Below are 57,509 nucleotides of genomic sequence, written 5' to 3' on the forward strand. Positions count from 1 at the left end.
GTGTGAAGATCGCCGCGAGGGTGATGACGCCGCGGGTGCCGGCCCAGCTCATAATGGTGATCTCTTTGCCGGTGAGCGGGATCTCGCGGGCGTCGCCGGTGTCCTCGTCGGTGTGCCCGCCGAGGCGGGTGTGCAGCGAGCGCGGCAGCCATTGGGTGACGACCAGCCAGAGCGGGCGGAGCAGCAGGACCACACCGAGCGTGATCACCAGGGCGATGATGATCGTCTTGGTCTCGTACTTGGCGAGACCGTCGATCACCTTCGGCACCTGCTGGCCGATCAGGAGGAAGACCACGCCCTCCAGCAGGAAGTCGATCAGACGCCAGACGGCGCTGGTCTGCAGCCGGGTGGCCCCGCTGGTGTAGCGCGGGGTGTCGTGGCCGACGATCAGGCCGGCCACCACCACGGCGAGCACGCCGGAGATCGTGACGTAGTGGTGGACGAACGCGTTCTCACAGATCAAGTACGCGGCGAGCGGCGTGACCAGGGAGAGCGCGTTGGCGTTGAGCGGGTCGGTGCGGAACGGTTTCATCAGCCGTACGGCGTAGGCGACCGCGATGCCGACGAGCACGCCGCCGGCCGCCGAGATCACGAACTGGCCGACCGCGTTGTCGAAGTTGAAGTCGCCGTGCGCCTGCGCGGTCACCGCGACCGTGAGGATGGTCAGCGCGGTGGCGTCGTTGAGCAGGCCCTCGCCGGAGATCAGCGTGACCATCTTGCTGGGCAGCCCGGCCCGGCGGCCGACGGCGAGCGCGGCGACCGGATCGGGCGGGGCGACGGCGGCGCCGAGGGCGACACCCGCCGCGAGGGTGGCCCCGGCTACCCAGAGTGAGAAGCCGAGGCCGATCAGGAGCGCGGTGACGAGCACCAGCGCGACGGAAAGGCTGATCACCGTGCGCATGTTGCGCCGGATGTCGAGCAATGATGAATCGAGCGCCGCGTTGTAGAGCAGCGGCGGCAGGATGAACGTCAGAACGAGCTCGGGTTCCAGTTCGAGATTGGGACCCGGCATGTATGCGTAGGCAATACCGATCAGGGTGAGCAGGACCGCGGCGGGGAGGCCGGTCTTCTCGGTGACCCAACGCACGGCGACGATTACCGCGACCGCGATCAGGCCGAAAAGCAGGATCTCCTCGAGATTCATTCGATCATTGTTCCTGCTGACCCGCTCACGTTATCCGGCGAGGTCGGCCTTTGACGCTGGGTCAACCTTCTGCTGGGTCGCGGCGATGACCTGCTGGTGACGCTGGATCACCGGAAGGGCCTTGCCGGCGAGCTTCTCCACGGACGGCTCGGTGCCGGTGTCGATCACGACTTGGGCCAGTTTGATCGCGCGTTCGTGCGCGAGGAGCTGGCTGCCGAGGAAGAGCGTGTCGAAGTCGGCGCCGGACGCGACCCGGTACTGCTCGATGAGCGCCTGCTGTTCCGAGTTCGGTTCGGCGGGGAGCCGGATGTCCAGGCGGGCGGCGGTCCGGCGTACCGTCACGTCGAGCTTGCGGTGGTAGGTGGCGAGTTCGCGGCCGAGGTCGCGGACCGGCTCGGTGGCACCCTGGTGCTTGGCGATCTTGCCGGCGGCCATCTGGGCGAGGTTCCCCTGGTGGGCGGCGATCAGGAAGTCGGCGTCGGCGCTGACCGGGCGCGCCTGGGCCGGGCTGACCGCGGCAACGGCGAGCATGACAGCTGCCCCAAAAACAGCAAATAAGCGCATAAAGTCAAGGCTAAAACCAGATCCGGGTACGAAAACGGGCGGACCGCTCCGGCCCGCCCGTTCGTGTTCGTAACCGATCAGTACCGGTAGTGCTCCGGCTTGAACGGGCCCTCGACGTCGACGCCCAGGTACTCCGCCTGCTTCTTGGTGAGGGTGGTCAGCCGGACGCCGAGCGCGTCCAGGTGCAGCCGGGCCACCTTCTCGTCCAGGTGCTTCGGCAGCACGTAGACCTGCTTGGCGTACTCACCCGGCTTGGTCCAGAGCTCGATCTGGGCCATCACCTGGTTGGTGAACGAGTTCGACATGACGAAGCTGGGGTGGCCGGTGGCGTTGCCCAGGTTCATCAGCCGGCCCTCGGAGAGGACGATCACCGAGTGGCCGTCCGGGAAGCGCCACTCGTGGACCTGCGGCTTGATCTCGATCTTCTCGATGCCCTCGACACGAGCGAGACCGGCCATGTCGATCTCGTCGTCGAAGTGGCCGACGTTGCCGACGATCGCGTTGTGCTTCATCGCGGAGAGGTGCTCGACCGTGATGATGTCGGTGCCGCCGGTCGTGGTGATGAAGATGTCGGCCTCACCGACCACGTCCTCGAGGCGGACGACCTGCATGCCGTCCATCGCGGCCTGCAGCGCGCAGATCGGGTCGACCTCGGTCACCACGACGCGGGCGCCCTGACCACGCAGCGTCTCGGCCGAGCCCTTGCCGACGTCGCCGTAACCACAGACGACGGCGAGCTTGCCGCCGAGCATCACGTCGGTGGCCCGGTTCAGGCCGTCGACGAGCGAGTGGCGGATGCCGTACTTGTTGTCGAACTTGCTCTTGGTGACCGCGTCGTTGACGTTGATCGCCGGGAAGAGCAGGGTGCCCTCCTTGGCGAGCTTGTAGAGACGCGCCACACCGGTGGTGGTCTCCTCGGTCACGCCCTTGATGTCGGCGGCGATGCGGGTGAAGCGGTCCTTCGACGCGGCGAGGCTGTTCCGCAGCGTCTCGAGGATGATCGAGTACTCGTGGTTGTCCTCGGCCGTGGTGGCCGGAACGGCGCCCGCGCCCTCGAACTCGACACCCTTGTGCACCAGCAGGGTGGCGTCACCGCCGTCGTCCAGGATCATGTTCGGGCCCTGGCCGTTGCCGAAGTCGAAGAGCTGCATGGTCGCCCACCAGTACTCCTCCAGGGTCTCGCCCTTCCAGGCGAAGACCGGCACACCGGCCGGAGCGTCGACCGTGCCGGTCGGGCCGACGACGACCGCGGCGGCCGCCTCGTCCTGAGTGGAGAAGATGTTGCAGGACACCCAGCGGACCTCGGCGCCGAGGGCGACCAGGGTCTCGATCAGCACGGCGGTCTGCACGGTCATGTGCAGCGAGCCGGCGATGCGGGCGCCGGCGAGCGGCTTGCTGTCACCGAACTCGGTGCGCAGCGACATCAGGCCGGGCATCTCGTGCTCGGCGAGGCGCAGCTGGTGGCGGCCGGCCTCGGCCAGCGACAGGTCGGCGACCGCGAAGTCGAGACCGTTGACGGATCGAAGTTTGTCGCTCATAAAAGAGGGCTCCTCCCTCTCAGGAGGCGCCCTTGCGTCATGGAACCCGGCCGAGCGTGGCGGACGTGAGACGTCCGTTGCAGCGCCTCTCGGGCGGGCGAAACCAACTTTAGCCGACCGGAAGCATGATCACATCCGGCGCAGTGTCCCATCGGTGTCAGTGATGACATATGTCCCATCGCCGAGCAGCTCCAGGTCGTACTCGTCGATGGTTTCGATGCCCAGATCGCCGATCACCTCGCCGAAGCGGGTGTCCACCCGGAAGTGCCGCCACCAGGACTCTTCGTCGGAGAGCACCACGATCGCGGCATCGCCGTCGAGGAAGCCACCGGCCCACTCGATCACCGTGCGGTCCGGGTCGACGGGGAAGTCCGAGATCGTGACGGTGACCCGCTCGTCCTCCGGCCCGAAGCTGTGGAACGCCACGTCCTCCTGGCCGTGCGCGACGGTCATGAAGCCGCTGGCGTCCGGCGCGATCGCGATCGCACACCTGTCGTTCCACGGATAGGTCCGGAGCCAGTCCTCGCCTCCCGAGTCGAAGGTCCGGCTGCCGGCCTCACCCTCGCTGACGTCGAGCATCATGTGCGTGCCGTAGGGGAACGCGATCTGGTGCCCGCCGAGCCCGGAGGTCTCCAGGTCGTGGCAGACCTTGATCTCGCCGGTGACGGCGTCGAGAGCCGTCCACACATCCGGGTCGGAGCTGCCGCGGGCGACGTTCGGCAAAAAGAGCCAGACCAGGGTGTCGTCGTGACAGAACGCGCAGTCGACAGGCACGACCTCGGTGCCCGGCGGGAACTCGAAACGCCACGCCTCGCGGCGGTCGGGTCCGAGGCAGATCGCCGCCTCGCTCGTCGTGTAGACCAGCCGGTCGCCGGTCGAGCTCACCGTGTAGGTCTGCGGTGGCGGATCCTGCGGCACCACGATGGTGTCGATCAGCTCGAGGTACTCGTCGAAGATCTTGACACCCTGCTCCGTCAACCGGGAGATCACGCGCACCATCTCAGCGTAACCAGGGGGACGAGGCGTCACGCGAAGGAGCGAGAAAACATCAAGGACCTTCCATAAGACATCAAAAACCCATCATTCTGTACGCGTGAAGCACCCGTACCGCATCCGCGAGATAGCCGCGGCATCCGGCCTCAGTCAGGCAACCGTGGATCGCGTGCTGCACAACCGCGGCGGCGTCCGGGAGAGCACCGTCCGCCAGGTGCATCAGGCGATCGCCGAGCTGGATCGCCAGCAGTCGCAGTCCGGCCGTACGTTCGTGATCGACGTGGTGCTGCGGACGTCCCGCCGATACGCCGCAGCCGTCCGCGCCGCCCTGGACGCCGAGATCGCCGAGATCCCGGTGGCGGTCCGCCCGCGCCTGCATCTCACCGACGACCCGGCGCAGGCCCTCGACCGGGTCGGCCGCTCCCGCTCGCACGGCCTGATCGTGCTGGCCCCGCCGTCACCGGAGGTCGCCGACGCGGTGGCCCGGCTGGGCGTGCCGGTGGTGACGCTCAACGCCGATCTGCCGGCCGGCAAGCGGATCGCCCATGTCGGAGTGGACGACTTCGACGCCGGGGCGACCGCCGGTTACCTGGTCGAGCGGCTGCTCGCGGACCGGGCCGGCGACCTGCTGGTGATCAACGGGCGGGGTGAGCGGGAGACCGGCTTCCGGTCCGTGCTGCCGTCGCGGCGGCTCGTCACCGCCGATGCCGAGGACACCGGACCGCTGCGGGAGATCCTCGCCGGGAACCCGTCGATCCGGGCCGTCTACTCCGCCGGCACCGGCGGGAACGCCGGCATCGTGGCCGCGTTCGCGGAGGAGCGGCGCAACTACGACGTCTTCGTGGCGCACGGGCTGGACGAGGAGAACGTGACGCTGCTGCGGGCGCACCGGATCTCCGTGGTGCTGCACCAGGACCTGCGGGCCGATCTGCGGCACGCCTGCCTGGCGATCCTGCGGTCGCAGGGGGCGTTGCCCGGACCGATCCGCTCGCACCCCTCCGCGGTGCAGGTGATCACGCCGTTCAACGTGCCACCCGCCGAGTTCTGACCGTTGTTTGCAAGAAACGAGCAGATCCACGAAATACTTTGACGGACTCTTGTGAGTTACATCACCGGACATCTATCGTCGGCTCACCCACCGAGAGAAAGAGCCCTCGATGTCTGTGCGACCTCGCTGGTCCGCCCTCGTTCTCGGCGCGCTCCTGGGTGTCACCGGAACCGCGCACCCCGCATCAGCCGCCTCCGATCGCCAGTTCACCCGGGCCGCCCTGGACCCGTCATTGACCGCCGGCCGGGGCGCGAACGTCGCCTTCGTGGAACAGGAGGCGGAGCACGCGCGGACGAACGGGACCGTGATCGGCCCGGACCGGACCGCGTACACGCTGCCCGCCGAGGCCTCCGGCCGCTCCGCCGTCACGCTGGATCCCGGTGAGTTCGTGGAGTTCACCCTCCCGCGCGCCGCCAACGCGATCACCGTTCGCTACAGCATCCCGGACGCGCCGGCCGGTGGCGGGATCACCGCGCCGCTCGCGGTCACCACCCGGCACGTCAGCCGGACCATGACGCTGACCTCGCAGTACTCCTGGCTCTACAACCAGTACCAGTTCACCGACGACCCGCAGGCCGACCTGCTCCACCCGGACTGGTGGATCACCGAGTGTCAGTGCGTGCCGGCCGCCACCACCCCGGCGCCGGTGATCACCAAGCCGTTCCGGCCGATGCACTTCTACGACGAGCAGCGACTCCTGCTCGGGCGTACCCATCGGGCGGGGGAGAGGATCAGGCTGACCGCCCGCGGCGTGCCCACCACGATCGACCTGCTCGACTCCGAGTTGGTCGGCGCCCCGAAGGTGGACCTGGCCGGGGTGAACGTGCTGCTGTTCGGCGCCGACCCGACCGGGCGGCGGGATGCCGCGCCGGCCATCGAGAAGGCGATCGCGTACGCGAAGAAGACGCACCGCAGGGTCTACCTGCCCCCGGGCGTCTTCCAGGTGAACCGGCACATCGTCGTCGACGACGTGACGATCGGCGGGGCCGGCAACTGGTACACGATCGTCAAGGGCCGCCAGGTCACGCTTGACGCGCCGGCCCCGGACGGATCCCGGCACGCCGGCGTCGGCTTCTACGGCCGCAGCGCCGCCGAGGGTGGCAGCCGCAACGTGCATCTCTCCGGCTTCGCGATCCAGGGTGACGTCCGGGAGCGGATCGACACCGACCAGGTGAACGGCATCGGCGGCGCGATGAGCGACTCGACGATCGACGGCCTGCACATCCAGCACACCAAGGTCGGCCTCTGGTTCGACGGCCCGATGGCGAACGTGAAGGTCACGAACAACATCGTCGTCGACCAGATCGCCGACGGCCTGAACTTCCACACGGGGGTGACGAACTCGCTGGTCCGCAACAACTTCGTCCGCAACACCGGCGACGACGCGCTCGCCATGTGGGCGGAGAAGACCACGAACTCGGCCAACACGTTCGACCGGAACACGGTGCAGACGCCGACCCTGGCGAACGGCATCGCGATCTACGGCGGGAACGACATCACGGTCTCCGGCAACCTGGTCGCTGATCCGATCCGGGAGGGCAGCGCGCTGCACGCGGGCACCCGATTCGGCGCCGAGCCGTTCACCGGGTACCTGCGGTTCACCGGCAACACCACGGTGCGCGCGGGAACGTACGAGTTGAACTGGAACATCGGTCTCGGCGCGATCTGGATGTTCGCGCTGGAGCGCAGCATCGACGCCGACGTCCAGGTGACCGGTGATCACTACCTGGACAGCACCTACAACGCGATCATGCTGGTCGCGGACTGGCCGGTGAAGGACCTCTACTCGATCGACGGGGTGAGATTCGAAGACCTCAGGATCGACGGTACGGGTACGAGCGTGCTGAGCGCCCGAGCCGGTGGGTCCGCCTCCTTCGCGAACGTGGACGCCCGCAACGTCGGCGCGGCGGGGGTGAACAACTGCGGGAGATTCGGCTTCCCCGCGTCCGGTTCCGAGTTCGGGCTCACCGACCTGGGCGGCAACGACGGCGGCTGGCTCGGCCCGTACGTCCCAAACGTGATCACCTGCAACGACCGCCCGCCGGTGACCCCGCCCCCGCCGCCGTCCCGCTGGTGAGCGGGGCCGGCGCCCGGGCCTCGCGGTCCGGGCGCCGGTGCGGTCAGGCGGTCAGCCACCACGGGCTGGAGTACGCCACACCCCAGTCGTTGCACGGGTGGCCGGCCGGCCCGGGGGAGGCGTTCGCCTGCGACGGGTCGGAGATCCGCAGCACCACCCAGGAGCCGTCGGCGAGGTCCAGCGGCACGGTGAACTCGGTGACCGTCCCGGCCGTCGCGTCGATCACGTCGGCCACCTCGGGCGCCCGGCTGCCGGGCCGCAGCACCTGGATCCGCAGCAGCTTGCCCGCCCACTCCGGCCCGCGGTCGAGGTCGACGACGAAACGGACGTCACCGCTGGTCAACGGGAGGGTGCCGCCCATCCGTACCCCCGCAGCCGTCGCGTCGAGGCGCAGGCCACTCACCCGGGTGGCGAAGAACCGCCTGTCGCGCATCGCGGCGAGCACCCCGTTGCGGGTGTTCTCGACGGCCCAGATGCCGGTCCGGCCCTTGCCTTCCGGATATCCCCACTCGGTCCCGTGCTCGTCGGTCACCCCGGTCAGCCCGGTGCGCCAGCCCGCGTTGAGGCAGGCGTTGAGCGGTGAGCTCTGCCCGCTGGACCAGCCGTCGAAGAGGTAGTCGTCGCCACGGTTGAACATCTCCAGGCCGACCATCTGGTCGCGCATCGCCGCGTTGTACGAAAAGTCGTTGAACCGCAGCAGCTCCCGGCCGGGGTGGTTGAACCCGCTGATCCCGCCGGACGCGGTGATCCAGTTGTAGAGGCGGGACATGCTGCTGGAGCCGCCCAGATCGGTGAAGTTGCCGGTGTACCAGACGTTGACGTGCCCGAGGAGCGGGTGCGACCACTCGAACCCGCGCAGCGCGGTGTAGGCGCCCGGCGTGTTGGCGGCGTCGGCGAGCTGCCCGGTGCGGTTCCACTCGGAGCGGCTCAGCCCTTCGATGGAGAGCAGCGTGGTGTGATCGGTGAGCGCGGCGATGTCCAGGCCGGCCGAGCGCATCGACTCGTACGCCAGGGCCGGGTCGCCGTCGCCGTCCGACATGAGGGTGTGGTTGTGCAGGTCGCCGTGGAAGAGCGTGGTGCCCTGGCTGATCCGGGAGGTGCGGGTGGCGCCTGTCGCGCGTACCGGGTCGGCGCTGGTGGCGACGCCGGCGGTGCGTGCCCAGGCGCTGTCCGGGGCGGCGGCCAGCATCAGTAGTCCGCCGCTGCCGGCCAGCAGGGCGCGCCGGCTCATCGGGTTGTGTGAATGGCCGTGACTCGTCATGACTTAACAGTGAAGCTCATGAATGTATGTGAGGTAAACGGCGGGGAATCCGGAATGGGACTGTGGTCTTGGTAGCCTGGTCGGCGCTTCGAGCACCGGGAGATGGGAAACACGTTGAGTCGAACACTGCTGGTCACCGGCGGCGCCGGATTCGTCGGCGCGGCACTGATCAAGTCGCTGCTGACCGAGTACCCGGACGCGGTGATCGTGTCGCTCGACAACTACTTCACCGGTTCCCGGGAGAGTCACGTCGACGATCCCCGGGTCACCTACGTCGATGGCTCGACGGTCGACATCGCCCGGCTCTGGGTCGAGGGCGGGTTCTCCTCGCCCGAGCTGGTCTTCCACATGGGCGAGTACTCGCGCATCGTGCAGTCGTTCGAGGATCACGACCTGACCTGGGACTTCAACCTCCTCGGCACCCGTGAGGTGGTCAAGTTCACGGCCAACCACCGGGCGAAGCTGATCTACGCGGGTTCCAGCTCGAAGTTCGGCAACGACGGGCAGGACGAGAACCTCAACCCGTACGCGTGGACCAAGGCGAAGAACATCGAGTACATCCGGAACTACTCGAACTGGTTCGGCCTGGACTACGCGATCACGTACTTCTACAACGTCTACGGGCCGGGACAGATCAGCGCGGGCAAGTACGCGACGGTCATCGGCATCTTCGAGCGGCAGTACCTCGCCGGCGAGCCGCTCACCGTGGTGTCGCCCGGCACCCAGACCCGCGACTTCACACATATCGACGACATCGTCCGCGGCCTGCTGATGGTGGCGAGCGACGGCGAGGGCGACGGCTACCTTCTCGGCGCCGGTCACGAGTGGCCGCTGCTGGACGTCGCCCAGATGTTCGGCGCCGACTACAAGCTGATCCCGGCCCTGCCCGGCGAGCGGACCCGCGGCCAGGCCGACATCACCAAGGCGGCCTCGCTGGGCTGGCGCCCGGAGCGCAGCCTCGACGAGTACATCGCGAAGTTCGTGGCGGCCAACCCGCGCTGAGGCCCGGTTTTTTCGCAGGAATGGTTTCGGCCGATCGGGGCATCCCGCCTGCATGCAGAACGGGATCAGGGTAGTGGTGGTGGACGGTAACACCACCTTCGTCCGCGTCCTGGAAGCGCTGATCCCCGAGATCAGCGGCGGTCGCGCGACAGTGGTGGCGACCACCGGTGAAGCGGGGAAGGTGGCGAGCGTGATGCGCGCCGCCGTACCGGATCTGGTGCTCGTCGACCCCGGCCTGCCGCAACCGGCCGGCCGGAACCCGGTGGCGATGGTGCACGAGTCGGCACCGCAGGCGCGGATCGTCGCCGTGGCCGACGACACCGACCTGTCCGTGGCCGTCGAGGCCCTGCACGCCGGCGCGGCCGGCCTGCTGCGCCGCACCGCGGACGCCGCCGATCTCCGGCAGCCCCTGGTCGCGGCGCTGGAGGGCTGGTCGGTAGTGCCGCCGGGGCTGCTCGCCGCGCTCGTCGAGCAGGCCCGCCCGCGGCCGCCGCACCCGGCCGTCACCCAGCTGGACACCGACGACCGCCGCCTGCTGCGGCTGATCGCCGGTGGCTCGTCGACCAGCGAGATCGCCGGACTGCTGCACGTGTCCGAACGTACCGTGAAGCGCCTGACCGCCTCGCTCCTGCGGAAGCTGAAGGTCGCCAGCAGGACCGAGGCGGCGGCTCTGGCCGGCAGCGCCGGCCTGCTCTGACGCTGCGCCGGCTTCGTCCCGCCGGCGGCCTTTCGAAAAGGCCGCCGGCGTTGTCCCGCGCTCAGCCGGTGGCGCGTGGACGCGTCGACACCGCGGACAGCGGCGTGGCGACCTCCTCCAGCGACTTGCCCTCGGCGTCGATGCCGATGAACGCCTCGACCAGGCCGCCGACCGCCATCACGGCGGCGCCGATCAGGTAACCGATGAAGAGTTTGCCCGGGTCGTCGCCCTCGCCGATGAGCGCGCCGTAGAAGACCGGCCCGATCGCGCCGAAGCACTGGGCGATGGCGAAGAAGACCGCGATCGCCTGTGCCCGGATCTCCAGCGGGAAGATCTCGCTGACCGTCAGGTAGGCCGAGCTCGCACCCGCCGACGCGAAGAAGAAGATCACGCTCCAGGCGATCGTCTGCGTCACCACGTTGAGCGCGCCCGCGTCGAAGAGGAACGCGGTGATCGCCAGCAGCGCGCCGGACAGCAGATAGGTCCCGGAGATCATCTTGCGGCGGCCGATCGTGTCGAAGAGCCGCCCGATGGTCAGCGGGCCGATCAGGTTGCCGAGCGCGAACGCCACCAGATAGAGCGGCGCCGCCTTCTCCGAGACGCCGTAGAACTTCGTCAGCACCAGCGTGTAGGTGAAGAAGATCGCGTTGTAGAGGAACGACTGCGTGATCATCAGCGTGGCGCCGAGCGTCGACCGCGCCGGATAGAGCTTGAACAGCACCCGCAGCAGCGAGAGATAGCCGTGCGGCCGGGTCGGCCGGATGTCGATCGCCTTCGAGTCGTCCAGCGGGGGCAGCGTCTGACCGGAGGCCTCGGCGGCCCGCTCGATCCGGGCGATGTTCTCCTCCGCCTCCTCCTCGCGACCGTGCATGACCAGCCAGCGCGGGCTCTCCGGCAGATGCCGCCGCAGGCCCCAGATGGCGACGCCGATGACCGGGCCGAGGAGGAACGCGATCCGCCACGCCCAGTTCAGGTCCACGTTGTTGAGCAGGATGTACGTGCCGAGCGTGCCGATGATCGCGCCGCCCCAGTACGTTCCGTTGACGCCGATGTCCACCCGGCCCCGATACTTCGCCGGCATCATCTCGTCGATCGCGGAGTTGATCGCGGCGTATTCGCCGCCGATGCCGGCTCCGGCGATGAATCTCGTGAGATACAGGAAGACCAGTGCGGCTGGGCCGTTACCCCAGGTCAATGCGGTAAGCGCGTTACCGCCGAGGTAGACGGCGAGTGTGACGATGAAGAGGTTCTTCCGGCCCAGCGCGTCGGACAGCCGGCCGAAGAAGAGCGCGCCGAACACCTCGCCGAGCAGGTAGACCGTCGCGATCAAGCCAACCTGTGTGCTGGAGAGCGCGAGAGTCTCCTGCTCGGCCAGGACCGGGCCGACGGCGCTCGCCACGGTGATCTCGAGTCCATCGAGGACCCACGCCGTGCCGAGCGCGAGAATGATGCGGGTGTGGAACGGTGACCAGCTGAGCCGGTCGATGCGAGCGGGAATCAAGCTCCTGATGGTTCCCTGCTCGAGGCTCTGCGCCATGGACGCACCTCCGTATTGAGTGACCTTGCTCACCGTGTTACCCAAGGGGCTCTCCGTGAATCTCGGTGTCGCAGTGATCGGAATGGGCTGGATGGGCCGGGTGCACACCCGGGCCTACCTGCGCGTCCGCCAGCACTACCCGGATCTACCGGCGCCGATGCTCGTCGCGGTGGCCGATGACGTGCCGGGACGCGCCGCCGAGGCGGTTGACCAGTTCGGCTTCGCGTCCGATGTGGCCGACTGGCGCACGCTGGTGCACGATCCGCGGATTCAGGCAGTCAGCGTCACCGCGCCGAACTTCCTGCACCGGGAGATCAGCGCCGCGTTCGTCGCCGCCGGCAAGCACCTGTGGATCGAGAAGCCGGTCGGGCTGAGCGCCGCCGACGCCCGCGCGATCATCGGCCCCGGCCAGGTGACCGTCGGCTTCAACTACCGGCACGCCCCGGCCGTCGCGAAAGCGCGGGAGCTGATCCGGACCGGCGTGATCGGGACTGTCACGCATGCCCGGTTCAGCTTCTGCAGCGACTACGCGGCCTCTCCGGACGACGCGCTGACCTGGCGCTTCGAGCGCGACCGTGGCGGCAACGGCGTGCTCGGCGACCTGGGCTCGCACGCCGTGGACCTGATCCGGCACCTGCTCGGCGAGATCGTCGAGGTCTCCGCGGACAGCGCGATCCTCATTCCGCAGCGGCGACGAGCGCTGGGTGCCACGTCCGGCCATCAGCGGGGTACGGGTGAGCCCGGTCCCGTGGAGAACGAGGACTGGTTCGCCGCCCTGCTCCGGCTGGAGTCCGGCGCCCGCGTGACATGCGAGGCCAGCCGGATCGCGCAGGAGGACCCGAACCACTACGGCTTCACGATCTACGGAACCCGGGGCGTCGTGTCCTGGGACTTCCGCCGGATGGGCGAGCTCCGTCTCGGCGACGCGACGATCTTCGCCGGTCCGGGCGACGGCGACTTCGGCGCGTTCCAGCCGGGCGCCGCGATCGCGATGAGCTACGACGACCTCAAGGTGATCGAGGCGGCCTGTTTCCTGCGCTCGATCGTCACCGGGGTGCCACAGGGCCCCGGCCTTTCCGACGCGATCCGCGCCGCCGTGGTCCTGGAAGCGATCTCCGCATCAGCCGCGTCGGGTCGTAACCGTATCGTTCTCCCGGGAATCTGATCTTCGGGCTAGGCTCACCAGGCTTCATCAGCGCCCATGGGAGAGCCAATGCGTAAACGGGCCGTCCGGGCCGCGCTCACGGCGAGCATTCTCGCCGCGACCTCGGTGTTCTTCGTCGACCTCAGCACCAGAGCGGCCTCCGCCGCGACCACGCCGACCACCCTGACCGACCAGCAGCGTCACGCGATCACCGACTTCCACGCCGACCGCATGATCGTCGACGGAGTCCGTCAGCGGCTCCTGATCGCCGACGACGTGGCGCACCGCATCCTCGCGGTGAGATATGACGGCACCGTCGTGTCCGAGGTGGCGCTCCCGGACGGTGCGAACGCCACCGACCTGCAGCTCTCCGCCGACGGCGGCACGCTCTGGACCGCCCTGCCGGACACCGGCCTGATCGTCTCCTGGGACGCGGCCACCCTCACCGAGATCAAGCGGTACCCGGTCGTCGCCAGCCGCGGGGACCTGGGCCACATCGCGGTTGCCGAGGACAAGGTCTGGTACACCTACCGCAAGAACTACTTCGCCTCGCTCGACCCGGCCACCGGCGACGTCACCACGCACGTCCTGGGCGCCGGAACCAACACCTCGGCCTCGGAGCGGCAGCCGCTGCTCGCCGTCAGCCCCGCCGATTCGAGCCGTCTGATGCTGACGGATGCGGACTCGCGCGGTGACCTCTTCCTCTACGACACCCATGGCGGGGCGGTCGGGGTGGTCACCAGCGCGCAGTCCGGGCTCACGTCCGGGCACAGCTCGCTCGAGTACACCGCCGACGGCTCGATGATCTACACGGGTGGCGTCAACGGCGTCTACTACACGTGGACCGACGATCTGTCCCCGTCCTCGGGCCGCACCATCTCGATGGCACAGGCCGTCGACGTGGAGGTCGCCTCCAACGACTACGTCGCGGTCGGCGTGGCGCCCAGCGCGACCGCCACCGATCTGCGCATCTACCCGGCCGCCGAGACCGTCGCGACCCGCGAGTTCGACTTCCCGATCTCCGGCGCCGCGCCGAGCCTGGTCGACCTCGCGTGGTCGCCCACCGGTGACACGCTCTTCGCGATCACCGATCAGGCCGGCACCGAGAACCTCTGGGTGATCGACAGGCCAAGCGTCGTCCCGAGCCCGCCGGCTCCGGTGCAGACCGCCACCGCGATCAAGCTGACCGGGCCGTCGACCGCCGGCCGGGGCGCCGGGATCAACGTGCGTGGAAACCTCAGCGGTGGGCTCCCGATGGGCACCTCCGTCAAGGTCGTGCGGACCGACGCCGAGTCGCCCGCCGGCGTCGCGGTCACGGCGTCGGACACCAGCGCCAAGGGGGACTTCTCGTTCCTCGACTCCCCGCAGGCCGGTGGCACGATCACCTACACCGTCAGCTATCCCGGGGACGCCACGCACAAGCCGTCGTCCGCCAAGATCTCGGTCACCGTCCCGAAGACCACGCCGGGGCTGACGCTGGACCGCAACGGGAGTGTCAACGCGTACGGCTCGACCGTGAGCCTGACCGCGAAGCTCGGCGCCACCCACAAGAACCGGACCGTGGAGATCTGGGCCGACCCGTACGGCGCCGACCAGCCCCGCCGCCTGCTCAAGAAGGGCGTCGTCACCAGCGCGGGCGCGCTGAGCGTGAACTACAAGCTGACCCGCAACACCACGGTCAGCGCGGTCTTCGCCGGCGACACCCGGTACGCCGCCCGGACCGTCACCTCGGCGCTGAAGACCCGGGTCGCCGTCTCCACCACGGTCGCCAAGCATTACAAGGTCGCCGGCTCGTACCACTACGTGCGCAAGACGACGAACCCGAAGTTCACCACGACGATGACGGCGTACCCGAAGCGGAAGCAGACGCTCGTCCTCGAGCAGTACTCCGGCGGTAAGTGGAAGGCGTGGAAGTCCGGCGCCTACACGCTGTCGGGGGCGGGCACGTACACCTTCACGCTGACCGGCACGCACAAGACCGGCGTGAACTACCGGGTGCGGGCCGTCTACACGACGGGCACGTCTGGGGACAGCGCGAACTACACGACGTACGGCGCCTGGAAGTACTTCCGGTTCACGAAGTAATCGCCGGTCAGAACGTGTTCTTGTAGAGCGAGCAGCCCCGGCACACGTCCGGCGGCTCCTCGCTCGCCAGGCGCCGCCGGAACTCCCGGTACGCCTCACCGTGCCAGATCTCCGGGAAACCGGCCTCGGTCAGGTCACCCAGGGAGACCCGGTCGTCGCCCATCACCATGCAGCACGGCTGGACCACGCCGGCGCTCGTCACATAGGCGGCGTCCCACGGCCAGGTGCAGCCACCGCCGGCGGTTTCGTCGAAGCGGGGCAGTCGCAGGCGTACCCCGGTGTCGGCCGCGACCCGCCGGGCCTCGGCAAACGCGGCGTCGGACCGCTCGCGGTCCGCGCCGGTCCAGAGTGCCTGCTCGGCGGTGAACGTGCGGATCTCCTCGTAGCGCCCGGCCGGGTCGGTGTCGTCGAAGCTGTGCGACAGGTTCTGCACCCGCAGCTCGTCGACCCCGATCCGGCCCAGCAGCCGGACGAGTTCGGGCAGCTCACCGACGTTGTCCCGCATCGACACGAAGACCACCCGGATCCACGGGGTGTCGCTGCCCGCCTCCCGTTTCGCCCGCACCAGGCCGGCCAGGTTGCTGATCACGGTGTCGAACCGCGCGCCGTCCCGGATCGCCTCGTAGGACTCCGCCGTCGCGCCGTCCAGCGACACGTGCAGCCAGTCGACCCGGCTCGCCACCAGTTCCTCGGCGCGCCTGCGGTTCAGCAGCGTCGCGTTGGTGTTGAACCCGACCCGGATCCTCCGCCGGACCGCCGCCTCGATCATCTCCGGGAGGTAGGGCGAGAGCAGCGGCTCACCGAGCCCCTGCAACGTGACCTGCCGCAGCGGCACGTCCTCGACCAGCCGGTGGAACAGCTCCGGTGGCATCGCGCCGGCCAGCTTGTTGACCGGCGGACGATAGCGGACCAGGCACATCGTGCAGCGCAGATTGCACGCCGACGTGACCTCCACCTGCAGATGGGCGGGAAGCGGCGGGTCCAGCTGAACAGCCATGCTGCCGCGCATGCCCATCCAGCCCCACAAAAAACCCCCGATTCGGGTACGGGTGATTCCGCCCGTACCCGAATCGGGCTGCACCCGCCCTGAGACGGCCCGAAGGCTTACTTCATGCGGGGTCCAGAGCGAGGCCGTCGAAGATGAAATTCGGACTGAGGAACGTGTCGCCGCTGCTGCCGCTGAGGACCGAGATGGACAGCGTGTTGGTGCCCGCCTTCAGAGCGCTCGCCGGGATCGTGAACGTGTAGGTGGTGTTGATGCCGCGCCAGGTGCCGCGGGTGACGTTGCGCGAGTTCAGGTTCGCCGGGGCCGGGGATGCCGACGAGGGCGAGGTCCAGCCGCCGATCGAAACCGCCGGACGGCCGCCCGCGAAACTCGACGTGGTGGCGATCCGTAGCTTCGCGCCGTTCGCCGGGACCGTGCTGAGGTTGAAGCCGAGCGCGATCGGGGAGTTCACCGACTTGAATTCCGCCATCGGGAAGCTCTTCTGATCGGAAACGGTCTTGCTGCCGGTCCAGGCGGACATGCGCTTGTCCGACGGGTGCATCGTCTCGATCTTGTCGGCGTTGAGGAAGCCGGCCGGGGTGCCGTCGAACGTGCCGAGCTGGAAGAGGGTGCCGGCCGCCGGGACGCTTCCGGTGATCGCGAGACTCGTCGTCGCACCGGCCTTCACGGTGATCGTCGTCGTCTTCAGGCTCAGCTCACCGGCGTACAGGGTGGCCTGGTAGGTGCCCGGCTTGACGTGGCCGATGACGAATTTGCCGGATTTCACCTGCCCCCAGTACTGGCCGTTCGTGCCGGACAGACCGACCGTCGCCTTCAGGCCGTTCCAGGTGCCGGACGCGGTGCCGCTCACGCCGCCGCGCTGCGCGTTGGAAAGCATGCCGGGGATGAAGGACGCCAGGAAGTCCATGCTGCGGGCGGCCGGCGCGGCGCCGTCGGTGATCGCGAGTGCATACGGACCGTGCAGGCCCAGGCGCAGCGCCTCGGTCTGCTGGTGCCCGCTGAACATGTAGTGGGTGATGTTGACGGCGCTGCCGGTGTCGTTGACCTCGATGTCCCGGAAGAACGGCCCGCCGGACGTCATGTCGGTGTAGGCCGGGATGATGTACGCACCGTGACCGTTGCCGCTCGCGCCGAACGGCTTCTGCGCGATCAGCCGCTGCGAGCTGTAGAACTTCGACGCGGTCTGCCCGTTCGCGAACGCGAAGACATCCGACCCCTCGACGGTGGTCGGGGCGTTCGCCGTCTTCGCGGCCGCCGGGGAGGTCGTCAGCACCGACGGCTTCAGCCGGGCGATGAACCGGGCCTCACCGGGGTTCAGCGCCTTCGCGATGCTTGTCGCCATGTAGATCGTGTTGTCGTTCTTGCGGGCGAAGTAGTACTGCGTCACGCCGATCGACGTGTTCGCCGCGCTCACCAGGATCGAGCTGCCGTTGTTGAACGTCTTGCTCGTCACGGTCGCCGACGACCAGCCGGACTCGAACTGCCCGGCCGCATAGCCGGAAGCGGTCAGCTCGGTGCCGTTGTGCTTCAGCGACGTCATGTTGCCGTTCGTGCCGTTCACGATGAACGACAGGCCGGTGCCGGTGTCGAAGCTGACGTTCGCGGCGGCGCTCGCCCAGGGCTGGCCGACACCCAGCAGGCCGGCGCCGGCCAGGACCGCAACAGTGGCGAGACCGCCGGCGAGGATCTTCCGTTTCTTGGAGGGCATGCCCTCATGTGCGTTTCCAAGGCCGGAAGGTTGCTCGGTTCCTGAGCTTCCTCGGGGTTCTTCTAAGCTTCCTCGGGGTTCTTCTAGGGTGATCGAGTGACGACATTTCAGATCGGTGAGGCGGCCGAGCTGCTCGGCGTCAGCTCCGACACGGTCCGCCGATGGGTCGACGCGGGCCGGCTCTCCGCACATCGTGACCAGCAGGGACATCGGGTCATCGAAGGGGTGGACCTGGCCGCTTTCGTCAGGGGTCAGGGCGCCGGGCCGGATGAGCGTTCCGAGGAGTCGTCGGCTCGGAACCGGCTGCGGGGGATCGTCACCGCCGTGGTCAAGGACACCGTGATGGCGCAGGTCGACATCCAGGCCGGACCGTTCCGGGTGGTGTCGCTGATGAGCCGGGAAGCAGTCGACGAGCTGGACCTGCAGGTGGGTTCGGTCGCGGTAGCGGTGATCAAGTCGACGACCGTGGTGGTGGAGCGGGCGGCCAAACGCCCTTGAGTTCTCTAGCCGGCGGTGGCCCTGGCGACGGCTGTTCGGGGGCTGGTCAGGACGGGTAGGCCGGTGAGCCGGTCGGCGGCCGGGCTCATGCTCGCCTGAGCCAGCACGACGACATCGGCCGTGCCGGCGATCGCGCGGACGTGGTCGGCGATCTCGTCGAAGTAGCGGTCGTGGTCCCCGGACTCGAAATGCCGCCAGGAGGAAAGGCAGGGCTCGGGAATGAGGGTGATGGTGGTGCCGGCGTGGGCCGCGCTCTCCCGGAGCAGGGCCATCGTCGGTTCCATCGTGGACGCCACGGTGGCGACGACGGCGATCCGGTGGCCGGCGGCGACAGCGGCTTCCGCCATCGGTCGGTCGACCCGCAGGACCCGGCGGGACTCGCTCTCATCTTCGGCGGTTTCGCCGATTGTCGAACAGGTGCAGAGGATGACGTCGGCGCCGGCGGATCCCAGTTCGGCCAGACGGTCCCGCACTCGTGCGGCGATCTCGGGCGTGACCCCGTTGACCCGCGCATCCGCGAGCAGTGACGCGTCGACCAGGTGATGCGTCGTCCAGCCGGGCGCGAGTTCTGCGGTGAGCCCCTCGAATGTCGCGACATGCACGTCCGCCGTGTGCAGAAATCCGATCGTCGGCATCGCCCGAGTCTCCCAGACATGATCGCGTCATCACGGCCCACCGCAACCACGATGCCGTTCCCCGCCGTGGAGTGGCCGCGCGTCGTGCGCGGCCGTGGGCGTGCCCCGCCTGTCAGTCCCGGCCCGGCCATGGCATGGCCGTGGCGTGCCCCGCCTGCTAGCCCCGGCCCGGCCGTGGCATGGCCGCGCGTCGTGCGCGGCCGTGGTGGGGTCCCGTGTGCCACTTTCCGGCCGCGGCGTGGCGGGTCCTCCGTGTCACTCGTAGGTCACCGTGGCCTCGGGGACGCCTCGTGCCCGGGCCACCTGGGCCGCCTCCTCGTCAGCCTGTTTGCGGTGCGTGGCTGTCAAGTCGTTGAACGCGGTCACCGTCAGGTCGACCCGCTTGCGCCCTGCGAGACGGGCGCGCCACACGCCGACGATCTCGGAACCCACGAGCAGCACGCCGGGGTTGCCGAGTGACCGCCACACCTCTTTCTGTGCGGCACGCTCGGGAATCAGCAGGTCACGATCGCGGGCCTGGAGCAGCGGGTCCATGCCGGGCAGCCAGCGAACCCCGGAGACGGCGCGCGCCGACCGCAGAGCCGGCACCTCGGCCTCCGGCAACCAGGCTTTGCGGCCGTCGATGTGGATCTCGGTGAGCCCGGCCGGCCAGACCTTGCGGATCTCAGCGGGGGAGCTGCCCAGGTATTTCGCCACCTCGCCCGGACCGGCCGGACCGAGAAAACGCAGGTAGGTCGCGATGAGGCGATCGATCCCGGCATTCGCGTCGGGCAGCGGGGGAGCCTCCGGAAGAGGCCCGAGCAGCGCGTCCTTGCCGCGGGACAGGACTTCGACCCCGCCGGCCAGACCGGCCTGCTGCCAGACGTTGCTGGCGATGTGCCGGGCACGGCACCCCTTGCACGGGTACGTCAATGCGACAGGCACCCGCTTGCTCACCTCCGTGCTGGCCGAACCCCGGGCGATCGGTGCGGTCACCACCTCACGGAAGGCCGTGGCCGTCACGGTGAACGCCCGGCTCCCCAACGCTCCGGCATCGGGAATCTGCGCGCTTTTGATCCGAGCGGCGGCGTCCGCGTCGGTGAGCGGCCACAACTGGGTGGTCAGCGCCGCCAGATCGGACCGTCGGTGCAGGTGCGGCGCGCCTCGGGCGGCCCACACCGCGGCCAGCCGGTCGTCGGCCGGCTCGGCGCTGGTGCGAGCGGTGAGCGCGACCTGGGTGGAGTCCGGCGTGTACTGCTGGATGCCGAGGTCGAGCACCGGGAGGTCGGCCGCGCGCACGTCGGCCCGCTCGGCGAGGCCGAGCGCGGCGATCCGGTACGCCATCACCTGTGCCCGATCCACACTGATCATGCGCACCTCCTCGTGGCATGTCCGGCTAGGTGCGACGACCGTACCGCCGGGCTGCGACATTTTTCAGGCGTTCGGTGCGGGTGGCGACGCGGCCGTCAACGAACTCCCACGTGTCCAGCTGAGTCGGCCCGTACGGCCCCTCCTGATGGATCGGAGGCTCCCCGGTCAGCCAGTAACCGCACCGGCGGGCCACCGACGTGCTCGCCACGTTCGCCGGATCGATGCGCAGCAGCAGGCGGCGCAGACGGAGCGTGTGGCACGCGTACCCGGAAAGAAGTGAGAGCGCCCCCGACGCGAGCCCGCGCCGGCGGTAGGGGTGACCCACCAGATAGCCGAGCTCGGCTTCGCGCAGGTTGGAATCGACGGCGAAGAGCAGCACTTCGCCGACCGGGGGCCCACCGTCGGCAGTGATGGCAAGCTGGATCCGGCTGCCGTTGGCGCGTCCCTGGTGGGCACGTTTGAGGTACGCGCGGCCGGCTTCGGCGTCGAAGGGTGACGGCATCGGCGTCCAGCGCGCGATCTCCGGCTCGTCCAGCAGTGCGACCAGATCGTCCAGATCGTCCGGACGCCACTCGCGCAGGATGATGCCGGTTCCCGTCAACCTCAGCGGATAGGGCAGAGGGTCGGCGGTCACCCTCCGAATCCTGCCCACAAAGACCCGGTTAGTGCTAGTCGCGATCGATATTTGGTCGGCTTGTCGATACCGCTCTTGACCAGCGCTCAAGAAAGTATGTGGCGTTTGCCGGATCTTCAGCCCGGTTCACACCTTACGTGCCGTGATCTCCATTCCGGCTGCTCGCAGACGGTCGACGAGCGCATCGCCGATCGCCGTCGCCGGGGTCAGCACACCTCCCTCCGATGCCGGCAGCTTGTCTCGGTCCAGCGCCAGAGCCAGTGCCGATTCCCCGAGCATCACCGCTGTCGCCGCGTAGCCCGGATCGCCCTTGGCCCGGAACCGCGACGTGTATCGCGCCCCACTGCTCGTCGTGGTGAAGATGTCGATCGTGAAGTGCCCGGACTGCTGACTCTGCTCGCTCGGCCCGTCACCGGGTTTCGGCAGCACCCGGTCCAGCACGAACCGGACCGGAGGCACCGTCAGGCCGAGAACCAGGCCGCCGAGCGCCACTTTCGTACCGAGGGCGAGCACCGGTGACAGCGGCGACGTGCCGACGCTCATCACCTCGCGGTAGCGGAAACGCCGTCCGTAGGCCCAGCCGCGCAACGCGTTGCTGCGCCGCACCACACGGGTGTTGTAGGACGCCATCACGAACGGCGCGAGGTGCCCCCGCAGCGACGGATCCACTTCGGAGGCCGGAAGTGTGATCATGTCTTCCTGGCGGCCGAGGTCGGGTTCGTCCTCACGGTCGGGACTCAGCGAGTACGGGCTGGCACCGATCCGCCGTAGCCCGCGATCCTTGGCCATCAGGTCGATCTGGTTGCGCATCGAGTCGATCGTGCCGCCGCTGATCCCCGCCCGGATGCTCGTCACCACCAGCGTGGTGTCGGTCAGCTCGCCGGCGCCGTCGGCCTGCACCAGCGAGTGCAGAACGTGGACCCCGATGTCGGACGGGATCGAGTCGAACCCGCAGGAGTGCACGATCCTCGCCCCGGTGCGCCGCGCCAGCTCGTGGTTCTCGTCGATGCTGTCCCGGGCGAACAGCACCTCCCCGGTCAGGTCGACATAGTCGGTGCCTGCCTCGGCGCACGCGTGGGCGAGCGCGCGGCCGTACTTCGCATAAGGACCGACGGTCGTGATGACCACTCTGGTGGAGGACGCCAGCGCGCCCAGGGCTGCGGCGTCGGAGGCGTCGGCGACCACGAGTGGCCAGTCCACGTTCAGCCGGGAACGGACGGATTCGAGCTTCTGCTGTGACCGTCCGGCGAGGGCGATCCGGGTGCCCGCCGGTGTGAATCCGGCCAGGTGCCGTGCGACGAGGACACCGACGAAACCGGTGGCGCCATACACGATCACGTCGAAGTCGCGCGCTTGATCGCTCATGGCTGCCGATTGTGCACCCTGGGTGGAGAGTGCGCAGCACATGACCATCCTCCTGGTAGGCGGGTCGGCAAAAATCTGCCGGGTTATCCATACAAGCTCGGATCAAAGGGTTAATTTGGTGTAACAGCTCCACCGGACTTGGATCCAGGCGTAAGCGCGCCCGATCGGTCCGTGGACATCCGTCGGCAGCCCGCCTGAGCGGGCACCGTGGCCGGAACGCCGAATCCTGCCGCCGACCACGGATCACAACTCGAAGGCATGGAGCGGGGGACCCACAAGTTCCTCGGCGCTCACGCGTCTTGGGGTGAAGCCGCACTACGCGGCCGGGCCACTCTGCCCGAACCCGACAGCTGACCTCGCAGGCGTGGAGGACAACTGAAATGGTGCAAATCCGAAAGCAGGTCCACCTGGCGTTCGGTGTAGCCGTCGCCGGCCTGGTCGGCACGGTTGGCCTTTTGGGGCCTGCCGCGCCTGCGCAGGCGGTGCCGTCCGACGTGAACTGGGACGCCATCGCCCGCTGCGAGTCCGGCGGCAACTGGCGCATCAACACGGGGAATGGGTATTACGGGGGCCTCCAGTTCAGCCGCGGCACATGGCGTGCCTACGGCGGTACGCGTTACGCCCGAACCGCGAACCGTGCCACGAAAGGTGAGCAGATCCGCGTGGCCGAGCGTGTGTTACGTGGACAGGGAATCCGCGCCTGGCCGCACTGCGGCAAGCGAGCCAGCGTCAAGGTGAGCCGCAAAGCGGTCCGCAAGTCGCCGGTCCGCGCCGTTCGTAAGGCAGCGGTCCGCGTGGTCCGAGAAACGCCGGCCCGGACGGTCCCCACATCAACAGTCCGGATCGTTCGTGAGGCGCCGACCCGTGTGGTGCGGACCGCGGCCGGTCGTAGTGCCGTGCTCCAGAGCGCGAACCTCGCGCCTGGATCGGGCACGCGGACCTACGTCGTCCGGAGAGGAGACACCCTCGCGCGCATCGCCAGCCGGCACCACGTCGCCGGAGGCTGGCGCGCCCTCTACCGCGTCAACGACGATGTCCTCAGCAGCCCGCACCGCCTTTTCGCCGGTCAGCGGATCAAGCTCTGAGTCGGCTCGGGAGACGCCGGGCGTCCCGGTCGGGGCGCCCGGAGAAGCTGTCACTCCGGCCGTGTGAATTCCGGCTGGTCGAGCACGCGCAGCCATGTGCCGTCCGGCTGGCGGCGGGCGACTTGGGCCCGTGCGCCTGAGCCGTCACTCGGGGGCGTCGACGTCAGCGCCAGATCGCCGCTGATCAGCGTGGGCAGCGGCGGCTCGGGCTCGAACTGGGGCATGCGCGGCAACAGGTCGGCCCACAACTTGCGGATCGCCTCGCGGCCACGCGTCTGGCTGCCCGGCGGGTAAGCCATCACGGCATCCTCCTCATACAACATGGCGAGCCCGTCGGCGTCCTTTGCGTTGGCACGCTCGACGAACAGCCTGGTCAGGTCCTCAGGTCGGTGCGCTTGCTCGGTCATGGCTTCAGCTTCCCGGAGGTGTGGCCACAAGTCCAACGCATAGTTCTTCTGGCAACCATTAGTATTAGTCATGGATCTGCGCCAGCTCGAGTACTTCGTCACGGTCGCCGAGACCGCCAACTTCACCCGCGCCGCCGAGCGCGTGCACATCACCCAGTCCGGTGTGAGCGCACAGATCAAAGCCCTGGAGCAGGAGCTCGGCACCAAGCTCTTCGAGCGTTCCGGCCGCGTCGCACGCCTCACCGACGCCGGTGAGGCGGCCCTCCGGCACGCTCGGGCGGCCCTCGACGCCGCGGCCGACCTCCGGGACGCGATCGACGACGTACACGGCCTGGTGCGGGGCCGGCTCGTGATCGGCATGGTGATCGGATGCGAGGTGGCGCCCCTTTTCGATGCGTTCGCAGCGTTCCATTCCGAACACCCCGACATCGAACTCGAACTGGTGGAAGCGAACTCCGACCAACTCGTCGCCGGCGTCCGATCCGGCGACCTAGATTTGGCGCTGGCCGGGCTGGCAGGCGAGCCTCCCGAACACCTCGCGAGCCACGTGATCGCGAGCGAGCGGCTCGTCGCGTTGATCCCGCCGGACAGTGAACTAGCTGGTCATGCGCGTCTCTCGGTCACCGCGCTGTCCACGTACCCAATAATTTGCCTGCCGGTGGGCACCGGCATCCGTGACGTGCTCGACAAAGCCCGCGCGGCGGAAGGTGTTGATCCTTCGGTCGCTCTCGCGGCGACCTCGCCGGACACCGTGGCGGGCCTGGCTCGCCGCGGGCTCGGGGTGGCCGTGCTGAGCGAATCGATGGCCGCCGCCCATGCGGATCTCACCGCTGTCCCGATCGACGGCATCGAGATCCCCGCGCTGCTCGCGCTCGTCTGGCAGAACCGGAGCAGCCCGGCCTTGGCGGCCTTCCTCCGGCACTGCCGCGTCGCGTTCTTTGGAGTGGATCAAGAAAAGGAGGGGCGCATGATGGCGGTCCAGTAATCGTTTGGGCGCGCCGGGCCCTGGCAGGCGTGCGCGACGCCGGATGAAGAGTGCCCCCGGTAGGAATCGAACCTACGACACACGGTTTAGGAAACCGATGCTCTATCCCCTGAGCTACGAGGGCGCGGAGGCTCATGCTACCGGACCTGCTCCGGACTGCCGGTGACCGCCACTGCCATGGGTGCCGAGCGGGAGCCTCCAGCAACGAGAGGCGACGACACTCTACGGTTACGACGAATCGGTAGCGACTCGTCCGTTCGGCCGAGGGCGATGTAGTCGATCATGGATATACCCTCGCGCGTGACGTCGGCATCGATGTCCCGTCCCGCGAGGATCTCCATGCGAAACCGAAGGATCGGTGCCGTCGCCGTCGTGGCGGCCCTGACCGGATCCACTGTGCTTGCGGCGGGTGCCACGCCTGCGCTCGCTGACTCCGGTAAGGCCCTGCCCCTCAAGTCCGTCGGCGATCTGGTGGTGGACGGCGCCCACCAGCGGATCTTCGTCAGCGATCCGGACAGCGGAAAGATCGTCGAGACCAGGTACGACGGAACGGTCGCCGCCACCGCGAGTGGCCTTCCCCGGGTCACCGGACTGGCGCTGTCCCGCGACGGCAACGTGCTCTACGGCGCGCTGGAGTCGGGCCGGGCGATTGTCGCGCTCTCCGCCGCGACCCTCACCGAACCGGTCCGGTACGACCTCGGCGCCGGCGTCTACCCGTTGTCGCTGGAGAGCGCGGGCGGCAAGCTCTGGTTCAGTTACGACAACTACGGCAAGGACCCCTACATCGGGTCGGAAGGCAACATCGGTTCCCTCGACCTCGGCGGCGCGAAACCGGTCGTGGCGCTGGAGCAGGACACCACGGGCGCCTACCACCTGTGGTCCGGCGCACCGGAACTGACCTCCACGCAGGAGAGCACGCCGGGGGACAGCGCGCTGCTCGCCGCGTTCGACCCGCACACCTCCAGCGGGGTCGTCGCGGTCTACAACGTCGCGGGCGGCGCGTTCACCCGGACCGGCGCGCAGGGCATCACCAAGGGTTACACCCGGGATGTCGCGTTCACCCCGGACTCCGCACAGGTGGTCGCCGCCGACTCGACAGCGGTCACCGTGGCCCGCAGCACCGATCTGACGCCGACCGGCTCCTACCCGGTGAACGGCTGGGCAAAGTCGGTCGCCGTCGCATCCGATGGCACGGTGGCGATCGGCGGGTCCGAAGTGCGGATCTTCGCGCCCGGAAAGACCGTGCCGATCCGGAGGTACACGCTTCCGCGCACCGATCCGACCACCACCGGCAACGACGAGGTGGCTGACCGCGCGCTCGCGTGGGAGCCGGGCGGCAACCGGCTGTTCGCGATCACCGACAACTATTCGGCCATCCACCACCTGCGGGTCTACACCGAACCGAAGAAGTCGCCGCCGTCGCTGAAGTTGTCCGGCCCGGCGTCGGCGGCACGGGGCAGGCCGCTCACCGTCACCGGCTCGCTCACCGCCTCGATCCCGCTGCCGGCCGGCACCCGGGTGACCGTCACCCGCACCGACCTGGAGAACCCGTCCGGTAAGTCGCTGGGTACCTTGACCACCGCCGCCAACGGATCGTTCTCGGTCACCGACACCCCCTCGGCCGGCGGCACGGTGACCTATCGAGCCTCCTATGCCGGGGACGCGAAACACTCCGCCGTCACAGCGACCAAGTCGGTCTCGGTTTCCCGCACCTCGCCGGTTCTGACGATCAACAACAACAAGAAGACCTTCGGGTACGGCCGGACAGTCACGTTCACAGCGAAACTCGGTGCCACGTACAAGAACCGTGTCGTGGAGATCTGGGCCGACCCGAGCGGCGGCGACCAGGGACGACGGCTGCTCAAGCGTGCCGTGGCGAGCAGGTCGGGAACCGTGTCGGCGAGTCTCCGGCTGACCCGCGACACCACGGTGTCCGCGGTCTTCACCGGCGACCCGCGGACCGCGCCGAAGACGGTCAAGGCGACCGTGGGCACCAAGGTCAACGTGTCGCTGAAGGTGTCCAAGCACTACAGGACCGGCAAGATCGGCAAGACCAAGTACCACTACGTCCATGTGAAGACCAAGGCGAAGCTCACCGTCAAGATGACTGCCGGACCGAAGGCGCGCAAGGCGTACGTCGGGGTGCAGTTCTTCTCCAAGGGCAAGTGGCGGGCCTGGAACGACGGGTACTTCCCGGCGGCTGAGGCCGTCCACCTCGATGCCACCGGTTTCAAGGGTTACAAACTCCGGGTCCGGGCGGCGTACCGGAAGGGCAGCTCGGGGGACAGCGTCAACACCACGACGTGGACGCCGTACCAGTACATCTACATCACCAAATGACCCGGTCAATATCTACAGCGGGGGATTCTTCGATGTCACGCAAAGTCTTGTCGGCTCTTCTCCTCTCGGCCGCCGTCACCGTCGCTTCCACGGCATTCGCCGGCCCCGCTGCGGCGGCGAGCTATGGATGGGTGACCGCGGGCGCCAGCACTGTCACGTTCTCGGCTGACAACAAGGTCAAGAACAAGGTCGTGATCACCCGCTCCGGGCGCACCGTCACGATCGACGATCGGGTGGCGGTCAAGCCCGGTAAGAACTGCAAGCAGGTCAAGGGCGACAAGACCCGGGTCCGCTGCAAGACCACGAAGACTCCCGCCAAGGTGGTCGTCAAGCTCCACGATCGGGACGACTCGGTCGTCAACAAGAGCGACCTCAAGCTCGATGCGAACGGCGGCTCGGGCAACGACACGCTCGTCGGTGGTCCGAAGGCCGATGTCCTGAACGGCGACGAGGTCTGCGGCTCGTCGGGCGGCAAGGACAAGATCTACGGCCAGGGCGGCAACGACCTCGTCTACGCCGGTGACGGGTCCGACTACGTCTCCGCGGGCGACGGCAACGACCAGGTCCTCGGCGACAGCGACTGCCTCACCATGCCCGACCGCGCCGGCCACGACGTCCTCCACGGCGGCAACGGCACCGACACCCTCTTCGGCGACAACGGCAACGACAAGCTGTACGGCGGCAACGGCAACGATTTCCTCAGCGCCTCGGCCGGCGCGGACCGTATCGAGGGCGGCGCCGGCAACGACCAGCTGTACGGCGACCGGAACGACCGCAAGGTCTACGCCGATGTGCTGCTCGGCGGCACCGGCCGGGACTTGGTCGACTACCAGGGCTACAAGAAGAACCTCACCGTCTCCATGAACGGTGCTTCCCGCGACGACGGTGTGGCCGGTGAACATGACACCGTCGGCGCCGACGTGGAGATCCTCAACGGCGGCTCGGGCCACGACCGCCTCACCGGCAACGCCGCGGCCAATGAGATCTACGGATTCGACGGCAACGACACCATCCGCGGTGGCGGCGGCAACGACGACATGTCCGGCGGAGACGGCAACAACAGGCTTTACGGCGAGGCGGGCGACGACGCCCTCTACGTCTACTACGGTGTCGGCTTCCTCGACGGCGGCGCGAACAACGACGTGTGCAACGGCCGCCCCGAGACCGTCACCCTGGTTGGCTGCGAGACCTTCCAGCCCTGGTGACGGGCGTCACGGACGGCGTAGGGCAGGTCGGGTCCGGCACCATGTGACGATGGTCGATACTGCCGCATTGCTGGCCGCCTACGACGCGCAGATGCGCATGCCACCCGGCACCGTCCCAGCGGGCGAGATCCATGAGCACGACGGACCACTCCTGCGGATCGTCGGAGAGCACATGGGACGGATCCGCGGGCCGCGTGACCTCGGCGTGAGCGGCGCCGCGCTGGACCGCCTGATCGCCCGCCAGCGGGACTACTTCCGGGACCGTGACCAAGCCGTCGAATGGAAGGTGCGGGCCCACGACCTGCCCGCCGAACTGCCCGAGCGGCTTGTCGCGGCCGGATTCGTGGCGCAGGGGCCGTCAACGGTGCTGATCGGCGTCGCTGAGGAGGTGGCAACCGAGCCGGTCCTGCCGGACGGCGTCGTGCTGCGGCGGGTGAGCGAGGCCGGCGACCTGCGCCGCATCGCCGACCACGAGACAGTGGTGTGGGGGTTCGACCTCTCCTGGGTCGCAGGTCACCTCGGCGCCCACGTGAAGGCCGACCCGGACCACATCACCATCCTGGTCGCGGAGACCGATGATCAAATCGTCTGCGCGGCGTGGACGATCTACAGCCCGGGCACCGACTTCGGCGCGCTGCTTGGCGGCACGACCCTGGAGCAGTGGCGGGGGCGCGGACTCTACCGGGCGATCCTCGCGGCGCGTGCCCGGGAGGCGGCCGCCCGTGGCTTCCGGCTGCTGCACGTCGACGCGTCCCCGGACAGCGCGCCGATCCTGCGCCGGTGCGGCTTCCACGAGGTCACCACGTCCCGCCATTACCAGTGGACCCCACCGGCGAAGGCGGTGGAGTGAGACGCCGGGAAGCGGGCATCCGAGGATCTCCGATCTGTCGAGCGTGAGGTGGTCGTGATGCCGGAGTGGCTCCAGGCCGGAGGGTGGGGGCTGCTGGCCGGCTCGGCGCTGCTCGTCGGCGCCGCCGTCGGGTACCTGGCGCGGGTGCCGCGGCAGGTGGTGGCGACGGTGATGGGCTTCGGCGCGGGCGTGCTGCTGTCCGCGGTCGCCTTCGAGCTCATCGACGAAGCCCACGAGCGGGCCGGCATGCTGCCCACCGTGCTCGGCGCGGTGGCCGGGGCGGTGATCTACACCGGCTGCAACGTGCTGCTCGCCCGGCACGGCGCCCGGCATCGCAAACGGTCCGGGCAGCAGCAACCCTCCGAACAGGAGCAGACCGGCTCCGGCACCGCCCTGGCGCTCGGCGCGCTGCTCGACGGCATCCCGGAGTCGATCGTCATCGGGACGAGCCTGCTCGGCGGCGGGTCGGTCGGGGTCGTCACCGTCGCCGCGGTCTTCATCAGCAACGTTCCCGAGGGTCTGTCCAGCGCCGCGGGCATGCGTAACGCCGGACGCAGCCCGCGGTACGTCTTCGGCCTGTGGACCGCGATTGCGGTGATCAGCGGCATCGCCGCGATCGTCGGCTACACGCTGCTCGGCGGCGCACCGGCAGCCGTGCTGGCCGCCATCACCGCACTCGCCGGCGGCGCGATCCTGGCCATGGTCGCCGACACCATGATTCCCGAGGCGTTCGAGAACGCGCACCTGCTGATCGGGCTGGTCACGGTCGCCGGCTTCCTGGTCGCCTTCGCCCTGTCCCACGCCGGCGGCTGAAGCCCGCCCACAACAGTCCCGGCAGGGAATCAGTGGTCGCGGAGCAGGGAACCTGCGCCGCACACCCGATCGGGGATGCCGTGGTCCCGCAGCGCGAACCACAGCGTCGCCGCGTTGATGGCGATCACCGGCTTGCCGAGCTCCTCCTCCAGGCGATCGGCGAGGGCCACGAACGACAGGTTCGTGCCGACCTGGACGATCGCCTCCACATCCGGGCCGTCGATCTCGGCGACGACGTCGCGCAGGCGGTCGCCGGGCACCCGGGCGATGTGCATGGCGGTCGGGCAGCGCAGGCCGGTGATGGCCGCGACGTCGAAGCCGGCCTCGGTGAAGAAGCGGCCCACCTCGCGGTCGGCGATCGGCTGGTACGGCGAGAAGACCGCGATCCGCCGGCAGCCCAGTTCCCGCAGGGCGGCCCGGCAGGAGCTCGCACCGGTGGTGACCGGCAACCCGGTGCGGTCCCGAAGCCGCTGCTCGAACGCGGCGTTGCCCTCGACGCCACCCCAGAACGTCTCCGCTGACATGCCCATCACCAGCCGGTCGGGCTCGGCCGTGAGGGCGTCGCGGACCGCGGTGCCGATCGATGCCCGGATCTGGCCGAGCAGGGCCTGGAAGCCGGCGTCGTCGCTCATCACCGGGTCGGGGATGAACATCGAGCCCGCACGGTACGCCACGCCGGGGATCCGGGCGCCCCAGTAGTCGTGCTCGACGACGGTGTTGGTGCTGGGCACGATGACGCCGAAGACGGCGCGCGTGCCGACCATGTTCGTCACGGCTGCCTCAGCCTCCCGGTGAACGTGTCGGTGATCCTGTGTGCCCGGGCGCGGGCGGCGGTGCGGTCCAGCAGCAGCGCGTCGAGCAGCAGCGGAGAGGCGATCATCGCGACGCCGTCCTCCCGGTCGTCGTCGGGGACGCCCGCGGCGCGCAGCACCTCGTGGAACGGCGCGAGCAGGTCGCCGACGTACCGGTGGCGCAGCTCGACCGCGCCGGCGACGACGAGTGCCTGGAGGAACGCGGCGACCGGGCGGTCGCGCAGCCGGTCGCAGAGGCGGTCGACCTCGGCGTGCAGGTCCGTCGCGAGGTCGCCGGAAGGGGTGCCGGGCGGGATCGGCGCGACGTCGATGAGCGCGGCGAGCACGTCGCCCGGTGTCGGCCAGTGCCGGTAGATCGTGGTCCGGGAGACGCCGGTGACCTGGAACAGGCGCTGCGCGGTGAGCGCGGCCGGCCCTTCGTCGAGCAGCAGCCGGAGTGCCGCGGTCAGCACGACGGCCTCGGTGTCGCTTGTCGGTCCGGCGGGACGGCCGCCCATCAGTGAGCCGGGTGCGGCGCGCTCAGTGACACGGGGATCCGGCCGATAGGAACGTGCGGGGGAGCACGGATGAGCTACCGGATCTCACTGGCGCGGACCGTGGCCTTCGCCATGGCGTACCTCGTGTCGGCGTGGGCCGGGCGTCTCACCGTGGTGGACGGCACCAACCTCAGCATGGTGTGGCCGGCCGCCGGGGTCGCGGTGATCTGGTTCTGCGCGCAGCGCCGGTCTCCCTGGTTCTGGGTCGACGGCGTCGTGCTGATCACGATCTCGTACTTCGTGAACGCGCTGACCGGGGCGACGCACGCCACCTCGCTCGCCTCGGCGGCCGCCAACTTCGCGCAGGCCCTGGTCTTCGTCGTGCTGCTCCGGCGCTGGCGGCCGAGCCTCTGGGGCGCGGGCGGCGACGGGCCGATCGGGTCACCACGTGACCTCTGGATCCTGCTGGCCGCCTCGTGCGCGTCCACGGCCTGCGGCGCGTTCGTCGGTCCGACCACCCGGTGGTTGCTCGGCGAGGGCTATCCGTGGGTGGCGGCGGCGGTCTGGCTGGCCCGGAACACCGCCGGCACGCTGATCGTCGGGATGGCCGGACTCTGCATCGGCCAGGCGGTCAGCACCTACCGGGCCCGGCACGGCTCGCCGGCCGGCTGGGCGCGGCAGTGGATCGCCATGCTCCGCGTCACGCCGCGCTGGCGGATCGCCGAGTACGCCGGTCTTGCGGTCTGCACCACCTCGCTGTACATGGTGGGGTTCCGGTACGCGGATCGCCTGCCGCTCTCGTTCGCCGTACTCGGCCTGACGGTATGGGTGGCGACCCGGCTGGCGACGCCGTTCGTGGTGGCGCACAGCCTGCTCGTCGCCACCATCGCCGCGCTGTTCACGCTGAACGGCCAGGGCCCGTTCGCGGTCGTCGGCGACCTCGCTCTCCGGACCGTCATCCTGCAGGCGTTCGCCGCGATGGTCGCCGTGGTCGGGCTGGCGCTGGCGCTGGGTCGCGACGAGCGGGACCGGCTGATGGCCGAGCTGGCGGCGCAGCGGGAACAGGCCTCCCGGCATGCCGCGCTGATGACCGCGATCGTCGACTCGATGGCCGACGGTCTCGCGGTGATCGATTCCACGGGTGGGGTGGTGCTGCGCAATCCCGCCTCGGTGCGCCTGCTCGGCGACCGGATCGGCGCGGGGGAGAGCGACCCGGCCGCCTACGGGTTCTTCCGCGCCGACGGCTCCCGCTATCTCGACGAGGAGGCGTTCCTGAAGGCGCTGGCCGACGAGGAGGTCCGGGACGCGGAGATCCTGGTGCGCAACCCCGGGGTGCCCGAGGGCCGTTTCGTCCGGGTCACCGCCACCGCCCTGCCGAACCCGGACGGCACCCGCAGCGCGGTGGTGCTCTACCACGACGTCACGGCCGAACGCCGGCACCGCGACGAGCTGACGAACTTCGCCGGGGTGGTGGCGCACGACCTGCTCAATCCGGTGGCCAGCGTGGACGGGTGGACGGACGCCGCGCTGGAGGCTCTGGCGACCGTGCCGGCGCATCCGGGGGTGGACCAGGCGCGCGGGGACCTCGCCCGTCTGGCCCGGGCGTCCGATCGGATGCGGTCGCTGATCGAGGACCTGCTCGCGTACACGACCGCCCGCAACGCCGTTGCCGCGCCGGCGTACGTGGACCTCACCGCGGTGGTGGCCGACATCGCGAACGCCCGCACCGACGCCGCGGCCGCCGCGGGCCGGCCCGAGCCGCGGTTCACGGTCGGCGCGTTCCCTCCGGTGCACGCCGATCCGGTGCTGGTCCGGCAGTTGCTGGACAACCTGATCGGCAACGCGATCAAGTACACGGCGCCCGGTGTCACGCCGGCCCTGACCGTCACGGCTGCCCGGGAGGGCGACATGGTCCGGGTCTGTGTCGCCGACAACGGCATCGGCATCCCGGAGGGACAGCACGATGCGATCTTCGCCAACTTCCACCGCGCCCACCTGGGCAGCGGTTATCTCGGCACCGGGCTGGGCCTGGCGATCTGCCAGCGGATCGTGGAGCGCCACGGGGGAACGATCGCCGCGTCGGACAATCCGGGCGGCGGGTCACGCTTCGTCTTCACGCTGCCGGCCGCCACCCCGATGACGGCGAAGCCGCGGGCGGGTTCGGGTGCGGTCGTGGCGCTGTAGCCGTACCCCGACAAAAGCCGTGGGTGGCGACGCCTCCGTATCATGAGCCCGTCAAACGGGGGGAAACGGAAATGCGCGACCAGGAAAAGCCGGCCGAGATGTCCATGCTGCGGGAGTGCCTGTCCGCATGACGGTTTACGGAACGGCTGTCGCGCCACCCAAGAAATCCCTGCGGAACGTCGTCGTCGGCATCGTCGCGGCAGCAGTTGTCCTGCTCGGTTCCGGGACCACGTTCCAGCTGGTCCGGGAGTTGCCGGACGCCACACTCAGCACGTCGGTCGCCAGCGAGATCAAGGTGCCCGGCGCGGCGCCGAAACTGCCCTGGCCGCCGACCGGTTCGGCCGAGCTGATGGTCGAGGGCCTCGGCCGTCTCGGTGGCTCGGGCGGCGACTCCGCCGAGCCGATCGGCAGCGTCGCCAAGGTGATGACCGCCTACGTGATCCTCAAGGAGCACCCGCTCACCGGCGACGACGAGGGCCCGTCGCTCACCGTCACGGCGGCGGACGTCGAGGACTACGAGGGGCGCAAGGCGACGAACCAGTCGCTCGTGCACGTGGAGGAGGGCGAGAAGCTCACCGAGCGGGACGCCCTGGAAGCGCTGATGCTCCCCTCGGCCAACAACATCGCGCATCTGCTGGCGATCTGGGACGCCGGCAGCGAGGAGGCGTTCGTCGCGAAGATGAACGCCGCCGCCGACGCCCTGGGCATGGACGACACCGAGTACAGCGACCCCAGCGGCTTCCTGCCGACCACCGTCAGCACCGCGCCGGACCAGGTGGAACTCGCCCGCGCCGCGATCAAGTTCCCGGTCTTCGCGGAGATCGTCGAGCTGCGCGAGGCGACCATCCCGGTCGCCGGGAAGATCTACAACTACAACGACATGCTCGGCGTCGAGGGCGTCTTCGGCATCAAGACCGGCTCCACCGACCAGGCCGGCGGCAACCTCGTCTTCGCCTCCCGGCTCAAGGTCGGCAAGCGCACGCTCACCGTGGTCGGCGCGGTCTTCAACCAGCCCGGCGCGAACACTCCCGAGCAGCTCGCCGAGGTCAATGTGCACGTCCGCAAGCTGCTGGCCGCGGTGCGCAAGACCGTGAAGGAGTACGAGCTGCTCGGCGCCGAACCGGCCGGAAAGGTGGAGGCCGCCTGGGGCGACTCCGCCACGGTGTCGCCCGCCGCGCCGCTGAAGGTGGTGGGCTGGCCGGGCCTCGCGGTCCCGGTCAAGGTCACTGCCGATGCGCCGGGTCCGACGCCCGCCGCCGGCACGGTGGTCGGCCAGGTCGAGGCCTCCGGGGTACGGGTGGAGCTGCGCACCGATTCCGCGATCCCCACCCCGTCCACGTGGTGGAAGCTGTCCCGGGTCTCCTAGCCGGCGTTCTGCTCAGGCGCGGCCACCGGGCACGTTGACCTGGCGGCGGGCGAGGTCCTCGAGGATCTCGGCCGTCGCCGACGTGCCGAAGCGGGTCACGCCGACCGCGGCCATCGCCAGCATGGTGTCCAGGGTGCGGATGCCGCCGGACGCCTTGACCTGCACGGCGGCGGAGACGGCTGACCGCATCAGGGCGAGGTCGTCGACGGTGGCGCCGGTCGGCGCGAAGCCGGTGGAGGTCTTCACGAACGCCGCGCCGGCCCGCTCGGCGGCCCAGCAGGCGGCCAGCTTCTGCTCGTCGGTCAGGTACGCGGTCTCCAGGATGACCTTGACATGCGCCTCGCCGGCGGCCTTCACCACGGAGAGGATCTCGTTCTCCACCGCGTTGATGTCGCCGGACCGCAGCCACCCGATGTTGAGCACCATGTCGATCTCGGTGGCGCCCTGGTCGACCGCGAGCTCGGTCTCGGTGACCTTGATCTGGGTGGCGCTGTCACCGTGCGGGAAACCGATCACGGTGCCGACCCGCACGTTCGTGTCCCGCAGCAGCGACACCGCGGTGGGCACGTCGCAGGGACGCACGCAGACCGAGGCCACGTCGTATTTCGCGGCGACAGCGCACCCGCTGCGCACGTCCTCGACGGTGAACTCGGGCCGGAGGATGGAGTGGTCGATCATCTTCGCGATCTGCGCAACGGTGAAGTTCATGGTTCAACGCTAGCTGTCTAGACAGCCAGTTGTCTAGACAGCTTCCTCCGTACCCTAGGCTCTGTTGCATGCCCGACTTCGTGCCGCGCTATTTCCGCATCGAGCAGGCGCTGCGCGCACGGATCGCACAGTCCCGCCCGCACGACCCGCTGCCCAGCGAGCCGGAGCTGGCCCGGGAGTTCGGCGTGAGCCGGATGACCGCCCGGGCCGCCGTCACGCAGCTGGTCAACGACGGGCTCGTCTACCGCGCGCCCGGCCGGGGGACGTTCGTGGCCGTGCCGGCCGGTCCGCGCCGCGCCGACAACTTGATCCGGCTCAGCGAGGAGATCCGTAAACAGGGCCGCAAACCGTCGGCCCGGGTGCTGCTCGCCGAGCTGCGCCCGCCCACCGCGGTCGAGGCCACCCGGCTGCGGCTGCGCGACGGCGACGTGGTGGCGATCCACCGGGTCCGGCTCGCCGACGACGAGCCGATCGCGTTCGAGCGGGCCATCTATCCCGGCGCGCTCGCCCCCCTGCTCGACATCGACGTGTCCGGATCGGTCCACGAGGCGATCGTCGGTCTGGGCCGGACGCCCACCCGGGGCACCGCGACGCTGACCGCCCAGCCCGCCACCGAGGAGGACGCCCGCGAGCTCGGCGTGCCGGTCGGCGCGGCGCTACTGGTCGAGGAGCGGCTGATCCTGGACGAGGCCGGCCGGCCCCTGGAGCTGAGCGAGTCCCGTTACCCAGGGGAGCGGTACCGCCTGGACGTGGCGTTCGGTGTCGAGCCCGTTTAAGTCCGCAATGGACATTCGTGCCGAACAAAAACGAACAATAAGGCATCGGTTGAATGCCTTTTCGTTACCTGAAAGAGAATTGATCGTCATTCGGCTTACCTACGCTGCGGCGGATCTACTCCTATCGGAGGACCTATCTCGATGCGTCCATATATACGCAGCGTGGGTGCCACCGCCGTGGTCACCGCGCTCGGCCTCTCGCTGGCCGGCCCTGCCGTAGCGGCCACTGACACGCCGTTCATCAGCGAAATCCACTACGACAACACCGGCACCGACAGCGGCGAGGCTGTCGAGATCGAGGCCCCGGCCGGGTTCGACCTGACCGGCTGGCGGGTCGTCCTCTACAACGGCAACGGTGGCGCCGCGTACAACACGGCCACCCTCAGCGGCGTCGTCCCGGCGTCCGGTGTGGTCGTTCAGACGTACCCGACCGACGGTGTCCAGAACGGTGCGCCCGACGGCGTCGCCCTGGTCAAGCCGGACGGCACCATCGCCGAGTTCCTCACCTACGAGGGCACCTTCACGGTGGGTGGCGTCGCCGGCACCGACATCGGGGTCGCCGAGACCACCACCACGCCGGTCGGCTACTCACTGCAGAAGATCGACGGCGCCTGGCAGGCGCCGGCCGCCAGCAGCTTCGGCACGCTGAACAAGGCAGTCGTCGAGGAGCCGGAAGAGCCGGAGGAGCCCGGCGCCGGCTGCACCACCCCGGTCACCAACTCGATCGCCGAGGTGCAGGGCACCGGGACGGCGACCGGCCTGGCCGGCAAGACCGTCACGGTCGAGGGCGTCGTGACCGCTGACCACCGCACCGGTGGCTACAACGCGATCGCGATCCAGACCGCCGGCTCCGGCGGGGACCGCCAGGTCGCCGCGGGCGCCGCCTCGGACGGCATCCAGGTCTACCTGACCTCGAACACCGCGAACCACCCGTCGGTCGCGATCGGCGACCTGGTCCGGGTCGCCGGCGCGGTGAGCGAGTACAACGGACTCACCCAGATCTCCATCGGCGCCAAGGCCGACGTGCAGGTCTGCGCCACCGGCGCGACCGTGCCCACCCCGGTCGCGCTGACCCTGCCGCTCGCCGAGGACGCCCGCGAGTCGGTCGAGTCGATGCTCGTCGCCCCGCTCGGCGCGTACACCGTGTCGGACGTCTACAACACCAACCGGTACGGCGAGATCATCCTCGCCGCCGGTGACGACCCGGCCCGGATCCCGACCGACGTGGCCCGCCCCGGCTCCGAGGCCGCCGCGAAGGTGAAGGCGGACAACAGGGCCGGCCGGATCCTGCTCGACGACGCCAAGACCACCAACCTGGCCACGGCCGGGCTCGCGCCGCCGTACTTCTCGAAGGACGAGCCGCTGCGCGTCGGCGACACCGTCGAGCAGTTCGGCCCGAGCGTCCTGAGCTACGGGTTCAGCGAGTGGCGCCTGCAGCCGACCACCCCGGTCGACGCGAGCACCCCGGCCGCGACCCGCACCACGTTCAAGCACACCAACCCGCGTACGGCCGGTCCGGCTGCCGTGGGCGGCGACGTCAAGGTCGCCAGCTTCAACGTGCTGAACTACTTCGTCCACTTCGGTGGCGAGGCGCGCGGCGCTACCGACGCGGCCGCCCTGGAGAAGCAGGAAACGAAGATCGTATCGGCGATCACCGCCCTGGACGCCGACGTGATCGCCCTCATGGAGATCGAGAACTCGGTCCGCTTCGAGGAGACCGACACCCAGCTGGCGCTGAAGACGCTGGTGGGCGCGCTCAACGCGAAGGAGGGCGCGGGCACCTGGGACTACGTCCGCTCGCCGGCCGAGCTGCCGAGCGCGGCCGAGCAGGACTACATCACCAGCGCGATCATCTACAAGCCGTCGGTGGCCACGCCCAAGGGCGCGTCCAAGTCGGTCAACGACGAGACGGTCTGGGGCAACGCCCGCGAGCCGATCGCGCAGACCTTCACCGCGGGCGCCATCGACTTCACCGTGGTGGCGAACCACTTCAAGTCGAAGAGCACCTCGGTGACGCCGACCGGTGACAACGTGGACACCGGTGACGGGCAGGGCGCGTACAACGGTGACCGGGTCCGGCAGGCGCAGGCGCTCGCCACCTTCGTCGCGGGTCTCGGCACCGACAAGGTGATCCTGCTGGGCGACTTCAACTCGTACGGCCAGGAGGACCCGCTGCAGGTCCTCTACGACAAGGGCTACACCGACGCGCACGCCTCCTTCGCGCCCGACAAGTCCTCGTACGTCTACGGCGGCGAGTCCGGTTCGCTGGACCACGCGCTGGTGACCCCGGAGTTCTCGAAGCGGATCACCGGCGTCGACATCTGGAACATCAACTCGGTCGAGTCGTTCGCCTTCGAGTACGACGGCAACGCGCAGTTCTACTCCCCGGACCCGTACCGCTCCAGCGACCACGACCCGGTCGTCGTCGGCCTGGACACCGGCGCGGCCGGCCCGGTGGACCTGCAGCTGCTCAGCATCAACGACTTCCACGGCCGGCTCGAGTCGCCGACCACCGGCAACGGTGGCGCGGCCCAGCTCGTCGGCGCGGTCGACCAGCTGCGCGCGGCCAACCCGAACACCGCGTGGATCTCGGCCGGTGACAACATCGGCGCCTCCACGTTCATCTCCGCGATCGACAACGACAACCCGACGATCGACGTGCTGAACGAGGGCGGCCTGGCCGTCTCCGCGGTCGGCAACCACGAGTTCGACAAGGGCCTGTCGGACCTGCTCGGGCGGGTCGAGGACCGGGCCGAGTTCCCGTACCTCGCGGCGAACGTCTACAAGGACGGCAAGCGGATCCTGCCCGGTTACTCGGTGCAGACCCTGGGCGGCGTGAAGGTCGGTTACATCGGCGTCGTCACCGAGCAGACCAAGTCCCTGGTCAGCCCGGACGGCATCAAGGACGTGGAGTTCCGCGACCCGATCGCCGAGACCAACACGCTCGCGGCGCAGCTCTCCGACGGCAACGAGGCCAACGGTGAGGCCGACGTGCTGGTGCTGCTCGCCCACGAGGGCGCGGCCGAGACCAACATCGACTCCGCCGCGGCGCTGCAGAACGACGAGGTCTTCGGCGACTTCACCCGGGTGAGCGCCGAGATCGACGCGATCTTCAGCGGCCACACCCACCAGCCGTACGCGTTCCAGGTCCCGGTCCCCGGCACCGACAAGACCCGTCCGGTCATCCAGGCCGAGGACTACGGTCTGAAGCTGGGCAAGGCGGTGCTCACCTACGACCCGGCCACCAAGTCGGTCACCGGTTCCACCGCCGAGCTGCTGAACGTCACCGGCTTCCCGTCGAACACCGCGGTCGCCGACATCGTGACCAAGGCGAAGGCCACCGCGACCGAGCTCGGCAAGGCGGAGCTCGGCAAGATCACTGGTGACATCAAGCGGGCCTACACGGCCGCCGGCACCGAGGACCGCGGTTCCGAGTCGGTGCTCGGCAACTTCATCGCCGACGTCCAGCTCGACCAGACCGCCGACGCGGGTCGCGGTGGCGCGCAGATCGCCTTCATGAACCCGGGTGGCCTCCGTGCCGACCTGCTCTACGGCACCGACGGCGGCGTGGTCACCTACTCGGAGGCCTTCGCGGTCCAGCCGTTCTCGAACGACGTGGTGACCCAGACGCTCACCGGCGCCGACATCAAGAAGGTGCTGGAGGAGCAGTGGCAGCCGGCCGGGGCGTCCCGCCCGGTGCTGCACCTGGGCTCGTCGAAGGGGCTCACCTACTCCTACGACGACAGCAAGCCGCGGTACTCGAAGATCATCGCGTCCTCGCTGAAGCTGAACGGCGTCGTGATCGACCCGAACGCGACCTACCGGGTCACGTCGAACTCGTTCCTCGCGGCCGGCGGTGACAACTTCACCACCCTCGGCACAGGCAAGAACAAGGTGACGACCGGCGACAACGACCTCACCATGCTGGTCAACTACTTCGCCGAGAACACCCCGATCACCGCCGACACCACGCCGCGCAGCACCAAGGGCGTGGCCGACGAGACCGCCCCGACCGGCACCTACAGCCTGAACGCCGCGGCGCTCTGGCCCGGCCAGTCGGTCACCCTGACCCAGGTCGCGCTCAGCGACGACGTCAGTGCGGCGGAGAAGGTCACCCGGGTCGTGAACTGGGGCGACGGCAGCGCGGCGGAGACGCTCCCGGCCGGCGCGACCACGGCGGCCCACAAGTACGCCAAGGCCGGCAGCTACACCGTGTCGGTCACGCTCACCGACGAGGTCGGCAACTCCGGACCGGCGACGTTCAGCGGCTCGGCCACGGTGGTGGTCGCGGCGCAGGCCGGTCGGTACAGCCTCAACCCGAAGCTGATCTGGGAGACCGAGTCGACCGACCTCGCCTTCACCGGCGTGACCGGCGCGACCGAGCTCACCGTCAACTGGGGCGACGGCACCTCCACCAAGGCGTCGGCGAGCGGCACGCGCGTGTCGCACGCGTACACGAAGCCTGGTTTCTTCCAGGTCAAGGTGACGCCCTCGAACGCGGCGGGCGCGGGCAAGACCGTCACGGTCGGTGTGGTGACCGTTCTCGCGGACTGCTTCGGTCCCGAGGTCCGGCTCGCCGAGCCGCGTAACGACGACCGGGCATCGTCCTGGACGTCGGTCGGCGGCACCGCCTACGACCTCGGCGCGGGTGTGGCCGAGGTGACCGTGAAGCTGGTGCAGGAGCGGTCCGGCAAGTGGTACTACTTCACCGGCACGGGCTGGGTGAAGGCGAGCTCCGAGCGGGACGCCACCACCAAGGCCACCGCGATCAGCACGGTCCCGAACGCCAAGGGCGCGTGGAGCGTGGCGGTCACCGGTGTCGAGAAGGGCACCCTGAAGATCACGTACGGGGCTGAGGACAAGGCTGGGAACAGCTCGAAGTCCAAGACCTACGTCACGCGGATCGTCAAGTAACGAGCGCTGAAGAAGGCCCCCATCGGTGTCCACCGGTGGGGGCCTTTCTCGTGCGCTAGATCCGGCGGGTGTTACGCCAGCGGAAGCCCGCCGCGATCGCCGTGACGATCGACCACGCCGCCACCAGCAGCCCGGCGATCAGCCAGCCGACAAGCACGCACACCAGCGAGGCGACGGCCAGGACGGCGGCGAGGACGAAGAGGGGCAGCGGAGGGCGCCCGGTCGCGGAGACGCTGAAGTTGCCGCCGCCCATGCGGGCGCAGAACTCCGGATCGTCACGCTGGAGCTGGCGCTCCAGCTGCGCCAGCCGCCGGTTGTCCTCTTTACTGAGCATGCCGTCACCTTCCGGTTCGCCGCGCCGGGAGAGTTGTCGATCGAGATATAGCGATCCCGATCACAGTCATTGTTACCTCTGCATTGCCTTTGTGATACGGGTCGGTGTGCCGATTTTTCCGCCCGGCGTGGATCATCGCCCGGCATCCGAGCCCAAGTTCACCGGAAAGATCAGACATGTACGGAACGGCGGCATCTGTTCCTCTGGGGATGCCGCCTACCTGGACAGACTCGTGGCCGAAACTGATCAGGCTGGTGCTCGCCCGCACCCGCGCGGCTCGCCCCGCGCGGCTCGCCCCCCGCGCGGCGCACCCCCGCGCGGCTCGCGGCCCCCGCCCGCCCGCGCGCCCGCTCGGCCCCGGCCCGGTGATCAAGGCACCTTTCACCTGCGCCAGCTACGGCTCGGCGGCTCTGCTGCGGCTGAATCCTCAAGCGGCACTCGGCAAGCGCGAAACGTCCCCGCAGAACGGCGAAGTCGGGTGGGCGCCATTTGCCAAGATCGCGCTGGCGGGGAGGGCGGTCGCTGGTGTAGAGACGGAGCGGCCCGCGCCACTGACGCGGGCCGCTTGCTGGTGCGGGTGACCGATGCTGCCGGTCAGGCGGTGGTGGTTCCGGTTGCCGAGCCGGCACCGGCCGCTGTGGGGGAGGTCAGGTCGTAGACGGTGGTGTTGCCAACCGTCTTCGCGGTGAAGTTGGCGGTCACCCACTCGCTGATCTGCGAGCTGTAGCTGCTGCCGCCGTTACCGCCGCCCCGGCTGAAACCGCCGCCGCCGATGAAGTAGTGGATCTTCCCCTCGGAGACGTACTGCTGGAACTGCTCCAGCGTGGGCGAGGGGTCGGTGCCGTTGAAACCGCCGACCGCCATCACGGGCTTCTCGGTCGCCAATTGGTAACCGGACGCGCTCTGCGAGCCGATCGCCGCGGCCACCCAGGTGTACTCGTCGGCGTTCTCCTCGAGCAGCGCCTTCATCTCGTCGCTGACCTCGGCGGCGTTGAGGAGGCCGCCCATGCCGCCACCCCCGCGCATGCCGCCGCCGGTCCGCCCGCCATCGCCCTGGGTCCCGCCGCCCTGGGTCCCGCCGTTCTGGCCGCCCGGGAAACCGCCGCCGGGCAAACCACCGCCGCCCGGCAAACCACCCCCGCCGGGCAAACCGCCCTGGCCGCCGCCACCCGGGAATCCGCCCTGCCCACCACCGAGGAATCCGCCGCCACCACGGTTAAACCCGCCGCGACCACCACCCCCAGGCCCACCGGCCCCGCCACTGACCGACGGCCCGGCGGACGGGATCGACCCGGTGTGCGGCTCCGACGCGGTCTGCACCGCATAGGCCGCCGGCCCGGCCAGCCCCGCGACAGCCGCCACCGTGGCGGCCACCAGCGCCAGCCGCTGCGCCAACCGGAACGTCGCCACCACCGCGACCGCCGCGACCAGCCCCACGATCAGGACCGGCAGCCGCAGCCACGGCAGGAAGTCCGCGCTGCGCCCCAGCAGGGTGTACGACCACCAGGCCGTCACCGCGACGGCCACCCCGAGCGTGAGCGCCGCGACGATGTTGCCCCGCCGATGGAAGAGCAGCGTGGCGCCCATCGCGACCACCGCGCCGACCGCCGGCGCCAGCGCGACCGTGTAGTACGCGTGGAAGATGCCCTGCATGAGGCTGAACACCAGCCCGGTGGTGACCAGCCAGCCGCCCCAGACGATCAGCCCGGCGCGCTGCAGGTCGGTGCGGGCGCGACGCGCCGTGATCACCAGGCCGGCGAGCAGGACGATCAGCGCGGCGGGCAGCAGCCAGGAGATCTGGCCGCCCTGTGCGCTGTCGAAGAGCCGGCCGAGCCCGCTGGAACCCCACATGCCGCCGCCGTTGCCCCCGCCGCCACCTCCCCCGCCGCCGACGCTGCCGGTCTCGTCGCCGTTGAGCCGGCCGAGGCCGTTGTAGCCGAGGGTGAGTTCGAGGATGCTGTTGTTCTGCGAGCCGCCGATATAGGGCCGCATCGACGCCGGGACGAGTTCGACGACGGCGATGTACCAGCCGGCCGACACGACCAGGGCGACAAGCGCGAGCACCAGTTGCACGAGGCGCTTGCCGAGCTTCGGCGGACCGGCGATCAGGTACGCGAGACCGAACGCCGGCACCACGAGCAGCGCCTGGAGCATCTTGGCGAGGAAGCCGAAGCCGACGAAGACGCCGGTCAGCACAATCCACTTGGTGGAGCTGGTCTCCACGGCCCGCAGGGTCGCGTACGCCCCGGCGACCATCAGCAGGACGAGCAGCGCGTCCGGGTTGTTGAACCGGAACATCAGCACGGCGACCGGGGTGAGTGCCGAGATCGCTCCGGCGAGCAGCCCGGCGGCCGGCCCGTACGCCCGGCGCACCGTGGCGTAGAGCAGTCCGGTGGTGGCGACGCCGAGCAGCGCCTGCGGGACGAGGATGCTCCACGAACTGAGCCCGAAGACCCGTACCGAAATGGCCATGATCCACAAAGCGGCCGGCGTCTTGTCGACCGTGATCGCGTTGGCCGCGTCGGACGAGCCGTAGAAGAACGCCTTCCAGCTTTCCGATCCGGCCTGGACCGCGGCGGAGTAGAAGGCGTTGCCCCAGCCGGACGCGCCGAGGCCCCAGATGTAGAGGACCGCGGTCAGCAGCAGGAGGGCGATCAGCGAGGGGCGGATCCAGGCGGCGTCGTTGCGGCCCAGCAGGAGACGACTAGCACCGGTGCGATCACGTGGTGGAGCCGGCTCCGCGAGAACGGGAGCCGGCTCCTCAACAGCAGGCGGCGGCAACGTCGAGGTCATCGAGGTACTCCCCGGGGAGAGCTGGCGGATTCGTACCCGATGAACGATTGACGGATGTGCTGTCGCGCCCTTGTGTCTTTGCTGTGCGAAGCCTGAGAGTCCTAAAGCGAGTGGCGGCGCTTCGCGGATGCGGCGGCGAGCCGTTCCAGCACCGCCACGGTGGCGTCCCAGCCCATGCACGCGTCGGTGACCGACTGCCCGTACGTGAGGTCGCCACCCAGGTCCTGGCGTCCCGGCTCGATGAAGCTCTCCAGCATCACACCGCTGATCGCGGTCTGACCGGCCTCCATCTGCGCGGCGATGTCCTCGGCCACGATCGGCTGGCGCATGTGGTCCTTGTTGCTGTTGCCGTGCGAGCAGTCGATCACGAGGCGCTCGGGCAGACCGGCCTTGCGCAGCAGCTCGACCGAGGCCGCGACGTCCGCCGCGCTGTAGTTCGGCTTGCCACCGCCGCCGCGCAGCACCAGGTGGCAGTCCGGGTTGCCGGTGGTGTGCAGGATCGCCGGGGTGCCGGAGTAGTCGATGCCGGGGAAGACGTGCTGCGCCGCAGCGGCCTGGATCGCGTCGACGGCCGTGGAGACGCTGCCGTCGGGGCGGTTCTTCATGCCGATCGGCATGGACAGCCCGGAGGAGAGCTGGCGGTGGACCTGCGACTCGACGGTACGCGCGCCGATCGCGCCCCAGGCCACGGTGTCCGCGATGTACTGCGGGGTGATCGGGTCGAGGAACTCCACGGCGACCGGCAGGCCCCGGCCGACGACCTCGAGCAGCAGCTTGCGGGCGACCCGGAGGCCGGTGCCGACGTCACCGCTGCCGTCCAGCGCCGGGTCCATGATCAGACCCTTCCAGCCGACCGTGGAGCGCGGCTTCTCGAAGTACACCCGCATCACGATCAGCAGGTCCTCGCTGAGCCGCTCGGCCTCCGTGCGCAGCAGGTCGGCGTACTCGCCGGCGGCGATCGGGTCGTGCACCGAGCACGGGCCGACCACGACCAGCAGCCGCTGATCTCGGCCGTTCAGCACGTCCTCGACCTGTTTGCGGCCCTCCAGCACGGTGTCGTGCAGCGCAGGAGTGAGCGGCAGCTCGTGGTGCAGCAGCGCCGGGCTCATCAGCGGTACGACCTTCTCGATGCGCTGGTCGCGGACTCGCTGCACCTCAGGGGCGGTCATGGCTTCTCTCTTTCCTCGGCCGGCATCGCCCGAGGCGAGAGCCGGCTTGCTCGACGCAAACAAAAAGGCAGCGACGTCGTGTCGCTGCCTCAGCCGGCTCTGGCGGGTGTCTCAGGTCATGCGGTCATGGCCGAGGCACCGGCTTGAGCCGGCCTCGTAAACCAATAAAACGACCACGTCCGAGACACGCCGCCAGCATAGCCGCCTCACCGCGACGGATGCAGCTCCTGCGGCGTTTGTTCAGCTGTTGGGACGACGGGTGGTGGGCCGAGCGGCAGCATCACGGTGAAGACGGTCTGCCCGGGCCGGCTCTGCACGCCGACCTTGCCGTGGTGCGAGGTGACCACCGCGTGCACGATCGACAGGCCCAGACCGGTGCTGCCGGCGGCGCGCGAGCGGGAGCTGTCGCCACGGGCGAAGCGCTCGAAGATCCGCGGCACGAGCTCCGGCTTGATGCCCGGACCGTTGTCGATCACCTGGAGCACGGCGGCGTCCGGCACCGCACCCACCTTGACCGTCACGGTCGTACCCTCCGGTGTGTGTGTCCGCGCGTTGGCGAGAAGGTTCGCCAGCACCTGGTGCAGGCGTGCCCCGTCGCCGATCACCGTGACCGGCTCGTCCGGCAGGTCGAGCTGCCAGTAATGGCGTGGCCCGGCGGCGTGCGCGTCACTCGTCGCGTCGACGGCCAGCATGGTCAGGTCGACCGGGTCCTGGGCGAGCGGCCGGCCGGCGTCCAGCCGGGCGAGCAGCAGCAGGTCCTCGACGAGCGCGGTCATCCGCTTCGCCTCGGATTCGACCCGGGTCAGCACGTGCGCGATCTCGTCCGGGATGACTTGGCGGCTGCGGCGGCTGAGCTCGGCGTACCCCCGGATCGCGGCGAGCGGGGTGCGCAGCTCATGGCTGGCGTCGGCGACGAACTGCCGCACCTGCATCTCGCTGGCGTGCCGTGCCTCCAGGGCGTTGCCGACGTGGTCGAGCATCCGGTTCAGCGCCGCGCCGACCTGCCCCACTTCGGTGCGGGGGTCGGTGTCCTGCTCGGGCACTCGCTGCGCGAGTTGCACCTCGCCGCGGTCCAGCCTGAGCTCGGAGACACGGGTCGCGGTCGCTGCCACACGATCAAGAGGCTTGAGGGTACGGCGGACGATGAGCGCCCCACCCCATCCGGCGATCAGCAGCGACCCGAGCACGACGCATCCGGTGAAGGCGGCGACCGTGATGAGCGTCGAGTTGACCTGCTCCAGCGAGAGGCCCACGTAGAAGACAGCGCCGTTGTTCTTGGTGACTTTGGTGAACCGGTACTGCGGCAGGTCGCCACCGAGTGTCACGTCGACCTTGGTGCCGTCGGCCGGCACCTCGTCCTGGATGGTCGTCTTCTGCTCATCCGTGAGATCGCCGACCTCGACGCTCCCCTCTAGGAACCGCAGCGGGCCGCCGATCAGCGAGCCGTCGTCAGCCTGCTCGAGCACGATGGCGTTGCCCGGGATGCCGCCGAGATTACGGCCGCCTTCCGGGTTGGTCGGCGACGGCAGGTCGGGGGGCGGGTTGCTCTGATTGCGGTTCGACTGGAAGGTGGCGCGCTTGGCGACGTCACCCAGCTCGTTGTCGATCTGGGTGTGCAGGGAGCGGTAGAGGTAGATCTCGGCGGTGCCGCCGACGACCAGGCCCAGGACCGCGAGCAGCCCGATCATGATGGCGACCAGCCGGGTGCGTAGCGACCAGCCCGCCGGACTGCGCCAGCGGGCGGGACGAGGCCGGGCGTCGGCGCTCATGTCAGTCGGCCGGCTTGAGCACGTAACCGGCGCCGCGCATGGTGTGGATCATCGGCGCGCGGCCGGCGTCGATCTTCTTCCGCAGGTACGAGATGTAGAGCTCCACGACGTTGGCCTGGCCGCCGAAGTCGTAGTTCCACACCCGGTCCAGGATCTGCGGCTTGCTCAGCACCCGGCGCGGGTTGCGCATCAGGTAGCGCAGCAGCTCGAACTCGGTCGCGGTCAGGGTGATCAGGTCACCGCCGCGGCGGACCTCGTGCGAGTCCTCGTCCAGCGTGAGGTCGCCGACGACCAGCTGCGACTCGGTACGCATCGGCGCGTGCCCCATCCGGCGCATCAGACCGCGCAGCCGGGCCACCACCTCCTCCAGGCTGAACGGCTTGGTGACGTAGTCGTCGCCGCCGGCGGTCAGACCGGTGATCCGGTCCTCCACCGAGTCCTTGGCGGTCAGGAACAGCACCGGGACCTCGGGGGTCTCGCCACGCAGCCGGCGGAGCACCTCCAGGCCGTCGATGTCCGGAAGCATCATGTCGAGGATGACGGCGTCGGGCCGGAAGTCCCGGGCGGTGCGCACGGCGGTCATGCCGTCACCGGCGCTCTTGACCTCCCAGCCCTCGTAACGCAGCGCCATCGAGAGCAGCTCGGCGAGAGTCGGCTCGTCGTCGACCACGAGGACGCGGACCGGGGTCCCGTCGGGCCGCCGGAGTTCGGTGCTGGAGTCTGCGTTCGCCATCGTCATGCCCCTACTGTGCTGGGCGACGCTCTGCGCCGGCTTTTCGTTTCCTGTGTTGTAGCTGTGCGGTGCGGACACAGTTCGGTCACGCATAAGGCACAGCGTCCCTACACCGGATGTCGTCACAGTGTTCGGCACGGCGGCGCATGGCGATGAGGGATGGGAGGTTGCACGACGGTGGTTTCTGAAACCGATGATCGCCAGCGAGCGGCATCACGGTTACCGTCGGGGGAGGAACACTCGCTGTTGGCCCGTTGTTGTGTGAGCGTTGGCTGATTTTCCGGCCACGCGAGCGGTGGGGAGCGTGACGTGGATCTTCTCGAGGAGTACCGCAGGGCGACCTTCTTCTTCGAGTCCGGCGATCCGCTCGGCGCCTCGAAGCTGCTCGAGCCGATAGTCGAGGCCGAGCCGCACAACACCGCGGTCCGCCAGCTGCTGGCCCGGGCCTACTTCAACTCGGCCCAGCTGAACGGCGCGGAGACGCAGCTGCGGGCGCTGATCGACCACGATCCGTCCGACCACTACGCGCATCACGTGCTGGGCCGGACCCTGGAGCGGGCCGGTCGGTTCCGGGAGGCGCTGCCGCACCTGCGTCTGGCCGCGGCCATGAAGACGCAGCCCGACTATCAGGACGCGCTGCGCCGGGTCGAGACCTGGCTCGGTAAGAACGACGCCGCGTAGGGTTTCCGATCGTGAAGCTGAAACTGGACCTGCACGACATCTTCAACAAGGGGCACGAGATCGACCGTGCCCTGCGGGGAATCATCGACGAGGCGATCCAGAAGAAGGCCTCCTCGGTCGAGATCATTCCGGGCAAGGGAAGCGGAGCACTGAAGAAGAAGGTGCTCCGCTTCCTGGACCAGAAGGAGATCAAGCAGCTCTACCACCGGGTGGAGAAGGACGGCGACAACTGGGGACGGCTCTTCGTGCATTTCCGGCACGACGCCCCGACGGGACGCAGGGGACGCGGCCGCTAGAACGTGTAGGACTTCGCGACAGCGACCATTTCGCTGCTGTGCGAGCCGAGGACGCCCACCCCGGACGGCCGTGGCCGGAAACCGGGGATCGTCGTCACGTCGTCGGTCGCGTCCATGGCCCGGAACTTCACCGGGCCGGCGCCGCGCACTGTCAGCGTGACTTCCACGCCCTCGGCCGGCGGCGCGTGGAAGACGAAACCGAAGCCCCAGCCGTCGCCTGCCGAGCCGGTCACCTCGACCGGGCGGCCGGCGACGGTGGCTCGGGTGACCACGGTGTCCGAGCCGGCGTGCAAGGTCACGAACCGGGCCGGCCGCTGCGGCTTCAGCAGCAGGCGCAGTGTCCGCTCGCCGCTCGCCGCGGAATCCCCGATCATGGTCAACTGCGGGGCGGCGAGATCTGACCAGGCCGGCGCGGGTCCCTGGCGCAGTTCCTCGTCGCCGAACGCGGGCAGCAGGCCGGTGACCGTGCCGGGCGGCTCGGTGAGGTACTGCGCGGTCCAGTCCTGCGGATCGGTCTCGTGGCTGAGCCAGCGGGCCTGCTGGGTGTCCGCGTCCAGGGCGTACATCAGGTGGGTGAGCGACGGGTGCTCGTCGTCGAAGCGGTCCACGGCCAGGCCGGTGCCGGTGCCGGCCAGTACGGCGACCAGGGCGACCGCGGAGGGGACCGCGCCGAGCCTGCGGTCCCGCCAGGCGGCCATGCCGCGGGCGCCGCTCGACGCCGGGTGGATCAGGTCGGCGACCGGGAGCAGGGCGAGCCCGAGCAGCACGGTCAGGAACGCGCCGACCCCGGCCATCGGCATGCCGAGCGCCGGGAAGAGCATCAGTACGGTGGGCAGCAGGATCACCACGGCCACCACGCCGCCGGCAGCGATCGCGACGACACCCGCCACCTCACCGGCGGTCAGCGCGATCAGGGCGGCGAAGGCGCCGGCCAGGGCCGGCAGCGTGGCCAGGTACGCGCCACCGGGCGTCACCGCCGCGAGCACCGCGCCCAGCACGGCCAGCCAGCCGAACCCGGCCACCGCGAGCGCGGCCGGCCCGACCTTGCGGCGCAGCAGCACGTACCAGGTGAGGATGGTGAACGCGGCGAGGGCGATCACCGCGAGGCGGTACCAGAGTGGACGGTACGGGTCGATCGGCAGCCCGCCGTACTCCGGGCGGATCACGGTGAGCAGCGCCCACAGCCCCTGGGCCAGCGCCGGCGCCACCACGATCGGGATCAGCGTGAGCGTGCCGGCCGCGACCATCCGCTTGCCGGTCGCCCGGCCCTGCCGCCGGACCAGCCAGGCCAGGGCGGCCACCGCGACGAGCGCGAGCGCCGCGAGCGGCCAGACCAGCGATCCCGGGTACCGGACCAGCAGGCCGGGCACCGGGAAGTAGGTGGCGTCGCCGCCCTCGCCGATCCCGGAGAGATCCCGGCCGCCGAGCTCACGGACCACGGCCAGGGTGTTCTCGCCGTGGTGCTGCAGGCTGGCGGTGTTCATCGACTCGGGCGTGTCCGTGGGGGCGTGGTAGACGGCCGCGCCGTCGATGTAGGCCGCGTTCATGCCGAGGAAGCCGGCGTCCAGGAACGGCGTGAAGTCGGTGTCGTTGGGCAGCAGCCGGTAGATCTCCACCGCGAACGACGTGCCGACCGGCTGCGGGGCGGCCCCGTACGCGCTGACCAGCCGCCCGTTGCCGTCCGAGGTCTCGAACATGATCGCCGGGCCGTCGCTGCCGCGCGCCTCGAGGTTCAGCACCACGCCGCCGTCCTTCGCCAGCGGATGCTGGTCGACGAACGCCTTCGCCCCGCAGAGACACGCCTCCTCGGCGTCGGTGAGCAGCAACACCACGTCGTTGCGCAACCGGCCGCCGGCGCTGGTCAGCGCGCGAGCGGTCTCCAGGATCGTGGCTGTCCCGGCGGCGTCGTCGTTGCCGCCCGGTCCCACCTGCGCCGAGTCGTAGTGCGCCACCAGGATGATCCGGCCGGTGGAGGCGGCGCCCGGGATCAGCGTGACGACGTTGCGGACCCGGGCCAGCCCGGCGCCGCCGGCGCTCGCCGACAGGGTGCCGCCCTGGATCGTCACGGTGTCCTGCGACTCGGGGGAGAGGCCGAGCCCGCGCAGGGTATCGATCAGGTGGTCGTGGACTTTCTCGTTCGCCGGGCTGCCGGCCGGATGCGGCGCCGCGGCGATCTGCCGCACGTGCTCGAACGCGCGCTCCGCGCTGAAGTCACCGGCCGGTGCGGACGCCGGGCGGGCGGCCGGCGGGGTGATCGACCGGATCGCGAAGAACCCGGCCAGAGCCAGGACGGCCAGCACCGCCGCGGCGGCGATCGGCCGTCGCGCCGGGCGGATGAGAGCGAAGTCACGCATGGCTCACATCTAAGCGGCCGAGGTCACTGCCGGGTACCCCGAAGATCCATTGGCGCGTGCAATAGCGTGGTGCGGGTGACTACTCCGCTCGACCCGGCCGCAGTGATCGCGGAATTCATCGACGCGGTGGCGCCGTACAACCCGCAGCCGGACGCCGCGCCCGTCGCCGTCATCGGTGTGCGCACCGCGCTCGGCGAGGACGTCTTCACGCTCAGCGATCACGTGGTGCGCGCGCTGTGCAAGGCGCTGGTGTCCTATCGCGATCCGGAGGACCGCGGCTCGTGCTCCGGCTGTGGTGGCCGGCACCTCGACGAGAACCTGCACTGCCGGGACTGCGGTCAGCTGCACGGCATCCTCGGCCAGGTCATCGCCGAGCACGCCCGCCGGGTGGCGGCCGAGAACGACGGTCCGCAATGAGCGCAGGTCACGAGGTGGTGACCGGAGTTGTGGTCCCGCCCCGAGTGGTACACGATTTGCGAGTCATCTGCGCGTCGAGTGGGGAATCGGAATGACGGAGCGGTCGCTCGCGCCCTCGCGGTACGCGGCGAACCAGCTGGAACGGTTGCGGATCCTGCTCGTCGAGGACGACGAGGGCGATGCCTTTCTCGTTCGTGAGCTGCTCGAGGAGGCGGAGGCGCCGTTCGAGCTGACCGTCGCCAGCACCCTGCGCGAGGCGCGGGAGCGGCTGGTCGGCGTGGAGTGCGTGCTGCTCGACCTGGGTCTGCCGGACGCCGAGGGCATCGACGGGCTGCGCAAGCTGCTCGCGGTCGCCGGGAGCGCCGCGGTCTGCGTGCTCACCGGGCGCTCGGACGAGCACCTCGGTGTGCAGGCGGTCGCCGAGGGCGCCCAGGACTACCTGGTCAAGGGCCAGGTCGACGGCGTACTGCTGATCCGCTCCCTGCGGTACGCGGTCGAGCGCAAGCGCGCCGACGAGAACGCCCGCCGGCTGCGCGAGGTGGAGCTTCTGCAGGCCGAGTCGGCCCGCCTGGAACGGGGTCTGCTCCCGCAGCCACTGATGCAGACGTCCGAGGTGTCGGTGGAGACGTTCTACCGCTCCGGCCGGGCGCTGGGCCTGCTCGGTGGCGACTTCTTCGACGTGGTGCAGGTCGGCGAGGACCGGCTGCACGTGATCGTCGGCGATGTCTGCGGGCACGGCGTCGACGAGGCCGCGCTCGGCGTCGAGCTCCGGGTGGCCTGGCGGGCCCTGGTGCTGGCCGGCGTGCCCGAGGACCAGGTGCTGCCGTCGCTGGAGCAGGTGCTGATGAGCGAGCGGCGGGCCCGTGAGGTGTTCGCCACGGTGGCCGCCGCGGTCATCGACGTGCCGGCGAACCGGGCGTGGGTCCGGCTGGCCGGGCACCCCCCGCCCGTGGTGCTCTCCGGTGGGCGGGCCCACCCGGTTGCCGCGCGTACCGGCATCGTGCTCGGGGTACGACCCACGCCTACACCCGTGACGGAGTTGGAGTTCACCGACCATGACTGGTCACTGCTGATGTACACGGACGGACTCATCGAGGGGCACACCGGCGTGGGTAACGAACGGCTCGACGTCGACGGGCTCTGCAATCTGCTGGACGAGCCGGCGGCCCGCGAGGTGTCCCTCCCCGGGCTGCCGCCGTGGCTGGTGGCCCGCGCCGACCAGGCCAACGGCGGACCGCTCACCGACGACGTCGCGATGCTGATGATCTCCCGGGGTGGTGGGCGGTGAACCTGTTCAAGGCGAGCAGCTGGACGCTGCGCCAGCGGATCATCGCGCTCTGTATCGCGGTCGGCGTGGTGCTCGGTGGCCTCGGTGTTCTCGCGGCGATCACCGCGGCCGCGAACAACCGGCAGGTCGACGACGTGCTGAACCGGGCCAGCCCGATGCGCGCGGCCGGCGAGACGCTGAACACGGCGCTCGTCGACCAGGAGACCGGCGTCCGTGGTTACGCGATCACCGGTGAACAGCGCAACCTCCAGCCGTACGAGGTGGGCCTCGCCGACCAGCAGCGGCAGATCGCCCGGATCGAGTCGCTGCTGCGCCCGGACGACGACGACATCCGCAACTCCCTCGCGATGGTCAAGGCGCGCGCCGACGCCTGGCGGACCGACGTGGCCGAGCCGATCATCCGGACCGTGCGGGGGCAGGGCCCGGAAGCGGCGCAGGAGATAGTCGAGGCCTCCGACACCGCTGACTTCGACGCGGTGCGCGCGGCGGTCGCCGAGATGCAGGCGCACATCCAGGTGCTGCGGACGATCTCGGCGGACGCGGCCCGCGACTCCAGCCGTACCCTCGTCGCCATCGAGATCGCCGCTGCGGTGATCATCGTGCTGACCGGCGCGTTCCTGCTCTTCCTGCTGGACCGGGTGGTGACCCGGCCGGTCACCGAGCTGGCCGACCAGGTGCGTCAGGTGGCGGCCGGCGACTACGACCGGCACATCGAGATCAAGCGGGGCTCGTCCGACCTGGCGGCGCTCGCCGACGACATCGACCGGATGCGTCAGCAGATCGCCAGCGAGCTGACCGAGGTCCGCGACGCCCGCAGCCACGTCGAGTGGGTGAACCAGCAGCTCAAGACGCAGACCGACGAGCTCACCCGGTCGAACCGGGACCTGGAGCAGTTCGCCTACGTCGCGTCGCACGACCTCCAGGAGCCGCTGCGCAAGGTGGCCAGCTTCTGCCAGCTCCTGCAGCGGCGGTACGCCGGTCAGATGGACGAGCGCGCCGACCAGTACATCGCGTTCGCGGTGGACGGCGCCCAGCGCATGCAGCGGCTGATCAACGACCTGCTGGCGTTCTCCCGGATCGGCCGGCTCACCGCCGGGTTCACCGAGGTCGACCTGAACAAGGTGCTCTCCGACGTGAAGTCGCAGCTGGAGGCGCGGGCCGGCGAGGACGCCGAGATCATCTGGGCGCCGATGCCCACTGTGGAGGGCGAAGAGCCCCTGCTCACCACGCTGTTCATGAACCTGATCGGCAACTCGCTGAAGTTCCGCCGCCCGGACGTCCCGCCGGTCGTGCGGATCGCCGTGGAACGTGACGGCGAGGAGTGGCAGATCAACGTCCGGGACAACGGCATCGGCATCGAGGCCGAGTTCGCCGACAAGGTGTTCGTGATCTTCCAGCGGCTGCACTCGCGGGACGCGTACGAGGGCACCGGCATCGGACTCGCGATCGTCAAGAAGATCGTCGAATACCATGGCGGGCGGATCTGGCTGGATGTGGACGTGCCGGAGGGCGCGTCGATTCACTTCACTCTGCCGGTGCTGCCCGGCACCGAGGACCCTGAGCCGCAGGCCGGCACGCGAGAGGTGGTGGGAGCATGACAGACGCCCGGGAGAGTGGCACCCCGATCGAGGTGCTGCTCGTCGAGGACGACCCCGGCGACGTCCTGATGACGCAGGAGGCGTTCGAGGAGCACAAGGTCCGCAACCGCCTCACCGTGGTGCAGGACGGCTCGGAGGCGCTCTCCTACCTGCGCCGCGAGGGTCAGTACGCGGGAGCGGTCCGCCCCGACCTGATCCTGCTCGACCTGAACCTGCCGAAGCGGGACGGCCGCGAGGTGCTCGAGGAGATCAAGAAGGACGACGAGCTGGGCCGGATCCCGGTCGTCGTGCTGACCACCTCCTCCGCCGACGAGGACATCCTGCGCAGCTACCAGCTGCACGCGAACGCGTACGTGACGAAGCCGGTGGACTTCGAGCGGTTCATCGCGGTGATCCGGCAGATCGACGAGTTCTTCGTCAGCGTCGTGAAGTTGCCGCCACGTGCTTGATCAGGTCGCCGAACTCATCCGCGAGGTCGCGCACACCGTCGTCCTGCCGCGCTGGAAGCACCTGGCCGAGGGCGAGGTGACGCAGAAGTCTCCGGGTGACCTGGTCACCATCGCCGACCAGGAGTCCGAGCGGGCGCTGACCCGGGGGCTGACCGCGCTGCTGCCGGGTTCCCTGGTGGTCGGCGAGGAAGCGGTCGCGGCCGACCCCGCGGTCCGGGACCGGCTCGGCTCGGGCGGTGCCGTGTGGATCGTCGACCCGGTCGACGGGACGAACAACTTCGCCGCCGGCCGGACGCCGTTCTGCGTGATGGTCGCGCTGGTCCGGGACGGTGAGCCGCAGGCCGCGTGGATCCTCGACGTGGTCGGCGACCACCTGACGGTGGCCGAGGCGGGCTCCGGCGCGTACCGCGACGGGGTGCGGGTGAAGACCCGCACCGACGATCCGGGCGCGGCCGCGCTGCACGGGGTGATCTCGCACAAGTACTTCCCGGACGACCTGCGCGAATCGGTCCGGGCGAACGCGGCGGGCCTGGGCGGCCACACCCCGGGACGGCACTGCGCGGGGTACGAGTACCCGGCCGTCGCCACCGACGAGCAGCAGTTCGCGATGTTCTGGCGGATCCTGCCCTGGGACCACGTGCCCGGTTCGCTGATCGTGCGCGAGGCCGGTGGCACGGTGCGGCACTGGGACGGCTCGCCCTACCGGCCGACGAACCGCAAGCGCGGGCTGCTGGTCGCCGCGAACGACGAGATCTGGGAGAGCGTCCACGGCACCCTCTTCCCGGACGGTCCGCCCGAGGTTCCGGAAGGCTAGGTTCGCGTCGTGACGTCGTACCTTGATCGGCTCTTCGGTCTGAGCGGGCGCACCGCGGTCGTGACCGGCGGCAGTTCCGGGATCGGCCGGGAGATCGCCCTGGCTCTCGGCCGTTCCGGCGCGCGGGTGGTGCTGGTGGCGCGGCGCGAGGCGCCGATGGCCGAGGTGGTCGCCGAGCTGCGCGGGCACGGCGCCCAAGCCGGCGCGATCTCCGCGGACCTCTCGGTGCGCGGGGCGGTCAAGGCCGCCTCATCCGCGATCATCGACGGGTACGGGTATCCGGACATCCTGGTGAACTCGGCAGCCGTGAATTTGCGGCCGCCGATGTCCTCGCTGACCGAGGACGTCTGGGACCTGACCCTCGAAGCGAACCTCACCGCGCCGTTCCTGCTCGGTCAGGCGTTCGCGCCGGCGATGGCCGAGCGTGGCTGGGGACGGATCATCAACGTGGTCTCGCAGCAGGCGTTCCGTGCCTACGGCAACAGCGGCGCCTACGGAGCCGCGAAAGCCGGCCTGGTCGGACTGACCCGGTCGCAGGCCGAGGCGTGGTCGCGCCACGGCGTCTGCTGCAACGCGATAGCGCCCGGTGTGGTGCACACGCCCCTCACCGAAGAGGTGTTCTCGGATCCCACGAAAGTGTCCGCCCACGCTGCCCGCAGCATGATCGGGCGCAACGGTCTGCCGGCGGATTTCGCCGGGTGTGCCGTTTTCCTGGCCGGCGATGCTGGTCAGGCCGTCACCGGTCAGACACTCTTCGTCGACGGTGGATATTCGGCCACCTGATCGATCTCCCTCGGGGCAGGTCCGGCACGGTAGAGTACCGGCGCTCACGACTTGGAGGTCATCTGTGGCGGCCAGACTCCCGCGCCGGTGCACTGCCCTGTTGGCTCTGCTCGTCGCCGCCGTCGCGGTGATCCTGGCGGTGCCCGCGTCCCCGGCCGCCGCCGACCCGGACGACGAGGGCGGCAGCAAGAAACTGCGGACCGCCCTCGCTGCCGCCGCCAAGGGGTACGACCAGGCGAAGACCAAGCTGGCCACCTCCAAGAAGCGCCAGAAGCAGCTCACCGACGGGCTCAAGAAGTCCGAGGCGGCCGCGAAGGCGCTGACCGCCCAGGTCAGCGAGGTGGCGAACCGGTCGTACCAGATGGGCCGGATCAGCACCGTCACGATGCTGCTGAACAGCACCTCGCCGGACGGCTTCATGGAACGGGCGCAGAGCCTCGACATGCTCGCCCAGCTCGACAGCGGCACCCTCGGCCAGTACCAGGAGGAGATCGCGACGGCGAAACGCGCCAAGATCGCGCTCGACACCGAGGTCAAGGAGCAGAAGAAGCAGGTCACCCTGATGGCCCGCAAGAAGAAGGAGGCCGAGCTGGCGCTCGCCGAGGTCGGTGGCGGGGCGGCCGGCGGGTTCGTCGACGCCAACTCCCCGGCCGCGCAGCCCGCGCCGCGCAACTCCGACGGCTCGTGGCCCAAGGAGTCCTGCACGGTCAAGGACCCGACGTCGGGTGGGTGCATCACGCCGCGGACGCTGCACGCGTACCAGGAGTCCCGCGCCGACGGGTTCAAGCGGTACACGGTCTGCTACAGCGCCCGGGCGTCCGGCG

General features: G+C 69.7%; 48 protein-coding genes, 1 tRNA gene and 2 riboswitches (2 of these 51 cut by a window edge). Of the genes, 26 read left to right on the top strand and 23 right to left on the bottom strand.

Going from position 1 to position 57,509, the window contains the following annotated elements; translation table 11 throughout:
- From AMIS_RS02415 to AMIS_RS40190, 4 genes are all read right to left on the bottom strand, one after another.
- A protein-coding gene (locus tag AMIS_RS02415; protein ID WP_014440596.1) for a Na+/H+ antiporter crosses the window boundary here: on the bottom strand, window positions 1-1,144 show its 5' portion. The gene continues 509 nt to the left of window position 1, outside the view; only the first 1,144 of its 1,653 coding nucleotides appear in the window; it begins with the start codon at window positions 1,142-1,144; its stop codon lies beyond the left edge, outside the window.
- A gap of 30 nt (window positions 1,145-1,174) precedes the next feature.
- A complete protein-coding gene (locus tag AMIS_RS02420; protein ID WP_051041795.1) occupies window positions 1,175-1,675 on the bottom strand; it encodes a DUF4142 domain-containing protein in 501 nt (166 codons plus the stop codon).
- A 110-nt stretch (window positions 1,676-1,785) separates the two neighbouring features.
- A complete protein-coding gene (ahcY, locus tag AMIS_RS02425; protein ID WP_014440598.1) occupies window positions 1,786-3,246 on the bottom strand; it encodes an adenosylhomocysteinase in 1,461 nt (486 codons plus the stop codon).
- A gap of 17 nt (window positions 3,247-3,263) precedes the next feature.
- Window positions 3,264-3,343: riboswitch (S-adenosyl-L-homocysteine riboswitch) on the bottom strand.
- A 32-nt stretch (window positions 3,344-3,375) separates the two neighbouring features.
- Window positions 3,376-4,236 (bottom strand): hypothetical protein, encoded by an 861-nt coding sequence (locus AMIS_RS40190; RefSeq protein ID WP_157434722.1) that lies wholly within the window; start codon window positions 4,234-4,236, stop codon window positions 3,376-3,378.
- A gap of 103 nt (window positions 4,237-4,339) precedes the next feature.
- Here AMIS_RS40190 and AMIS_RS02435 point away from each other — a divergent pair, with 103 nt between their 5' ends.
- Entirely contained in the window at window positions 4,340-5,287 is a 948-nt protein-coding gene (locus AMIS_RS02435; RefSeq protein WP_014440600.1) for a LacI family DNA-binding transcriptional regulator, read from the top strand.
- Window positions 5,288-5,396: 109 nt separating this feature from the next.
- Complete coding sequence (locus tag AMIS_RS02440) at window positions 5,397-7,364, top strand: glycosyl hydrolase family 28-related protein (protein WP_014440601.1); 1,968 nt, start codon at window positions 5,397-5,399, stop codon at window positions 7,362-7,364.
- Between the two features lie 43 nt (window positions 7,365-7,407).
- Here AMIS_RS02440 and AMIS_RS02445 read toward each other — a convergent pair whose 3' ends face one another.
- Window positions 7,408-8,625, bottom strand: coding sequence for a CehA/McbA family metallohydrolase (locus tag AMIS_RS02445; protein WP_014440602.1), 1,218 nt, complete (start codon window positions 8,623-8,625; stop codon window positions 7,408-7,410).
- Window positions 8,626-8,739: 114 nt separating this feature from the next.
- Between AMIS_RS02445 and AMIS_RS02450 the strand changes: the two genes are divergently transcribed.
- Window positions 8,740-9,627 carry an NAD-dependent epimerase/dehydratase family protein gene (locus tag AMIS_RS02450; RefSeq protein ID WP_231859216.1) on the top strand — a complete coding sequence of 296 codons (888 nt, stop codon included), beginning with the start codon at window positions 8,740-8,742 and terminating at the stop codon, window positions 9,625-9,627.
- A 52-nt stretch (window positions 9,628-9,679) separates the two neighbouring features.
- The gene (locus AMIS_RS02455) at window positions 9,680-10,324 is read left to right on the top strand and encodes a LuxR C-terminal-related transcriptional regulator (RefSeq protein ID WP_014440604.1); all 645 of its coding nucleotides are present in this window, start codon (window positions 9,680-9,682) and stop codon (window positions 10,322-10,324) included.
- Between the two features lie 61 nt (window positions 10,325-10,385).
- Here AMIS_RS02455 and AMIS_RS02460 read toward each other — a convergent pair whose 3' ends face one another.
- Entirely contained in the window at window positions 10,386-11,861 is a 1,476-nt protein-coding gene (locus AMIS_RS02460; protein WP_041829520.1) for an MFS transporter, read from the bottom strand.
- Between the two features lie 55 nt (window positions 11,862-11,916).
- Here AMIS_RS02460 and AMIS_RS02465 point away from each other — a divergent pair, with 55 nt between their 5' ends.
- Both AMIS_RS02465 and AMIS_RS02470 read left to right on the top strand, forming a co-directional pair.
- Window positions 11,917-13,026 (top strand): Gfo/Idh/MocA family protein, encoded by a 1,110-nt coding sequence (locus tag AMIS_RS02465; protein WP_231859217.1) that lies wholly within the window; start codon window positions 11,917-11,919, stop codon window positions 13,024-13,026.
- A gap of 48 nt (window positions 13,027-13,074) precedes the next feature.
- The gene (locus AMIS_RS02470; protein ID WP_041829522.1) at window positions 13,075-15,090 is read left to right on the top strand and encodes a hypothetical protein; all 2,016 of its coding nucleotides are present in this window, start codon (window positions 13,075-13,077) and stop codon (window positions 15,088-15,090) included.
- 7 nt (window positions 15,091-15,097) lie between these two features.
- Here the strand turns inward: AMIS_RS02470 and AMIS_RS02475 are convergent, their stop codons facing one another.
- Both AMIS_RS02475 and AMIS_RS02480 read right to left on the bottom strand, forming a co-directional pair.
- A complete protein-coding gene (locus AMIS_RS02475) occupies window positions 15,098-16,087 on the bottom strand; it encodes a radical SAM protein (RefSeq protein WP_157434723.1) in 990 nt (329 codons plus the stop codon).
- A gap of 112 nt (window positions 16,088-16,199) precedes the next feature.
- Window positions 16,200-17,804 (bottom strand): rhamnogalacturonan lyase B N-terminal domain-containing protein, encoded by a 1,605-nt coding sequence (locus AMIS_RS02480; RefSeq protein ID WP_014440609.1) that lies wholly within the window; start codon window positions 17,802-17,804, stop codon window positions 16,200-16,202.
- 96 nt (window positions 17,805-17,900) lie between these two features.
- On the opposite strand from AMIS_RS02480, the gene AMIS_RS02485 reads away from it, so the two are divergent.
- Window positions 17,901-18,302, top strand: a complete 402-nt coding sequence (locus tag AMIS_RS02485) for a TOBE domain-containing protein (protein ID WP_014440610.1) — start codon at window positions 17,901-17,903, stop codon at window positions 18,300-18,302.
- A gap of 5 nt (window positions 18,303-18,307) precedes the next feature.
- Here the strand turns inward: AMIS_RS02485 and AMIS_RS02490 are convergent, their stop codons facing one another.
- From AMIS_RS02490 to AMIS_RS02505, 4 genes are all read right to left on the bottom strand, one after another.
- Entirely contained in the window at window positions 18,308-18,937 is a 630-nt protein-coding gene (locus AMIS_RS02490) for an aspartate/glutamate racemase family protein (RefSeq protein WP_014440611.1), read from the bottom strand.
- A 255-nt stretch (window positions 18,938-19,192) separates the two neighbouring features.
- The gene (locus tag AMIS_RS02495; protein WP_014440612.1) at window positions 19,193-20,287 is read right to left on the bottom strand and encodes a DNA glycosylase AlkZ-like family protein; all 1,095 of its coding nucleotides are present in this window, start codon (window positions 20,285-20,287) and stop codon (window positions 19,193-19,195) included.
- 25 nt (window positions 20,288-20,312) lie between these two features.
- Window positions 20,313-20,921, bottom strand: coding sequence for a GNAT family N-acetyltransferase (locus AMIS_RS02500; RefSeq protein ID WP_014440613.1), 609 nt, complete (start codon window positions 20,919-20,921; stop codon window positions 20,313-20,315).
- 126 nt (window positions 20,922-21,047) lie between these two features.
- The gene (locus AMIS_RS02505; RefSeq protein WP_014440614.1) at window positions 21,048-22,286 is read right to left on the bottom strand and encodes a saccharopine dehydrogenase family protein; all 1,239 of its coding nucleotides are present in this window, start codon (window positions 22,284-22,286) and stop codon (window positions 21,048-21,050) included.
- Window positions 22,287-22,493: 207 nt separating this feature from the next.
- Window positions 22,494-22,666, top strand: a riboswitch (cyclic di-AMP (ydaO/yuaA leader).
- On the opposite strand from AMIS_RS02505, the gene AMIS_RS02510 reads away from it, so the two are divergent.
- Window positions 22,667-23,371 (top strand): LysM peptidoglycan-binding domain-containing protein, encoded by a 705-nt coding sequence (locus tag AMIS_RS02510; RefSeq protein WP_014440615.1) that lies wholly within the window; start codon window positions 22,667-22,669, stop codon window positions 23,369-23,371. It abuts the riboswitch before it with no gap.
- 50 nt (window positions 23,372-23,421) lie between these two features.
- Here the strand turns inward: AMIS_RS02510 and AMIS_RS02515 are convergent, their stop codons facing one another.
- A complete protein-coding gene (locus tag AMIS_RS02515; protein ID WP_014440616.1) occupies window positions 23,422-23,778 on the bottom strand; it encodes a YybH family protein in 357 nt (118 codons plus the stop codon).
- Between the two features lie 70 nt (window positions 23,779-23,848).
- Here AMIS_RS02515 and AMIS_RS02520 point away from each other — a divergent pair, with 70 nt between their 5' ends.
- Window positions 23,849-24,763, top strand: a complete 915-nt coding sequence (locus AMIS_RS02520) for a LysR family transcriptional regulator (RefSeq protein WP_014440617.1) — start codon at window positions 23,849-23,851, stop codon at window positions 24,761-24,763.
- A 51-nt stretch (window positions 24,764-24,814) separates the two neighbouring features.
- Here AMIS_RS02520 and AMIS_RS02525 read toward each other — a convergent pair.
- Window positions 24,815-24,887, bottom strand: a tRNA-Arg gene (locus tag AMIS_RS02525).
- A gap of 215 nt (window positions 24,888-25,102) precedes the next feature.
- Here AMIS_RS02525 and AMIS_RS02535 point away from each other — a divergent pair.
- The 4 genes from AMIS_RS02535 to AMIS_RS02550 are packed head-to-tail and all read left to right on the top strand — an operon-like array spanning window position 25,103 to window position 29,971.
- A complete protein-coding gene (locus AMIS_RS02535) occupies window positions 25,103-27,103 on the top strand; it encodes an Ig-like domain-containing protein (protein ID WP_041829524.1) in 2,001 nt (666 codons plus the stop codon).
- A 32-nt stretch (window positions 27,104-27,135) separates the two neighbouring features.
- Window positions 27,136-28,308 carry a calcium-binding protein gene (locus tag AMIS_RS02540; RefSeq protein WP_083888561.1) on the top strand — a complete coding sequence of 391 codons (1,173 nt, stop codon included), beginning with the start codon at window positions 27,136-27,138 and terminating at the stop codon, window positions 28,306-28,308.
- Window positions 28,309-28,357: 49 nt separating this feature from the next.
- A complete protein-coding gene (locus tag AMIS_RS02545; protein WP_014440620.1) occupies window positions 28,358-29,158 on the top strand; it encodes an acetyltransferase in 801 nt (266 codons plus the stop codon).
- Window positions 29,159-29,215: 57 nt separating this feature from the next.
- The gene (locus AMIS_RS02550; RefSeq protein WP_014440621.1) at window positions 29,216-29,971 is read left to right on the top strand and encodes a ZIP family metal transporter; all 756 of its coding nucleotides are present in this window, start codon (window positions 29,216-29,218) and stop codon (window positions 29,969-29,971) included.
- Window positions 29,972-30,000: 29 nt separating this feature from the next.
- On the opposite strand, the gene AMIS_RS02555 is transcribed toward AMIS_RS02550, so the two are convergent.
- Both AMIS_RS02555 and AMIS_RS40195 read right to left on the bottom strand, forming a co-directional pair.
- The gene (locus AMIS_RS02555) at window positions 30,001-30,735 is read right to left on the bottom strand and encodes a maleate cis-trans isomerase family protein (protein ID WP_231859369.1); all 735 of its coding nucleotides are present in this window, start codon (window positions 30,733-30,735) and stop codon (window positions 30,001-30,003) included.
- A gap of 5 nt (window positions 30,736-30,740) precedes the next feature.
- Window positions 30,741-31,280: a TetR/AcrR family transcriptional regulator gene (locus tag AMIS_RS40195; RefSeq protein WP_014440623.1), complete on the bottom strand. Its 540-nt coding sequence runs from the start codon at window positions 31,278-31,280 to the stop codon at window positions 30,741-30,743.
- A 69-nt stretch (window positions 31,281-31,349) separates the two neighbouring features.
- Here AMIS_RS40195 and AMIS_RS02565 point away from each other — a divergent pair, with 69 nt between their 5' ends.
- Together AMIS_RS02565 and AMIS_RS02570 are read left to right on the top strand one after the other, a co-directional pair.
- Window positions 31,350-33,443, top strand: a complete 2,094-nt coding sequence (locus AMIS_RS02565) for an ATP-binding protein (protein WP_014440624.1) — start codon at window positions 31,350-31,352, stop codon at window positions 33,441-33,443.
- Window positions 33,444-33,570: 127 nt separating this feature from the next.
- Window positions 33,571-34,809: a D-alanyl-D-alanine carboxypeptidase family protein gene (locus AMIS_RS02570; protein ID WP_014440625.1), complete on the top strand. Its 1,239-nt coding sequence runs from the start codon at window positions 33,571-33,573 to the stop codon at window positions 34,807-34,809.
- Between the two features lie 12 nt (window positions 34,810-34,821).
- Here the strand turns inward: AMIS_RS02570 and deoC are convergent, their stop codons facing one another.
- A complete protein-coding gene (deoC, locus tag AMIS_RS02575) occupies window positions 34,822-35,517 on the bottom strand; it encodes a deoxyribose-phosphate aldolase (RefSeq protein WP_014440626.1) in 696 nt (231 codons plus the stop codon).
- A 68-nt stretch (window positions 35,518-35,585) separates the two neighbouring features.
- Here deoC and AMIS_RS02580 point away from each other — a divergent pair, with 68 nt between their 5' ends.
- Window positions 35,586-36,293 (top strand): GntR family transcriptional regulator, encoded by a 708-nt coding sequence (locus tag AMIS_RS02580; protein WP_014440627.1) that lies wholly within the window; start codon window positions 35,586-35,588, stop codon window positions 36,291-36,293.
- Between the two features lie 162 nt (window positions 36,294-36,455).
- Window positions 36,456-41,207, top strand: a complete 4,752-nt coding sequence (locus tag AMIS_RS02585) for an ExeM/NucH family extracellular endonuclease (RefSeq protein ID WP_231859218.1) — start codon at window positions 36,456-36,458, stop codon at window positions 41,205-41,207.
- A 55-nt stretch (window positions 41,208-41,262) separates the two neighbouring features.
- Here the strand turns inward: AMIS_RS02585 and AMIS_RS02590 are convergent, their stop codons facing one another.
- From AMIS_RS02590 to AMIS_RS02610, 5 genes are all read right to left on the bottom strand, one after another.
- Window positions 41,263-41,541: a DUF3040 domain-containing protein gene (locus tag AMIS_RS02590; RefSeq protein WP_014440629.1), complete on the bottom strand. Its 279-nt coding sequence runs from the start codon at window positions 41,539-41,541 to the stop codon at window positions 41,263-41,265.
- A 594-nt stretch (window positions 41,542-42,135) separates the two neighbouring features.
- The gene (locus tag AMIS_RS02595; RefSeq protein WP_014440630.1) at window positions 42,136-44,334 is read right to left on the bottom strand and encodes an ArnT family glycosyltransferase; all 2,199 of its coding nucleotides are present in this window, start codon (window positions 44,332-44,334) and stop codon (window positions 42,136-42,138) included.
- Between the two features lie 101 nt (window positions 44,335-44,435).
- Window positions 44,436-45,503 (bottom strand): 3-deoxy-7-phosphoheptulonate synthase, encoded by a 1,068-nt coding sequence (locus tag AMIS_RS02600; RefSeq protein ID WP_014440631.1) that lies wholly within the window; start codon window positions 45,501-45,503, stop codon window positions 44,436-44,438.
- Between the two features lie 206 nt (window positions 45,504-45,709).
- The gene (locus tag AMIS_RS02605) at window positions 45,710-47,272 is read right to left on the bottom strand and encodes a sensor histidine kinase (RefSeq protein WP_014440632.1); all 1,563 of its coding nucleotides are present in this window, start codon (window positions 47,270-47,272) and stop codon (window positions 45,710-45,712) included.
- A gap of 1 nt (window position 47,273) precedes the next feature.
- The gene (locus AMIS_RS02610) at window positions 47,274-48,011 is read right to left on the bottom strand and encodes a response regulator transcription factor (RefSeq protein WP_041829525.1); all 738 of its coding nucleotides are present in this window, start codon (window positions 48,009-48,011) and stop codon (window positions 47,274-47,276) included.
- A 303-nt stretch (window positions 48,012-48,314) separates the two neighbouring features.
- On the opposite strand from AMIS_RS02610, the gene AMIS_RS02615 reads away from it, so the two are divergent.
- Both AMIS_RS02615 and AMIS_RS02620 read left to right on the top strand, forming a co-directional pair.
- On the top strand, window positions 48,315-48,686 hold the full coding sequence (locus tag AMIS_RS02615) for a tetratricopeptide repeat protein (protein ID WP_014440634.1): 372 nt from the start codon (window positions 48,315-48,317) through the stop codon (window positions 48,684-48,686).
- Between the two features lie 11 nt (window positions 48,687-48,697).
- On the top strand, window positions 48,698-48,982 hold the full coding sequence (locus tag AMIS_RS02620) for a Smr/MutS family protein (RefSeq protein WP_014440635.1): 285 nt from the start codon (window positions 48,698-48,700) through the stop codon (window positions 48,980-48,982).
- Here AMIS_RS02620 and AMIS_RS02625 read toward each other — a convergent pair.
- Window positions 48,979-51,336, bottom strand: a complete 2,358-nt coding sequence (locus tag AMIS_RS02625) for a M20/M25/M40 family metallo-hydrolase (RefSeq protein WP_014440636.1) — start codon at window positions 51,334-51,336, stop codon at window positions 48,979-48,981. The two genes, AMIS_RS02620 and AMIS_RS02625, sit on opposite strands and share 4 nt — an antisense overlap.
- Before the next feature lie 75 nt (window positions 51,337-51,411).
- Here AMIS_RS02625 and AMIS_RS02630 point away from each other — a divergent pair, with 75 nt between their 5' ends.
- The 7 genes from AMIS_RS02630 to AMIS_RS02660 form a co-directional block, all read left to right on the top strand.
- A complete protein-coding gene (locus AMIS_RS02630; protein WP_041830444.1) occupies window positions 51,412-51,753 on the top strand; it encodes a hypothetical protein in 342 nt (113 codons plus the stop codon).
- A gap of 91 nt (window positions 51,754-51,844) precedes the next feature.
- Complete coding sequence (locus AMIS_RS02635) at window positions 51,845-53,041, top strand: PP2C family protein-serine/threonine phosphatase (RefSeq protein ID WP_014440638.1); 1,197 nt, start codon at window positions 51,845-51,847, stop codon at window positions 53,039-53,041.
- The gene (locus AMIS_RS02640; protein ID WP_014440639.1) at window positions 53,038-54,639 is read left to right on the top strand and encodes a sensor histidine kinase; all 1,602 of its coding nucleotides are present in this window, start codon (window positions 53,038-53,040) and stop codon (window positions 54,637-54,639) included. Before AMIS_RS02635 ends, AMIS_RS02640 begins: the two co-directional genes overlap by 4 nt.
- The gene (locus tag AMIS_RS02645) at window positions 54,636-55,088 is read left to right on the top strand and encodes a response regulator (RefSeq protein ID WP_014440640.1); all 453 of its coding nucleotides are present in this window, start codon (window positions 54,636-54,638) and stop codon (window positions 55,086-55,088) included. The genes AMIS_RS02640 and AMIS_RS02645 overlap by 4 nt, the downstream gene beginning before the upstream one ends.
- Window positions 55,081-55,902 (top strand): inositol monophosphatase family protein, encoded by an 822-nt coding sequence (locus AMIS_RS02650; protein WP_014440641.1) that lies wholly within the window; start codon window positions 55,081-55,083, stop codon window positions 55,900-55,902. Before AMIS_RS02645 ends, AMIS_RS02650 begins: the two co-directional genes overlap by 8 nt.
- A gap of 9 nt (window positions 55,903-55,911) precedes the next feature.
- Complete coding sequence (locus tag AMIS_RS02655; RefSeq protein ID WP_014440642.1) at window positions 55,912-56,685, top strand: SDR family NAD(P)-dependent oxidoreductase; 774 nt, start codon at window positions 55,912-55,914, stop codon at window positions 56,683-56,685.
- A 100-nt stretch (window positions 56,686-56,785) separates the two neighbouring features.
- Window positions 56,786-57,509, top strand: partial view of a coiled-coil domain-containing protein gene (locus AMIS_RS02660; protein WP_014440643.1) — the 5' portion only. The gene runs 254 nt beyond the window's last position; 724 of the gene's 978 nt are visible here — the first part of the coding sequence; its start codon is at window positions 56,786-56,788; its stop codon lies off the right edge, out of view.

Source organism: Actinoplanes missouriensis 431 (assembly GCF_000284295.1).
Lineage (GTDB): Bacteria > Actinomycetota > Actinomycetes > Mycobacteriales > Micromonosporaceae > Actinoplanes > Actinoplanes missouriensis.

What these genes read in the sequence shown, in the direction of transcription:
- AMIS_RS02590 (WP_014440629.1), bottom strand. Translation starts at nt 41,541, where the DNA reads ATGCTCAGTAAAGAGGACAACCGGCGGCTGGCGCAGCTGGAGCGCCAG.
- AMIS_RS02605 (WP_014440632.1), bottom strand. Translation starts at nt 47,272, where the DNA reads ATGAGCGCCGACGCCCGGCCTCGTCCCGCCCGCTGGCGCAGTCCGGCG.
- AMIS_RS02440 (WP_014440601.1), top strand. Translation starts at nt 5,397, where the DNA reads ATGTCTGTGCGACCTCGCTGGTCCGCCCTCGTTCTCGGCGCGCTCCTG.
- AMIS_RS02625 (WP_014440636.1), bottom strand. Translation starts at nt 51,336, where the DNA reads ATGCGTGACTTCGCTCTCATCCGCCCGGCGCGACGGCCGATCGCCGCC.
- AMIS_RS02490 (WP_014440611.1), bottom strand. Translation starts at nt 18,937, where the DNA reads ATGCCGACGATCGGATTTCTGCACACGGCGGACGTGCATGTCGCGACA.
- AMIS_RS02470 (WP_041829522.1), top strand. Translation starts at nt 13,075, where the DNA reads ATGCGTAAACGGGCCGTCCGGGCCGCGCTCACGGCGAGCATTCTCGCC.
- AMIS_RS02455 (WP_014440604.1), top strand. Translation starts at nt 9,680, where the DNA reads ATGCAGAACGGGATCAGGGTAGTGGTGGTGGACGGTAACACCACCTTC.
- AMIS_RS02510 (WP_014440615.1), top strand. Translation starts at nt 22,667, where the DNA reads ATGGTGCAAATCCGAAAGCAGGTCCACCTGGCGTTCGGTGTAGCCGTC.
- AMIS_RS02460 (WP_041829520.1), bottom strand. Translation starts at nt 11,861, where the DNA reads ATGGCGCAGAGCCTCGAGCAGGGAACCATCAGGAGCTTGATTCCCGCT.
- AMIS_RS40195 (WP_014440623.1), bottom strand. Translation starts at nt 31,280, where the DNA reads ATGGGCGGCCGTCCCGCCGGACCGACAAGCGACACCGAGGCCGTCGTG.
- AMIS_RS02610 (WP_041829525.1), bottom strand. Translation starts at nt 48,011, where the DNA reads ATGACGATGGCGAACGCAGACTCCAGCACCGAACTCCGGCGGCCCGAC.
- AMIS_RS02635 (WP_014440638.1), top strand. Translation starts at nt 51,845, where the DNA reads ATGACGGAGCGGTCGCTCGCGCCCTCGCGGTACGCGGCGAACCAGCTG.
- AMIS_RS02565 (WP_014440624.1), top strand. Translation starts at nt 31,350, where the DNA reads ATGAGCTACCGGATCTCACTGGCGCGGACCGTGGCCTTCGCCATGGCG.
- AMIS_RS02545 (WP_014440620.1), top strand. Translation starts at nt 28,358, where the DNA reads ATGGTCGATACTGCCGCATTGCTGGCCGCCTACGACGCGCAGATGCGC.
- AMIS_RS02515 (WP_014440616.1), bottom strand. Translation starts at nt 23,778, where the DNA reads ATGACCGAGCAAGCGCACCGACCTGAGGACCTGACCAGGCTGTTCGTC.
- AMIS_RS02420 (WP_051041795.1), bottom strand. Translation starts at nt 1,675, where the DNA reads ATGCTCGCCGTTGCCGCGGTCAGCCCGGCCCAGGCGCGCCCGGTCAGC.
- AMIS_RS02570 (WP_014440625.1), top strand. Translation starts at nt 33,571, where the DNA reads ATGACGGTTTACGGAACGGCTGTCGCGCCACCCAAGAAATCCCTGCGG.
- AMIS_RS02475 (WP_157434723.1), bottom strand. Translation starts at nt 16,087, where the DNA reads ATGGCTGTTCAGCTGGACCCGCCGCTTCCCGCCCATCTGCAGGTGGAG.
- AMIS_RS02555 (WP_231859369.1), bottom strand. Translation starts at nt 30,735, where the DNA reads ATGGTCGGCACGCGCGCCGTCTTCGGCGTCATCGTGCCCAGCACCAAC.
- AMIS_RS02595 (WP_014440630.1), bottom strand. Translation starts at nt 44,334, where the DNA reads ATGACCTCGACGTTGCCGCCGCCTGCTGTTGAGGAGCCGGCTCCCGTT.
- AMIS_RS02505 (WP_014440614.1), bottom strand. Translation starts at nt 22,286, where the DNA reads ATGAGCGATCAAGCGCGCGACTTCGACGTGATCGTGTATGGCGCCACC.
- AMIS_RS02495 (WP_014440612.1), bottom strand. Translation starts at nt 20,287, where the DNA reads ATGATCAGTGTGGATCGGGCACAGGTGATGGCGTACCGGATCGCCGCG.
- AMIS_RS02535 (WP_041829524.1), top strand. Translation starts at nt 25,103, where the DNA reads ATGCGAAACCGAAGGATCGGTGCCGTCGCCGTCGTGGCGGCCCTGACC.
- AMIS_RS02540 (WP_083888561.1), top strand. Translation starts at nt 27,136, where the DNA reads ATGTCACGCAAAGTCTTGTCGGCTCTTCTCCTCTCGGCCGCCGTCACC.
- AMIS_RS02550 (WP_014440621.1), top strand. Translation starts at nt 29,216, where the DNA reads ATGCCGGAGTGGCTCCAGGCCGGAGGGTGGGGGCTGCTGGCCGGCTCG.
- AMIS_RS02580 (WP_014440627.1), top strand. Translation starts at nt 35,586, where the DNA reads ATGCCCGACTTCGTGCCGCGCTATTTCCGCATCGAGCAGGCGCTGCGC.
- AMIS_RS02480 (WP_014440609.1), bottom strand. Translation starts at nt 17,804, where the DNA reads ATGCCCTCCAAGAAACGGAAGATCCTCGCCGGCGGTCTCGCCACTGTT.
- deoC (WP_014440626.1), bottom strand. Translation starts at nt 35,517, where the DNA reads ATGAACTTCACCGTTGCGCAGATCGCGAAGATGATCGACCACTCCATC.
- AMIS_RS02520 (WP_014440617.1), top strand. Translation starts at nt 23,849, where the DNA reads ATGGATCTGCGCCAGCTCGAGTACTTCGTCACGGTCGCCGAGACCGCC.
- AMIS_RS02600 (WP_014440631.1), bottom strand. Translation starts at nt 45,503, where the DNA reads ATGACCGCCCCTGAGGTGCAGCGAGTCCGCGACCAGCGCATCGAGAAG.
- AMIS_RS02445 (WP_014440602.1), bottom strand. Translation starts at nt 8,625, where the DNA reads ATGACGAGTCACGGCCATTCACACAACCCGATGAGCCGGCGCGCCCTG.
- AMIS_RS02645 (WP_014440640.1), top strand. Translation starts at nt 54,636, where the DNA reads ATGACAGACGCCCGGGAGAGTGGCACCCCGATCGAGGTGCTGCTCGTC.
- ahcY (WP_014440598.1), bottom strand. Translation starts at nt 3,246, where the DNA reads ATGAGCGACAAACTTCGATCCGTCAACGGTCTCGACTTCGCGGTCGCC.